Genomic DNA, 47,693 nt, shown 5'->3' on the forward strand with positions numbered 1-47,693 from the left:
GAAAGACGGGTGGGATGCCTTCGGCCTCACACGTGCGGAGCCAGCTTAGCGATCTTCCTTCTCCCCCGAAGAAACCACTCCACCCCATCGAGCACTTGGCAGGGTTGGGTTCCTGCTGGCAGGAGGGTGGGTCTGTTGTTCTTGCTCCACCCCATCGAGCACCTGGCAGCTTCGGATTCCTGCTGGTAGGTGCCAAGAAGGGCGCTCGACCGAATGTCCCGACCACGCCCATAACGGCCCTATTTCGGCCTTTTCGCCGCCCCGCACCCCACACGACAAACCCCACCCACCCTGGGGGCTGACCCCGCTCCAGTCTATCAGGGCAGGCCGACAAGCTGGGCGAGAATGATCTTGCCTGTGGATAACTTGCCGCTGCCTTCTTACACGTTCGGGTGGTGTGGGGTGTCTTCGTGGACCCAGGGGGACGGGTCAGGCTCGTAATCGGATGTCGTGGTGGTGGGTGGGGGCGATTGCTCGGGCGGGGAAAACGGCTGCTATGTAAGCTATCGCGCATTCTGGGCAGATCATGCGTTCGCTGGGGCGGTCGCGGTAGCGGGTGTCTACCGGCATGGCGCACAGGGCCACCCTTTGGTTCAGGAGGACCAGGTGTGTCCTACCGCCGTAGGCGTCGCTGATTCCCCAACATACTTCGCTTCGGGGGTCTTCGGTGGGAGTCATGGGGTATCACCGGTGGCCCGATTGGGAATGGTCCAGGCGGGTGTGCAGGCGCCTGCCGGATTCGCTCAGGGTTACCATTCGGCAGTTGCGGAGGCGGGTTGAGCCGACGACCAAGTGGCCTGCGGAGAGCAGTTCCCGCAACCTGGCCGCGAGCCTGCTCTCGACGGGGGCGCCTCGGTCGGTGACCTCATTGGTATCGGTCATCGCCAGGTCGCCGCGTTGGGCGCAGCGCAGGAGGACGAACCAGTCTCGGGTGCGGGCGGCCTCGTCGGGGGAGTGCCTGCCTCGGCGGAGCCAGATGTCCAGCAGGCGTTCGCCCGCTGAGGTGAGGCAGGCCCGGATCCAACCGTCGTGGGGGTCTGGCTCCGCGCCGCCGAAACCGATGAAACCGTCGCGGCGCAAGGTGAACAGGGCGCTGACCATGAGCACGCCGAGATCGTCCGTGCGGTGCCGTAGGGCAGAGCCCGCGCCGTAGGCTCCGACCTCGCCGCGCGCCACCATCTGCAGTGCGTCCAGGTGGTTGGTGTCCAGGGCATGCGGTCGACCGGCGTGGTTCTGGTCGATGAGGTGAGCGGTCATGGTGTGACTCCGGTTACAGCGGTTGGTCCAGTGCGAACACTATGGGCCATACCAGGGCACCGCCGCTATGCCGAACAGCCATAATGTCGTAATATGACAGGACCGAGCCGGTAACTTTGTTGCGGACACCCAGGTTTCTCATTCACCCGCCGGTGCCGCTGCTTCGGATCGGAGTACTTTATCCCGCGCGCTGAGCACAAAAAAGCCATCTCAGTATTTGGCACATCCGCACATGTCCGGTTCCCGCCCCCGAGTGGGACGACCGGCGCGGACAGCCTATGCCTGCCCCCGGGCCAGTTTCGCGCGGACCTCGACTTCCACCGTGTCGAGGTACTTGAGCATCAGGGACAGGGAGTTCTCCAGGTCGGTGTCGGCCGCGACCCCGTTCGCGACGGCGGTGAGCCGCTGCGCGCCGAGGTTCATCGCCTCCAACGCGTCGTCGACCGCTTTCGGGGAGTGGCCCGGCTCCGCGCGGGCCACCAGGCACGCCAACCGGTAGACCGCGTCGACCATGCGGGCTGTGCACGCGACGACCGGATCGGCGTCCGGGGTGGCGATCGACCGCATGCGGATCGTGACGGCGGCCGCGCAGGTGCGGGCCAGCGCCGCGGCCTCAGGCGGTTCGGGCGGTGGCGGCGGGGCCACGGTCACCGGCTTCCTGGTCAGCGCTGTCACGAGGGCGTTGGTCGCCACCACCAGCCCGGCGATGCCCGCCCCGACGCCCACCGCGAGCGGCGCGTTGTCGGTTTGGGCGAGGGTGACCGCGGCCATCAGCGGGCCGAGGACGGCCCCGACCGCGAGCCCGGTCGGCTCACGCAGGTGCTTGGAGAGCCTCATGCGGTCCACAGTGTCATGTCGTCGGTTGCGTCTCGGTTGGGGCGCTTCACAGATTGCTGAACGCGCTGACGAAGACCTTCTCGATGTCGGAGGTGTTCTGCTTGGCGTCATAGGAGACCGCCCGCGAGTTCTCCGCGATCAGCCGCATCGTCTCGACGTCGGCGTCCCGCCCGTAGGGAATTGTGAACACGCGCACGGAGGTCTCCTGCTTGGTCGCGTCGACCTTGGTCAGCAGCTCGGCCCGTGCCTGATCGTTCTTCGGGGTGTTCTCCCCGTCGGACAGCAGCACGATGGCGTTGATCCTGGCCGGGTCCTGGGCGTCGGTCATCGCCTGGTGCGCGGCGGAAACGGTGCTGTAGAGGGCGGTTTCTCCCTTGGCTTCCAGGCCGTTGATCGTGTCGATCACCCGCTGCCGCACGTCTCCGACGCGGCCGATCGGGACCCGTTCGGTGTAGCCGGGGGAGGAGAAGGTCCACAGCCCGACCTCGTCCTCGACGCCCAGCTGCGCCAGCCCCTTGATCGCCGCGGGCTTCATCCGCTCCAGCTTGCTCTGGGGCTTGTTTTCCAGACTCTTGTTCGCCGGGTCGTCTGCCTCGTTCATCGAGCCGGACACGTCGAGGATCAACAGCACCCTGGCCTTTTTCCGGGTCTCCTGGAACCCGGCGACCATCGCCTCCACCACCTCAGGCGCCGGGTTGGGAATCGGGGTGAGCGACTGGCGCGGGTCAACGCCCAAGTGGCGGGTGAGTTCCTCGGTTGGAGACCGCGCCGCCGTCCCGTCGCGGAAGCCCGCCTTCCTGAGCGTGGCCCGCTGCGCGTCTTCGCCGAGGAACAGCCGGAAGTCCTCGGCGGCCGCCCGCTGCTCCTCGGTGGCCGAGGCCAACACGATGTACGGGTGGTCGAACACGACCGTCCCGTCCTTCGGGTAGATCGTGGTGAGCTTCTTCCCCGGCAGCGCACCGGGATTGTCGAGTTTGCGCGGGTCGCCGTCGGGCACGCCCCGGTTGTACAGGTACGCCAACTGCTCCTGCAGCACGATCGCGCTGATGTAGGGGACGGGGTCCCGCTTGGCGTCTTCCGCGTACAGGGTCTCCATGAACTTCGCCGCGTCGTCGCCGTAGCGCTCGACCGAGCTTTCGACGTCGTGGACGAACTTGCGGACAGGGGCGCTGCGCACCGTGTCGACGGTGAGGCCGCCCTGTCCGGTGGCCACCGCGGCGCCGTGGAACGTCGCGATTGTCGCGCCGAGGCCGGACGAGGACAGTTCCGGGTTGTCCCGGCCGAGCTTGAACTTCCCCCACTCCGAGTGCTCCAGCGAACTCCAGCCGCCCGGAGCGGTGGCGAGGGTCAGCAGGTCGGCCCAGCCCGGGTCCGGGTTCTTCGCCCGCAGCACGTCGGCCATCATCGACGGCATCGCCACCACGACCGGGCTCGACATCAGCGACGGGTTCGTCTCGGACCGCACCACCGGGGCCTTCGTCCGCGCCGCGAGCCTGCCCAGCCACAGCGACGTGCTCGGCGTCCACACCTGCGGTGCCGGCGCCTTGGTGGCGTCCGCGTCCCAGGTGGTGGCCAGCGAGTCCATCGCCAGCCCGGAGGTCAGCCCGTGCACGGAGACCTTGGCGCACCGGTTGCCCAGGATCAGCCTGCCCGCCTGGTTGTAGCGCTCGGCCATCTCGGCGAGCAGCTTGTCTTTCTCGGTGGACGAGCTCAGCTCGACCGCGACGCACTCGCCCACCGGCTTCGGCGCGTTGTCCTCGGCGTCGTCCAGCGCGAAATACACGACCACACTGGCCACGAGGCCCACGATGAGGCTCACGACCAGCGGATTCGCTCCGCGTCGCGCCGGGGCCGGGTCGACCACGTGTCCTCCAGAACGGTCGGTGGAACAACTGCCAGGGCGTGCCGGACTAGTCACTCTCCGATGACAGATCGTCGGATTCGACCAAATCGTGAGTATCGAAGCTGAATCGAGACACGGTGCCCGCCCAACGGCGGTACGTGCCCGCGTCCGTTCGCAGGGAGACCGCGCCGCCGATCCGCCGGAGCAGGGCCACCAGCGGGTCCCACGCGGCGTCGTCGGCGGCCAGGGCGGCGAGCACGTCGGTGATCGCCCGGTCGTCCGGGGCCTCGCGCAGCGCCAGCATCAGGGTCCGCGCCCGGTGCGGCGCCGACACGGTCACCGCCAGTAGCACCAGCACCGCCTGGTAGGCGCCCGCCCCGTGGCCGTCGTCGCCGATGAACTCGTCCAACGCGTCCTCGGCCACGTCGGTGCGCACCAGCCGATACAGGTTCACCAGCTTCTTCACCGCGCGCGGTGTGTCCAGCAGCGGGCGCAGCCGTTTGACGAACGCGCGCTCCGCGTCGCGCAGCCGCAGCCGGTCCGGTGGGAGGCCCGGCTGGGAAACCGGAGTGCCGCGCGGCGGCGCGGGCGCTTCCGGCTCGGAAGCGCGCTCGGGCGCGGCGGACACGCGGGCGGCGGCGGGGTCGCCGGTCCGCGGCATGCTCGGCGCTTGCCGGTGGACGGTCAGCGTGCTCGACGGCGGCAGCAGCGAGTCGATCAGGGCGTCGGCGCCGGAACCCATGGGGCGCAACGCGAACGGGATCTGGAAAATCTTGTCCAGGTAGTCCAGTGGCCGCGCGTCCGCGTCCTCCGCCTCGGCTCCCGGGAACAGTTCCCGTTGGTGCTGGGCGAGTGCCCGCCGCAGCCAGCGCGGGTCGACCGCGACGACCACCACGAACAGCGGCAGCGCGAGCAGCAGGTGCACGGCGGCGAGCACGTCGACCACCCGGTGCGGCGGGCAGCGGTCCAGATCGTCGATGTGCAGCACGATCCGCTCCAGCGGAGCGTCCCCCTCGCCCGGCCGCCACTCGGCAAGGGCCTTGCGCATGTCGTCGCTGAGCGTGCGCAGATGCTCGTGCGCCTGGCCCAGCACGCCGCGGTACTGCTCGAACCGCCCGGCCCGCACCGAGCGGATCAGCTCGTCCAGCCGTGCCACTGGGTCCACCGCCGCCAACTCGGCCCGCACCTCGGCGATCTCAGCGTCGAGGAGTTCCTTGCGCGCGGCGACTTTCTCGGTCAGCGAGCCCCGCGCGTCGGCCGCTGTTCGCCACGCTTCGGTCACCCACTTGACCACTGGCACGGCGGCGGCCACCGCCGCGACCCCGGTCGCGACGAACGCCGCGAGCGTCGGTCCCCACAGCACCCAGGAGACAACGGCCGCCACGACCGCCACCGGCAAGATCCACAACGCGACGGCGAGGCGGCGTCGGTCGCGGAGGACGGTGCGCTCACGCCACAGCAACCGCAGCAGGGCCGGGGAACGCAGCGTCGCCGCCAGGCCTTCGGTCCGCTTGACACGATCGAGTTCGGCCCCCAACTCGTCGCTGCGGCCGCGTAACTCCGCGAGCCGGTTCCTGGCCTCGGCGCGGGCCGCCGCGTCGGGCGAGTCGGCGGGCCGGTGGGCCAAGTCGGCGAACAGGTGCTCCACGAGTCCGACCCACAGGTGGTCGTCGCTGTACTGCCAGGCGTTGAACGTCACCTGGTGGACGTTCCCGACATACGCGCCGTGCTCGGGGTTGTTCCGCGAACGCTGGGCGAGAGTGTCCACCCGGCGGCGCAACTGGCGCAGGAAGCTGGACTTGCCCGCCCCCCACGGCCCGAGCAGCGCGATCGACAGCGGTGGCGCCGTCGCGCGGTCGGCGATGAGCGCGGCGAGCGTGTGGACGTCGCCCGCGAACCCGAGCAGGTCCTGCGCGCTGGCCTCGTCGTTGGTGACCCCGGCGGACGGGCGCTCACGCGGCGGCCGGGTGAAGCCGGTCCCGGCGATCTGGTGCCCGGTGGTCAGGTCCCAGATCCGGATCGTGCCGTCGTCGCCGCCGCTGACCAGCCGCCGGTCATCCGGGGCGACGAGCAGCGTCCGCACCCGGTCGACGTGCCCCTCCAACACCATCGGCGCGTCCGGCTCGGCCATGGCCCAGACACGGATGCCGCCGTCGGCGGCGCCCGCGATGACCCGGCCGTCCTCGGTCGCGGTCACCGCCTGAACGCTCGCGCTGTGCCCGGTTAGCACCTGCGGGACCGGCCCGTCGTCAACGGAGAACACCCGGACACCGCCATCGGCGCACCCCGCGACGACCGCCCCGTTGGGTGCGAACGCGAGCGAGAGCGCCACCGCGTCAAGGGTGGTCGTGGCCTCGGCGACGTACTGGCCGCCGCCCACCCACCGCCACACGCGCACGGCGCGGTCCCGTCCGCTGGAGGCCAGCCGGTCGGCCTGCGGGCTGATCGCGACCGCCTGCACCCAGTCGTGCTTGCCGACCACCTGGACCTCGCCCGCGCGCCCGGCGCGGATCGTGTCGTCCACGCAGCCGATGACCAAAACCCCGTTGGCGGCATAGGCGGCGGTGTCGGCGTGCGGCAGGCGGGTTTCCTCCCGTGTGCCTCGCTCGACACCAGGCCGCCAGCGCCACCGCGCGCCGTCCGTGCAGAACCCGACAATGCCCTTATCGCCGTCGTCGTCGCTGTCCAGCGCGCGGATCGCCGCCGCCGGGCCGGTCAGCGTCGCCAGCGGCCTGCCGTCCTCGACGTTCCACACCCGCACCGCCAGGTCGTCTCCGCCGGTCACGAGCCGATCACCGTCGAGCAGCAGCGCCCGCACGCCGCCACCGTGTCCGGGCAGGGTGAGCGTGCGCGCGCCGGTGGCCACGTCGAAGATCCCGACCCGGCGGTTCCCGCCCGCCGCCGCGATCCGCGTGGCGTCCATGGCCAGGGCGTGGATCCCGCCGGGTTCCGCGGCGATGTCGTCGGCCGTGTTCTCGGCGGGCCGCCAGTGTAGAAGCCTGCCGTCCTCGCCTGGGAAGACGACGAGTGACCCGTCGGCGGACAACGCCACCGCCCGCACCGGCCCGGCCGTGCCCTGGAAGGTGTGCGTGACCTGGCCCCGCTCGGCGTTCCACACCCGAACCGCGCCGTCCGCCCCAGCCGAGGCCACGGTCCCGCCGTCAGCGCTGACCGCGACCGCGAGCCTGCCGCGTGAATGGTTCGCGATCTTGTCCCATCGCCGCCCGAACGCGACGACCTCGCCGCTCGGTCCGCCGACAGCGATTAGTCCAGGCGCTGCCGCCAGGGTGGTTACCCCGCCCTCGTGGCGGTCCACGAGGGTGACTTTGCCATCGGCCAAGACCCGGACTTCGCCGCCTGGCCCGGCGAACCACACCTCGTCGCCCCGGACGGCCGTGGCCGCCACCGGTTCCGCCCATAGCTCGCGCATCGATGCGCCGTTCGATGTCCACTCGCGCAGGCTGTCGGCACCGGCGGACACGATGTGCTCGCCCAGGAACGCGACCGCGCGCACGCCGCCCGGGTGGGCGGCGATCACCACCGGCGGCTCGTCCTCGGCCAGTGGCCAGACGCGCACTGTGCCGTCGTCGCCACCGGTCACGGCGCGGGTGCCGTCCGGGGACAGGGCGACGGCGCGGACGAGTCCCAGGTGGCCCGCGAACGGCTCGGCGTTGATCACCCGAGCCAGTATGCCGCGTCGGTCAGTGCTTGTCGGCGTGGTCGGAAAAGACCCGGACGGCCTCGTCCACCGCGGCCAGGCGCGCGACCCGGACCGCGTCGAACAGCGGGCGCAGCGCCTCGGCGCGCCTGCGGGCCGCCGACGAGGACAGGGCGTTGCCCGGGGCGTCCTCGCCCGCCAAGTCCAGGATCGCGGAGACCTCGTTGGCGCGCTGCAGAACCCGCAGCGCGCGCGGCGGGGTGCCCTCCGGCCACGGCGCGGCCGAGCGGTGCGCGACCCGGGCGGTGATCTCCTCCCGCACACCCGCGCGGTGCTTGGCCACCCCCAACTCGGTCAGCACGCCCGCGGCGACCCGCATCGCGCCGGTCAGCTCGTGCTCGGCCTCACCCAGAGGCACGTGCTCGGCGGCGGGCGCGTCGCCGATGTCGAAGACGGTCCACCGCAGCACACCATCGGCGACCGGCTCCGGCACCAGCCCCAGCGGCGCGCCGTGCAGCACCACCGCCTCACCGGCGTGCAGGGCCGTCCCCGCGAACTCGCTGCGCCCGCCCAGGCCCCGCACGTCACCGGGGACGGGGAGCACCAACCTGCCCCCGGTCACCTCGGCCCGGCGCACGGCCCCCAGCAGCGCGGCCACCTGGCCACCCGCCTGCCCGCGCACCGGCACGTCAAGGGACTCGGCGGTCGCGGCGTCCACAGCGACCACATCGTGCAGTTCCGCCCAGTGGAGCAGCGCGTCCAGGACGTCGTCGGCGGCGGCGGATCCGTGCAACCAAGCCGAAACCCACACCGCGAATGTCGCACTCGGAGTTGACACGGGGACCGAGCGTACGCGACCCCCGCAAACCCAGTCGGGTCAGCTCCCGCCCGCGGGCCCCAAAGCGCGTTCGAGCAGGTCGCGGAACCGGTCGATGTCCTCGGTGCTGTCGAACGCCCGACCCGGGATCGGATGGAACGCGCCGGAGTCCGTGCGCAGCACGAAGTTGCGCGGCGTCTCCGCCCAGCCCGCGAGATCGGCGAAGGTGATCTCGCTGTAGGCGGTGCCGTCCTCGGTCATCATCCGGACCATGCGTTCGTCCACGTCGGCGGTGACGGTGCGGCCCGCCACGGGGTTGCGGCGGAAAGACAGGCGCACGCCTGCCGCGGGGAGAGCGGCGATCACCAGGGCGCAGATGAGGCCGAAGACGCCGGGGGCGGTGAGGTCTAGCGCCAGCAGGGCGATGGAGAAGGCGCCGAAGGCGGCTGCGAACCATGGGGCCCAGCGGGCGAAGGGGACGGTTGCTCGGATTCCGTCCGCCCAGTCTGCTGGCGCTGGGTTCCAGCGCAGTCGGAGAGCCATGCTGGTCAACTTATCTGGTGGTTGCGTGGTGGGGTTGCTCGATGGGGTGGAGTGGTTTCTTTGGGGCCCCTACGAAGGAAGATCCCGTCGTGGGAAAGACGGGTGGGGAGCCTTCGGCCCCACGACCACGGCAAGTTTAGGGATCTTCCTTCACCCCCAAAGAAACCACTCCACCCCATCGAGCACCTGGCAGGGTCGGGTGCGGCCTGGCGGATGCTCGGGTGTGCTCCTCGGGCCCGGCGTCGGGGAGCCTGGGGCTTTGGGTGCGGGTGGGGGTGGGGGTGGTGGGCCTGACCTGCTCCGAGGGGCGTGGGGAGGGGTGGGGCGTGTCAGGATGCGGGGCATGAGCAAGCCCTCATGGTCTCGGTCCAGGTTGGAGCGGGTCGCGGAGAGTTCCACGGCTACGACGTTGGAGCTGTTCTTCGACCTGGTGTTTGTGTTCGCGTTGACGCAGGTTACGGCGTTGATGGCGGAGCACCCGACGTGGACCAGGTTGGCGCGTGGGGCGTTGCTGTTGGCGGTTGTGTGGTGGTGTTGGGTTGGGTATTCGTGGTTGTCCAACCTTGTCAAAGCTGATGAGGGGCATGCGCGTACGGCGATGTTGGGGGCGATGGCCGCCATGTTCCTCATCGCGATCGCTATTCCGGAGGCGTTTGACGACCTTGATGGTGGGTTGTCGGGGCCGATGGTGTTCGCGTTCTGTTATTTCGTGGTGCGGGCGGTGCACCTTTTGCTGTTCTGGATCGTGGCGGCGCGGGATCCGGGGTTGCGGGTGCAGTTGGTCAAGTTCGGGGGGACGATGCTTGGGGGGACACTGTTGCTCCTGGTCGCCGCCCAGACCAGTGGGAACGCGCAGACGTTGTTGTGGGTCGCGGCGGTGGTGGCTGATTACGGGGGGACGTTCGTCATCGGGGTGCGGGGGTGGCGGCTCAACTCGGCTCGGCATTTCGCGGAGCGGCATGGGTTGATCGTGATCATCGCGTTGGGTGAGTCGATCGTGGCTATTGGGGTCGGGGTGAATCACCTGGCTATCTCGTGGCCAATTATTGTGGCGGCTATTCTTGGGCTCACTGTCTCCGCTTGCTTGTGGTGGGCGTATTTCGACACCCATGCGCTCATCGCCGAGCGGGCGCTCGCCCGGGCCACGGGGATCGCGCGGACGCGGTTGGCGCGGTCGGCGTTCTCGTTTCTGCATCTGCCGCTGGTCGTCGGGGTGGTGATGCTCGCGCTCGGGCTCAAGAAGGTGCTCGGGTATGTCGGCGGGGCCGAGGGGCACACCGTCGCCGACCACCTCTACGGGCCGCCGCTGTGGGCGCTGTTCGGGGGCACGGCGCTCTACCTGATCGCCCACGCGGCCATCTCCTGGCGGTGCGCCCGCACCGTCAAGGTGCAGCGGATCGCGCTCGGGGTGGTCCTGGTCGCGATCACCCCGCTGATGGCGCTGGTGCCCGCGCTGGCTGCCCTGGCGATCCTCACGGCCCTGCTGGTGGGGCTGATCGCCTACGAATGGGCGCATTACGCCGAGGCCCGCGACGAGATCCGGCACGCCGCGGAGGAGCACGAGGAGCCCGCGGAGGGCAGCCACCGGCTGGAGTGAGGAGCCGCTGGAGCCACTCCACATCGACCGGTCGCCGGAATCTGCGTAACGTCGAGGAGTGACCGTTGTGAACACGCCCCCCGCCTCCGCGCCCCGCACCGCTGGCGAGCTGCGCGCCCAGGGCCACGCGCCCAAGGCTGTCAAGGCCGAGATCCGGGACAACCTGCTGGCCGCCCTGCGCGCGGGCCGCGACCCCTGGCCGGGCATCGTCGGGTTCGAGCAGACCGTGCTGCCCCAGCTGGAGCGCGCGCTGCTCGCCGGGCACGACATCGTGCTGCTCGGGGAGCGCGGGCAGGGCAAGACCCGGCTGCTGCGGACCCTGGTGGGCCTGCTGGACGAGTGGAGCCCGGTGATCGAGGGCTCCGAACTCGGCGAGCACCCGCTGGAGCCGATCACGCCGCGCTCGCTGCGGCTGGCCGAGGAACTGGGCGACGCGCTGCCGGTGGTCTGGCGGCACCGGTCCGAGCGCTACACCGAGAAGCTGGCCACCCCGGACACCTCCGTCGGCGACCTGATCGGCGACGTCGACCCGGTGAAGGTCGCCGAGGGACGCGCCCTGGGCGACCCGGAGACCATCCACTTCGGACTCGTCCCGCGCGCCCACCGGGGCATTGTCGCGGTCAACGAGCTGCCCGACCTCGCCGAGCGCATCCAGGTCGCGCTGCTCAACGTCATGGAGGAGCGCGACATCCAGGTGCGCGGCTACACGCTGCGGCTGCCGCTGGACGTGCTGCTGGTGGCCACGGCCAACCCCGAGGACTACACCAACCGCGGCCGGATCATCACCCCGCTCAAGGACCGCTTCGGCGCCGAAATCCGCACGCACTACCCGCGCAGTGTCGCCGCCGAGGTCGACGTGGTGCGCCAGGAGGCGGACCTGGTCGCCGAGGTCGGCGACCCGCTGCTGGAGGTGCTGGCCCGGTTCGTGCGCAACCTGCGCGACTCGTCGGCCATCGACCAGCGCTCCGGCGTGTCCGCCCGCTTCGCCGTGGCCGCGGCGGAAACCGTGGGCGCTGCGGCGTTGCGGCGCGCGGCGCTGATCGGCGAGGACCCGGCGGTGGCCCGGCCGATCGACCTGGAGTCGGTGCCCGCGGTGCTGCGCGGCAAGCTGGAGTTCGAGTCCGGCGAGGAAGGCCGCGAGACCGAGCACCTGACCCACCTGCTGCGCAGGGCGGTCGCCGAGACCGCCCGCGACCGGTTCGCCGGGCTCGACCTGGGGCCGCTGGTCGACGCGGTGGTCGACGGCCACCTGGTCGCCACCGGTGAGCGCGTGCCCGGCGCGGAGGTGCTGGCGGCGCTGCCGGAACTGCCGGTGCTGCACGAGGTCGCCGCCCGCCTGGACGTGAAGGCCACCGACTCGCCCGGCCGGATCGCCGCCGCGGTCGAGCTGGCTTTGGAGTACCTGTACCTGAGCCGCAAGCTCGCCAAGGACTCCTCCGACACCGCGGGAACGGCGGTGTACGGGCCATGACCGCCGACCGGTACAGCTACGGGCCATGGCACGACGGCCCCGACCCGCTCGCGCCGCCGATCGACCTGCGCGAGGCGCTGGAGGCGCTGGGCCGGGACGTGATGGAGGGCTCGTCGCCGCGCGCGGCGCTGGAGGAGCTGCTGCGCCGCGGCACCCGGGGCACGGCCGGGCTGGACGAGCTGACCCGGCGGCTGTGGGAGCGGCGGTCCCGCATCCAGCGCAGGCACAACCTCGACGGCACCCTCACCGAGGTCCGCGAGCTGCTCGACCGCGCGCTGGCCGCCGAGCGGACCGCGCTGTTCCCCGACCCGTCCGACGACGCCCGGTTCCGCGAGGCGCAACTCGACGCGCTGCCCCCCGGCACGGCCGCGGCCGTGCGGGAGCTGGCCGAGTACGACTGGCGTTCGCCCGAGGCCCGCGCGGCGTACGAGGAGATCCGCGACAAGCTCGGCCAAGAGCTGATGGAGTCCCGGTTCCAGGGCATGAAGCAGGCCCTGAACCAGATGCGGCCGGAGGACACCGAGCGCATCCGCGCGATGATGGCCGACCTCAACGACCTGCTGCTCGCGCACCTGCGCGGCGACGACACCAAGGACCAGTTCGACCGCTTCATGCGCGACCACGGCGAGTTCTTCCCGGAGAACCCCCGCACGGTCGAGGAGCTGATCGACGCGCTGGCCGCCCGCGCGGCCGCGGCGCAGCGGATGATGAACTCGATGAGCGCCCAGCAGCGCGCCGAGCTTTCCGAGCTGATGGCCAACGCGTTCGGCGATCCCCGGCTGGCCGAGCAGGTCGCCACCCTGGACGCGAACCTGCGGGCGCTGCGGCCGGGGGAGGACTGGACGTCCTCGGCGCGGTTCCGCGGCCAGGACCCGCTGGGCCTCGGCGAGGGCGCGCAGGCGATGGCCGATCTGGCCGAGCTGGACGCCCTGGCCGAGCAACTGGCCCAGTCCTACCCCGGCGCCCGCCTGGAGGACATCGATCTCGAAGCGCTGCAACGCCAACTCGGCGACGAGGCGACCGTCGACGCCCGCAGGCTGGCTGAACTGGAGCGCGAGCTGCGCGCGCAGAACCTGCTCGAACGCGGCCCGGATGGCTCGCTGCACCTGTCGCCCAAGGCTTTGCGTCGACTGGGCGAGAACGCTCTGTCCGATGTGGTCGGAGCGTTGCGCTCCCGTCGAGGCGAACGCGACACAGCGCACGCGGGCGCGGCAGGCGAGCCGACCGGGGCCACCCGCGCCTGGTCCTTCGGCGACACCGAGCCCTGGGACGTCTCCCGCACCGTGCGCAACGCGGTGCTGCGCACGGCTTCCGCGGGCACGGGCGCGGTGCGCATCGATGTGTCCGATGTGGAGGTTGTCGAGACCGAGCAGCGGGCGCGGGCCGCGGTGGCCCTGTGCGTCGACACGTCCTGGTCGATGGTCCAGGACGACCGCTGGGTCCCGATGAAGCGCACGGCGCTGGCCCTGCACCACCTGATCAGCACCCGCTTCCGCGGCGACGAGCTGGCGCTCATTACCTTCGGCCGCCACGCGTCCACAGTGGACATCGAGCAACTGACCGCGTTGGAAGGGGTCTGGGAGCAGGGCACGAACCTGCACCACGCCCTGCTGCTGGCGGGCAGGCACCTGCGGCGCAACCCCGACGCCCGCCCCGTCGTCCTGATCGTCACCGACGGCGAGCCCACCGCCCACCTGGAACCCGACGGCGAGGCGATCTTCAACTACCCCCCGACCCAGCGCACCCTGCGCAAGACCCTGGCCGAAGTCGACGCCCTGGCCAAACTCGGCGCCTCGGTGACGGTCTTCATGCTCGGCGACAACCCCAGCCTGGCCGCCTTCGTCGACCTCGTCGCCCAACGCGGCGGCGGCCGAGTCGTCGCCCCCGACCTCGACGGCCTCGGCAGCGCCGTGGTCGGCGACTACCTCCGCACCAAGAGATCCCGCGGCTAGGCGGCCAGCGGGTCCGACAGGGCCTCGCGATCGAGCACCCGGTCGGTGTTGACGGATGAGCCGGGACGAGCGGTAAATCGACACCGGAGTGCGCCCGACCGGGGAATTCTGGACACTATCGCGACTGATTGAGGACAACCGGTTCGGATGCTTCCCGTCGGGGCGATAATCCGGCCACGGTTGTCAGGTCGCGATCGGAGAGTCTTATGTCGCCTCCATTGTTTCGTGGACTCAACGCGCTGCTGGAGGCGATCGGGGATCTGGTCACCCGGCCCCGGTGGCGACCGCGCCGGAGGCCGGACGAGCTGCGCGGCGACCGGCCGCTGCCGCTGCTGTGCCTGATCCGGGGCACGGCGACGAACACTTTCCTTGATGAGTTGGAAAAGCGCCTCGACAACGTGCGGCCGCACAAGATCCCGTTCGCCAAGGTGGTCGCGGCGGACGCGGCGCGGCGCTCCGTCGATCGCTGGGCGAAAATGCCACGGGAAGCAGCCCCGCTGCTGCCGTTGCTCGATCAGGCGGAGCACCTGCTGATCGCCGACCGGTTCGGTCAGAACCGGCTGAGAAGGTTCCGGCATTACCTGCTGGCCGCCTACTTGTCCTGCCGGAACCTGCCGCCCAACGGCCGCCATTCGGGCAACGAGGTCAAGAAGGCGCTCCGCGACTATTACGACGAGGCCGACAATCCCACGGCAGCTCAGGAAAACGGGGTGTTGGACACCGCGGCTGGCCAGTCTTTCCCGATGAAGGTCGCGGTGGCGCTCTTTCTGGCCTGGCACCGCCCGCTGCGGTTTCGGCTGTGGAGCCGGGGGCTTCCGCTGATCGGCGCCGTGCCGCGCTGGCTGATGCGACAGCCGTTCATGGTTCCCGGCCACTCGATGAGCTTCACCGGATTCGCCGAGCGGCTGACTGTGAACAGGCGCGACGAGGAAAGCGTCGAGCAGTTGAAGAAGCTTCTCGTGCACGCCTTTCTGCAGGATCTGCGGATCGCGTTCCGGCCCAGGGGGTTGCGCCCGCGCCGCTGGCGGCGCACCTCGTACGTCGTCATGCTCCTGGAGGGCATCACCGAGGAGAACGGCGGGTGGGAACTGCTCCGGCTGATCAATGATGTCCGCAACGAGTCGACGGAGCACGATCCCCTGCTGGTGGTGGCCACCGCCGAGCAGGCGCCGCGAGACCTGTTGTCCGGTCAGCCATTGAAGCCTGTCGGCATGGTCGGGTCCGAACTGGCCCGGTGGCACGCGGAACTGCCCGCCCGCAGGCAATCGCTGCGTGAGGACGCCCGGTTCGTCTTCCTCAGCCTGCCGCCTGAGTCGGAGCATGGCGGGGATCCCGACAGTTCGCCGCACGAGGCCGACGAGTCCGCGTGGCACGTCCCCCCGACCTTCGCCGTGCGCAAGCCGCCCCTGCTGGCGCGGAGACCGGTCATCGCCGCCGTGGCTGTCGTGGTGTCCCTCGTGGCCGCACTGACTGCGGGCCGCTGGGCGTACCTGCGGTGGCGGCACGACTGCCTGCCGAGCGTGTCGTCGGGAGTGGGGGTGCGCTGGCTCGCCGATATCCAGGAGTGCGTCGGCTACAGCGACGACGCCGGGCAGGTTTTCGGGGCTGACGAACGGCTCGTCGCGGCCCAGTTGGCGCTGTTCGAGCAGAACGCCCTCGCCAGGAGCCTGCACGCGGAGAGCCCCGGGCGGCCCATGGTCAGTGTTGTGTACTTCGCGGACCTCACTCATCCCATTGCCGACGCCGGGGCCGACGCGTCCACGTCTGAAGAGCTTGAGGGACTGCTGATCCGCCAGCGGCAGCAGAACCACAAGGACCCCGCCGAGCCCTTGCTGCGGGTGATCGTGGCCAACGGCGGCGACGAGATGGCCGCGGCCCGCACGGTCGTTGACGACCTGCTAGCTCCCCTGATCCGCGACGATCCCACTGTGCTTGGCATGGGCATGACCGTGCCTGCGACCGAGAGCGCCATCGGGGCGCTGGGTAACCTCGGCATCCCGGTCGTGGCGACCACACTGACCGGCGAAGCGATTCCGAACCGGTCTCCGCTGTACTTTCAACTCGTGCCTGGCAACCGGGTTCAAGCGGAGCTGGTGGCCGAGTACGCGGCTTCGGTCGGCAAGCCCGTGACGATCTATCACCCGGAGTTGTCCAACAACTATCTTGACAGTCTGGTCGCGGAGACGCGAAGAGCGCTCGGCGAAAGCCGGGCGACCGTTCGCCACTGGGCAGGCCAGGTGGGCCGGATAAGCATCACTTGCGGGCAGAGCCAGATCGCCTTCTATGCCGGTCGGGAGGACGACTTCCCTGCCTTCCTGCGGAAAGTCGTGCACGACTGTGGCAATGATCGCCCCACAGTGGTTGGCGACGACTCGACTTCCCGGTTCGTCGCCCAGAGCGATCAGCGTCAGCGCGACGAGTTCAACAACGTCGCGGTGTCCTACGTCTCGTTGGGCACTCGGATCGTGCTTGCAGGGCGGTCTTGTCGAGAAGAGGGAAAGCCGAGCTACCGTGTTGCGACCGGTGCCATGGCAGCCGCGCAGCCGTTGAACATCTTCTGCGCTGGATACCGCGGATTGCGCGGGCTGACGAAGGCGCCGGACGGTGAGGAGGCTACGGCGCGGTTCGCTCAGAAGCTCGCCGAGTCCGGGGACCAACTTCCGTGGCCGGGCGAGCGGATCGGCCTTGCCTACGACGCGGGTGGGCTTGTTCTCGATGCGGTGAGCCGCAACCAGATCCGCCCCCGGATCGCCGACCCGCGCGCGCCCGCCCCGGCCGAGGACGACTACGCCCCACACCGGGCGGCGATCGCCCAAGAGTTGCGTGAGGTGAACGATTTCGAGGGCGCGACCGGACCGGTGGACTTCGACGAGTCAAGGACCGGCGCCACCCGGCCGCTATCGATCCTGACAGTCGGAGACGTCCACGATCTTGACCAGATGCCTTTCTGCGCCTATCAGATCACCGTGCCGCTCGACGCCCTAGCTCCGCGCCCATGGGGCACTTCGGTCTGCTGAGCGCTCTGTGGTGGAAGCCGGATCACTGTGCGGGTGTGCACACCCGCCACTGTCCGGCTTCTAGCACCAGTGGGTACGTCCGCCGGTCCGTGCGGCGCGTGGCGCTGCTGGTGGCCAGCACCGTGAACGTGGGCGGGTCGGTGTTCTCCTCCACCCGTTCCAGGGTCATGCGGGGGTCGCCGCGTAGGTACAGTTCGCGTTCGCGGCCCTGGTCGCGTTCGCACAGGACGTGGCTTAGCGCGGAGGTGTCGGCGACGTTGACCGCGTCCACGAACTCGCGCACCGTCAAGCTCGGCGCGTCGGATTCCCTGTCGAAGAACAGGTATGCGCCGACCGCCGCCGCGGCGACGAGGACGGCCGCCACCGTGATGGCCCGCCATCGGCGCCGTCGGGGGCGGAGGACGGGGCGGGCCGCGGCGGTGGGGCGGGCGCGCACCTGGGCCGGGTCGCCCGGCCAGGTCGCCTCCGGCGGGGGGACGCGGCGCTCGTTGAACTCCCGGCCCTCGTGGCGGACCAGGGTCGTCCACGCCTGCCCGTCCCAGTAGCGCTTCTCCACGCGCCGCTCCGGGTCGGGTTGCCAGCCTGGGGCGAGCACCTTCTCCACCTCGGCCAGCAGGGACGGCGACAAGCCTGGACGCGCCCGCAGCCGCACCAGCAACCCCCACACGGCGGGCCGCTCGTGCTCGTCGCGCAGCCTGCCCCGCAACTCGTCGAAGATCTCCCGCAGTTCGGCCTGCTCCAGGCCGAGGTCCGCCAGCCGCTCGCGCAGCGGGTCGAGGTAGGGCACCGGCGGGTCCGCGGGCAGCGGATCGGGCAGCGGCGGCGCCGCGGGCAGCGACATCAGCGCTTGCCGCAGCGTCGCCAGCCGCTCCGGCCCGGCCAGGCCCGCCGGGTCGAACACCGGGGCGCCCTCCGCGTCCGGCGGCAGCGGCGCTGGCCGCACCGGGACCAGCAGCACCGGCCTGCGCAGCGCCCGCGCGTACCGGAGCTGGGCCAGGCAGCCGGGGGAGCGCACCGACGCCGGGGAGACCAGCAGCACGAACACCGCGCAGCGCTGGAGGCGCTGGAGCACGCTTTCCCACCATCGGGGGCCGACCGGCTCGCCGCGGTCGAGCACCACCTGCCTGCCCAGCTGCGCGAGGTCGGCGCGCAGCCGGGCGGCGGCGTCGCGGTCGGGCACCGAGTGGCTGACGAACACGTGCATGGTTCAACTCCGCGGTCAGCGGCGACGGCGCCCGCATTGATGTCGCGCACTCGCCACCCGCCATCCTCGTCGGTGGTCGGGAACCACAACAGTACAGATCAACCGTCCGCGGCGGGTGCCGCCGAAACCGTGAATCCGGATCGCCAGACCTGCGTCGATGGCGGTCGCGCGCGCCCTGCCCGGCCGCGCCCGTCGCCCGAGCGCCGCCCGCTGACTCGATCATGTCGTCAGATGGCTCAGTCGCACAATGTTTTCCGCCGCGCGGTCGCCCGCGCCGGACAGATTTGCGACCCGCCGATCGGAAAGCGGACCGCGCGGGCCGTAGGATCGCCTGCTGGGAAGCGCGGTTCGGGTGCCCGTCGCCGAACGACTGGTCGTGACGATCCCGCTCTGTCCGCAGTGGACTGAGCGTGACTCGCGGCGGACAGTGCTTCCAGAAACCGCGGTTTCGTGAACCCGGTGACAAAGAACAGTCCTGACCGGACCGGCGGAGGCGAAGCCAGTGGACGACGCGGTAGCCGAGTTGCGCGAACAGTTCCGCGGCCCGCTGCCCGCCGCGGTCGAGTCGCTCGACCCGGCCGCGGCCCACGACCTCGCCGCAGCGCTGCGGTCGGCGCGCCGCCGCCAGCGCGCCGAGTTGACCTCGGCCACCGACGCGTCCTTGCGCGCGCTGCCCCGGCCGCTGCGCGTCCTGGTGCGCCGGGTGATCGGCCTGTGAGCCCGCGCGCGGAGATCGCCAAGCTGGCCCGGCTGCTCGGCGACGACCCCGAGCGATTCGGCTATCTCGCCGACGTGCCCGAGGCCGACCTGCGCCGCCTCCGCGAGCAAGCCACCGATGTGCTGTTCGCCGCCGATCGGGCGGTGTTCGAGCGGATCGCGGCGGCCAGCAGGCTCGTGCCCGCCGCGCTCACCGCGGCCATCGCGCAGCGGTCGTTCGGGCCGACGCTGTGCGCGCGGGTCGCGGGCGCGCTCGAACCCGACCGGGCGCTCGACCTCGCGGGCAGGCTGCCGACCGGGTTCCTCGCCGACGTCGCCGCCCGACTTGACCCCCGGCGGGTGGGCGCGGTGCTGACCCGGCTGCCCGCGGAGATGATCACCGAGGTGGCCCGCGAGCTGGCCCGCCGCGGCGACCACATCACCATGGGCCAGTTCGTCGGCCTGCTCGCCGACGAGGCGCTCCGGGTGGTCGTCGCCACGCTGGACGAGGAGAACCTGTTGCGCGGCGCGGTGTTCAGCGAGAGCCAGGACCGCTTTCCCGCCCTGTTCGCCCAGATCGCCGACGACCGCATCCCCACGGTGGCGGCCACGATCGCCGCCGCGGACGACGAGTGGGCCCACGAGATCCTGCCGCTGGTCGCCTGCCTCGACACCGCGGGCCTGACCCGCCTCGCGGCCGCTGTCGGCGACCTGCCTGGGCCGCGGCGCGCGCGGCTGGCCGCCGTGGCCGCCGCCACGGGCGTCATGGACCGTCTCGGCCCGCTTTCCGCCGAGTTGGCTGACCGCTGATCACGTCGCGCCGAGCTTGCCCGCCAGGAAGTCCAGGGCCGCTGGGAGGCCGCTGGTCCAGTACGACCACTCGTGCGCGCCCTCCCGGGACAGGAACCGGTGCGGCACGCCCCTGCGGGTCATGGCCAGGTGCAGGTCGACGTTGCCCTCGAAGAGGTCGTCGTAGGCGCCGCAGTCGAGGAAGTACGGGGTGCGGGACAGGTCCGCGGTGGGAGTGCGGTTGACGGTGTCGACCAGGTTCCAGTGGCGGTAGCGGTCGTTGAGCCTGGCCGCGCCGACCAGGTTCGCGCCGATCATGCGCGAGTAGCGCCAGTTGTACCCGGCCATGTCGAGCGCGACGAGTTGCTCGTCGGTGCGGTGGCCGACGCTGAAGGCGAAGGCGGCGGCGAACATGCCGGGGTTGCGGAAAGCGAAGGACAGCGCCCCGAACCCGCCCATCGACAGCCCGCCGATGGCGCGCGCGCCGCTCGCGCCGCCCACCTGGTGCGTGGACTCGATATGCGGGACGAACTCCCCGGTGAACATGTCCGCGTAGGGGAAGGAACCCGTGGCGTCGTTGACGTAGTACCCAAGCGGCTGCGCCACCGACGGCTTGGACGTGTCCGGCCGCGCGTCGGGCAGCACCACCGCCAGCGGCGGGAGTCGACGGCGCACGATGGCGTGGTCGAGGACCTCCGCGGCCTTGCCCGCGCGCAGCCACTCGGTGTTGTCCCCGCTCGCGCCGTGCAGCAGGTAGAGGACGGGCAGCCCGCGCCCCGAGAAGTGGCCGGGCGGGAGGTAGAGCGAGTAGAGCACGTCGGCGCCGAGCAGTTGGCTGCGCATCCGCAGGTTCTCCCGGACCCGCCCGCCGGTGGTGGCCCGCGCGGGGCTCGCGCCCAACAGGACGGCCGACGCGGCGGTGGCGGCCGACAGCAGGGTCCGGCGGTTCATCGGCGCTCCCTCGGTGCGGACGGACCACGGCACGCCATGGCGTCGGGCGATGACGCCACGGTACCGTTGTTCGGCAATGCCGAACAACGGTCACGGTGAGTTTTCTCGATCAGGTGATATCCGCACAGAGCGGAACCGCCGGTCTCCAGCGGAAGATCAGGCGGCGTCAGCCTCGCGGACGACGCGCGCGCGGACGGCGCGCAGGACGTGGTGATCGACCGTGGCGCAGTCGACCGAGAGCCAGTCGCCCATGTCGCGCACGAAGTCCTCGGGCACCATCGCCGAGACGCCGAGCCCGGGGGTGTCGTCGGTGCTCACCTCGCCGTCGCGGCTGGGGTAGACCAGCAGCGCGCCGCGCACTTCCACGCCGGGAAGGTGCTCGGCGAACGCGGCCACCGCGCCGAACAACTCGGTCGTGCCGCCGCGGAAGGGGTGGCCGTTGCGCCACAGCGAGCCGTCGTCATCGATCTCGTAGTGGCCGGGCAGCCAGAGCTTCGACTCGACCAGCACCAGGCGGCGCCCGCACAGCACCGCGTGCTCGACGTCGGCGAACACCGACCCCGGCCGCGACAACCCGTGGAAGACCCGCGCGCCCGGCAGCCGGGCCAGGTAGTTCACCAGCAACTCGGCCGTCAGCCGTTCGCCGACCGGTTCTTCGTCGGCTACGCCGAACACCGTCCGCTCGCCGAACTCGGCCTCCGCGTCCCGGTGCGCCCGCGCGGCCGACAGGTAGGACCGGGCCAGCCGGACCACCGCGGCGATCGCGGCGGCCAGCAGCGCCAGCCAGCCCACCAGCACCGCGGACGACAGGAAACCGGGCAGCAGCAACGGAACGCTCAGCAGCACCCCGCCGAGCACGGCCGCCGCCGCGGGCGCGTGCCCGGGCGTGCGCACGTACCCGATGCGCGGCTGATGCTTGGTCAGATGCCACCACGGCAGCGACGACGGCGGCACATCGCAGCCAGCGGGCACGAACTCGGGCTCGTCGCGGAACATCCGCCGCCTCGGCCTCGGCCGGGGCTGAGGGACCTCGACGGGGGCCGCCACCGCGCCTCGGTCGTACTCGGCGCGCCGAGTGCCGTCCGACAGCGTCTCGTAGGCCGACTTCAACAACCGGAACGTGCCCGACGTGCCGCCCGCGTCCGGGTGCATGACCTTCGCCAGCGCCCGGAAAGCGGACTTGATCTCACCAGCCGAGGCGTCCCGGCGAACCCCGAGCAGCTCGTAGTAGTCGACGTCGTCCACCGGTCCCGTGCACCTCCTTGTCGCGCCGGACAACGGTAGCGAACCATGCCCCGATCATGATCATCTACCGGGTCGGGCGAACGCGCGAGGGCCGCCCCCGCGCGGCGGGGACGGCCCTCAGAAGCGTCGTCTTCGGTTAGTGCTGTCCTAGCTGGTGATGTCCTTGGTGCGGAAGCGGCGGGCGGCCAAGAGGCCGAAGATCGCCGCGTAGGTGACCGCGGAGAAGGCGCCTCGGGTCATGTTCGCCCAGTCGATGTCGGTGGCGATCAGGTCCGACCACGCGAAGCCGAAGTGGGTCGGCAGGTAGTCCCGCAGCCCGCCCAGCGCCGTGATCTGGTCCAGGATCTGCGACAGGATCGCGACCAGCACCGTCCCGCCCACCGCGCCCAGCGGCGCGTCGGTCGACACCGACAGGAACACCGCCAGCCCGGCCACCCACAGCAGGTTGACCGAGATGTAGACGACCGCGAACAGCATGGCCAGCAACGAGTCCGAGAACGCGATGGCGTCCCCGGTGGGGCTCACCGCCTCGCCGGAGCCGTAGAAGATCACCCCGACTAGCAGCGCCACCGCGGGCAGCAGCGCGAGCGCGAACACCGACAGCAGGCCGGACGCGATCGCCTTCTGCCGCAGCAGCCGCTGCCGGGGGACCGGCATGGCCAGCAGGTACTTCAGGCTCGACCAGGACGCCTCCGAGGCGATCGTGTCGCCGAAGAACAGCGCCACGATCATCGGTAGCAGGAAGCTGCCCGCCGCGAACAGGACGAACACCACGAAGTTCGGCGCGCTGGCGGTGGCCAGGTCGACGAAGCCGCCCGAGCGCCGCCCGCTGGTGTCCGCGCCGAACTCGAAGGCGCCCCACAGGATGAACGGCAGCAGCACCAGGAAGCCCAGCAGCAGCTGCGTCCGCCTGCGCCGCAGCTGCCGGACCAGCTCCACCCGCACCGGCAGCGTCCGCCCCGGCCGGAAGCCCGCCACCGAGCCGTCCGGCTCGAACCCGGTGGACTCCCGGTTGGCGGCGACCTCCATCTCATCGATCGCGGCCGGATCGGTGTGGACCGTGCTCACCGATTCGCCCACCAGCACCGTGTCCGTCGTCTTGTGCCCGTTCTCAGACTGTCGTGGCGATGACTTGCTCACGGCGCAGCCTCCTCTCCGACCAGCTGCAGGAACGCGTCCTCAAGGCGGCGGCGCGGCCCCGCCTGCTCGACCGCGACCCCGGCCCGCACTAGCACGGTCAGCGCCGTCGAGCGCGGCATCCCGTCCAGGTCGGCGTGCACGAGGTCGCCCTCGACGGTCACGCCGTGCACGCCCGTCACACGGCGCAGCGCCTCGGCCGCGGTCTCCGGGTCGTCCACCCGGAAGGTCGCCTCGCCGCCGCCTGCCACGATGTCCTCGACCGCGCCCGCGGCGACGAGCTTGCCTCGGTGCATGACCACCACGCTGTCGCAGGTCTGCTCGACCTCGGCCAGCAGGTGGCTGGACACCACGACCGTGCGCCCGGTGGACGCGTAGCGGCGCAGCACGTCGCGCATCTGGTGGATCTGCGGCGGGTCGAGCCCGTTGGTCGGCTCGTCGAGCACCATCAGGTCCGGGAAGCCGAGCATCGCCTGCGCGATCGCGAGCCGCTGGCGCATCCCCTGGCTGTAGGTGCGGACCTTGCGCTCCACCGCGGCGCCCAGCCCGGCGATCTCCAGCGCCTCGGTGAAGTGCGCCCGCTCGACCGGCCTGCCGGTGGCGGCCCAGTACAGCTCCAGGTTCGCCCGGCCGGACAGGTGTGGCAGGAAACCCGCGCCCTCCACGAACGACCCGATCCGCGACAGCACCGGCGCCCCGGAGTGAATCCGGTGCCCGAAGACCCGGATGTGGCCCTCGGTCGGCTGGATCAGGCCCATCAGCATCCGCAGCGTCGTGGTCTTGCCCGCGCCGTTGGGGCCGAGCAGGCCGAGGACCTGGCCGCGCTCCACCCGGAACGACAGCGAGTCGACCGCCTTGAGCCCGCCCGGGTAGGACTTGGACAGGTTCTCGATGACCATCGGCACCTCGGCGAGGTCGGGGTCGACGTCGTCGGCGCGCCGACGACGCAGGAAGCCCCAGACCGCGGCCAGCGCGCACAGCCCGAGCACCACCGCGATGCCGATCAGCGGACCGGCGGGCGGCGCGCTGCTCGACCGCGTCCCCGGCACCACCGGGACCGAGAGCGTGGTGCCCGGCGCCACCGACACCCGGTAGGTGGCCGGTTGCGCGGGCATGGCGTAGGACTGGTCGGTCGTGGACACGACCAGCTCGATCCGGTGGTCGGCCTCGATGGGCCGCACGATTCCCGGCAGCGACACGGTGACCTCGGCGGGCGAGCCGTCCGCGGGCAGTCCGGTCACCCGGAAAGCCGACACCGCCGACCCCGGCAGCGTCCGCACCCCGTCCGGCCCGACGTCGTAGAGCTTGGCGAACAGCACCACGCCGTCCGGTCCGGGCGCGCCGCCCACCGTGGACACCCGCAGCGTCGCCGTGGTGGCCCCGGCGATGAGCAGCTGCCCGGTCAACGGCGCGCTGGCGAACCGCGCCGACTGGCCGGGCAGGTCGATGGCGACCCGTCCGGCGAGCTGCGACGAGCCGCCGATCACCGCGCCGAGCCCCGGCATGCCGCTGATCGAGGCCGGGTTGCCGCCTGGCGGGTTGACCACGGTCTGCTCATCGCCGATGACCGCGACCGGCCGCCGCTCGGTGGCCTGCCCGCCGGTCAGCCCGGGGTAGGCCGCCGCGGTGACCGTGCGCACCGACGGCGAGCCCTGGGCGCGCAGCGCGCCGCGGACCGCGTACTCGAACCCGGTGCCGGGGTCGTCGCCCTGGCCGCGCAGGTGGAAGTCGAACCAGTCGGCGATCTGCCCGCGCAGCTCCGGGCCCGGCCTGCCGCCGTCGTGCCCGCCGGTGTACCAGACGACCTTGACCGGGGCGCCCGCCGCGCTGATCTGCCGCGCGGTGGCGTCGGACTGGTCGAGGCCGAAGAGGGTGTCCTGCTCGCCCTGCACCAGCATCGTCGGCTGGGTGATCTTGTCCGTCACCGAGACCGGGGACACCGAACGCAGCAGGTCGACCGTCTGCTGATCAGCGCGTCCGGTGGTCGCCACCTGCGCGTAGGCCCGGCAGACCGCCTCGGTGAACCGGCCGCACGGGTCGGTGGTCTCGGCTGGCCTGCCGCCGCCGGGGACGCCCACCGGGGCGGCGCCCGCGATCGCGCCGCTGTTGGCGTTCTCCCGGGTGCCCGGCTCGGACGCGTCCGTCGTCGGGTTCGCCAGCCCGGCCGCGCCCATGCCCGCGGCGAAGAAGATGCCCGCCCAGGAGCGCTTGAACACCCCGTCCGCGCCGAAGGCGTTGGCCGAGGGCGACGCGCCGGGGGGCTGGGCGCCCGCCGAGTTCGGCAGCAGCGCTTGGCCGAGGTCGTTGTAGGTGATCAGCGGGGCCAGCGCGTCAACCCGTTTGTCGGTGCCCGCCAGCAGAAGCGACAGCGCTCCGCCGTAAGAGCCGCCGGTCACGCCTACCTTCGGGTCGTTCGGTCCGTCTTGGACGACCTCGGGTCGCTTGGCCAGCCAGTCGACCAGGCCCGCCGCGTCGGCGACCTCGTAGTCGGGCGAGTTCAGCGAGATCCGGCCCTCGCTGCGGCCGAAGCCGCGCGCGGACCAGGCCAGCGCGACGAACCCGCGCTGGGCGAGTTCGCGGGCGTCGGACTCGACGCTCTCCTTGCTGCCACCGAACCCGTGCGCGACCAGCACCGCCGGGGCGGGGGTGCGCTCGGGGAGGTAGAGGGTGGTGTCGATCTTGACGGGCTCGTCGCGGGCCGGGCCGCTGAGCAGGTCGACGAACGCGTCCTGGGTGCTCACCGGTGGCGGGTCGTCGCCGGTGTTCAGCCAGACAATTCCGGCCGAGCCCACGGCGACGACGAGCAGTGCGGTGAGGGTTTGACGCGTGCGGAGGCGAGGGATCCTGGGCACGTCAACGACGGTATTCGACCGTTGCTGAGAGTGTTCCCAGCGGGTGAGCGGGCCGTCACGCGCCGGTGTGCCTGTGACGTACCCCAACCCGGGTAAGGGAGGGGCCCGCTGGTGTGTTGTGCTGTGACAGGTAAGAATGACAGGTAAGCATCACTACGCAGTGAATGTGTCGGAGGGGAGTATTCCTTCGCATCGGTGTCGTCAGCACGGACCAGTCACGGGTCCCGGTGCCGGTGGCCGGATCACATCCGGCGGAAGAGACCTCCGGTTGTCGGCGCATGCCCGTACACCGGAGGTTTGATTGATGGTTATCCCTGCCTGGGTCTGGATCGCCACGGTGGGCGGTCTGATCGCGTTGCTCGCGGTCGACCTGCTCGTCGTGGACCGCAAGCCGCACGAGGTCTCGCTTGGCGAAGCGGGCCGCTGGGTGGCGTTCTACATCGCCTGCGCCCTCGCCTTCGGAGGCGCGATCTGGGCCTTCTCCGGTGGACAGTACGCGGGTGAGTTCTTCGCCGGTTATATCACCGAGTATTCACTTTCCGTTGACAACCTGTTCATCTTCTTGATCATCATGTCGGCGTTCCAGGTGCCCAAGATCCACCAGCACAAGGTGCTGCTGATCGGCATCGTGCTCGCCCTGGTGATGCGCGGCATCTTCATCGCCGTCGGCGCCGTGGCCATCGCCAAGTTCAGCTGGGTGTTCTACCTGTTCGGCATCTTCCTGATCTACACCGCGTGGAAGCTCTCCCGGCAGGGCCTCGGCGAGGACGAGGAGTACGAGGAGAACGGCCTCACCCGCTTCGCCCGCAAGGTGCTGCCGGTGACTGACTCCTACCACGGAGCCAAGACCGCCGTGAAGATCGACGGCAAGCGGTACTTCACCCCGATGCTGATCGTCATGATCGCCATCGGCACCGCCGACCTGCTCTTCGCCGTCGACTCCATCCCGGCGATCTTCGGGCTCACCAAGGAGCCCTTCCTGGTCTTCACCGCCAACGCGTTCGCGCTGATGGGCCTGCGCCAGCTCTACTTCCTGCTCGGCGGGCTCCTCAAGAAGCTGGTCTACCTCTCGGTCGGCCTCGCGGTCATCCTCGCCTTCATCGGCGTCAAGCTGGTCCTTGAGGCGCTGCACACCAACACGCTGCCGTTCCTCAACGACGGCGAGCCGCTGCACGTGCCGACCATCGGCATCGGGCTGTCGCTGTCGGTCATCGTCGGCGTCCTGCTCATCACCACGGTCGCGAGCCTGATCAAGTCGCGCCGCGACGAGGCCGCGGGCGGCGCCGGAAGCGCCAAGGACGTGCCTGGGGAACTCGACCCGCTGGAGTCGGCGGAACCGGTCGAGAACAAGCGCTGACCTGTCACGGTAAAAGCGGGCGTCCGGTGGGCGCCCGCTTTTCTGTGACCAATGGGAATAACAAACGTCCCTGACGGCGGCGGGTGGTCCGGTACGGTCGTCGTCGTGCGCCCTGAGGACATCGACCTGCTGGCGGCGCCGGGAGCGCCCGCCCTGCGCGGTGATCTGCTGCTCGTCGGCGTCACCGCCGCGGACCTCGCCGCCAACGCCTATCGGGGCGGTCTGCACCGCGTCGCCATTGACGGCGGCGGGGTGAAGGAGTTCACCCGCGGTTTCCGGGACACCGCGCCCGCGATTTCCCCGGACGGGACGCACGTCGCTTTTCTGCGCAGCGACGGCCCGGCGGGCAAGCCCCAGGTGCACGTGATGCCGGTCGACGGCGGGGAGGCTCGTCCGGTGACCGCGCTGCCGCTCGGCGCGGGCGCGCCGGTGTGGGCGCCGGACTCGCGGCGCGTCGCGTTCGTCGCCCGGGTCCCCGAGGCGGGCCGCTACGGCACCGAGTCGGCCGACGGTGACATCCCGTCCGCCGAGGCGGAGGCGCCGCGCCGCATCACCCGGCTCGACTACCGCTACGACGACATCGGCTTCGTGACCGACCGGCCCGCCCAACTGTTCATCGTGGACACCGCGACCCCTGACGCGCTCCCACGCCCGCTGACCGAAGGCCCCGGCGAGCCCGTCAACCCGGTCTGGACCTCTGCTGGCGAGCACATCCTGGTCGGCGCCAAGCGCGACTGGGGCGCCGAGGACACCCAGCGCGCCGACCTCTACGCCATCCCCGCGGACGGCGGAGCCCCGATTCTGGTGGCGCGCAGCGCGGGCACCGTCGAGCACCCCGTCATGGTCGCCGAGGACACTGTCGCTTTTCTCGGCGAGGCGTTCGACGGCCCCGCCGCCGTGGCGCGCAACGTCGGGCTGTGGACCGTGCCACTGGCCCTCGACGGCCCGCCCGCGCGACCGCGCAGACTCACCGACGCGGAAACCGTGGACTGCGAACCCGACGCGGGCAGACCGGTCGCCACCGCGTCCGGGGTGCTCGTGGCCGTCCGCAACCGAGGCGCGGTAGAACTGCGCCGCGTCGCCCCGGACGCGGACGGCGCGCCACTGTCCGAATTGGCCTTGGTGGCCGGGGAACTGGCCGTGGTCAAGGGTTTCGCCGCCGACGGCGACCGCGTGGTGTGCTCAGTGTCCACTTGGGACTCGGCGGGCGAGGTCGTCCTTGCCGAGGACGAGACCACCCGCGAGCTCACCGATTTCTCGGCGCCACTGCGCGCCACGGGCCTGCGCCCCCTGATCGAGATCAAGGCCGCAGCCCCGGACGGCTACGCCACCCACGGCTGGCTGGTCCTCCCGGAAGGAGACGGCCCCCACCCGGTCATCCTGGCCGTCCACGGTGGACCGTTCAGGTACTACAGCTGGGGCCTCTACGACGAGGCGCAGGTCTACGCCGCCGCCGGTTACGCCGTCGTCCTGCCCAACCCACGCGGCTCAGCGGGCTACGGCGAACGACACGGCCAAGCCATCATCGGCGCACTGGGCACAGTGGACGTCGCGGACGTCCTGTCGGTCCTCGACGCCGCCCTGGAACGCCCCGACCTGGACCCCACCCGCGTCGGCGTCATGGGCGGCTCCTATGGCGGCTGGATGGTCGGCTGGCTGGCCGCCCACCACGGCCACCGCTTCCGCGCCGCCTGGAGCGAACGAGCGGTCAACTGCTGGGACTCCTTCGCGGGCACCTCCGACATCGGCTGGTGGTTCGCCGACGCTTATTGCGGCCCCACCCCCGGCGCCCGCACAGCCATGAGCCCCCTCACCTACGCCGACCGAATCACCATCCCCTTCGCCATAACCCACTCCGAACAAGACTGGCGCTGCCCCTTGGAACAGGCACAACGCATGTACGTCAAACTCCACCGAAACGGCACCCCCACCCAACTCCTCCTCTTCCCCGGCGAAGGCCACGAACTAACCCGCTCCGGCACCCCCCGCCACCGCAAACAACGTTTCGACGCAGTCCTGACCTGGTGGTCCCACCACCTCTAACCCCAGCGCGAAGTTATCCACAGGCAAGATCGTTCCAGCCCCGATTGTCGGCCTGGTCCGATAGACTGGAGCGGGGTCAGCCCCCAGGGTGGGTGGGGCTTTGTTGTGGGGCTGTGCGGCGGCAAATCAAGTGCTGTCGCGGTCGTGACTGGGCGTTGGTTAAGTGGCCTTTGTGTGGGTCAGCCCGCCCGCCAGCCCAGCCTTCCTGTCAGCCCCGCGTTCCTGCCAGGCAGCACCTACGCTCGCCAGGTGCTCGATGGGGTGGAGTGGTTTCTTTGGGGGTGAAGGAAGATCCCTAAACTTGCCGTGGTCGTGGGGCCGAAGGCTCCCCACCCGTCTTTCCCACGACGGGATCTTCCTTCGTAGGGGCCCCAAAGAAACCACTCCACCCCATCGAGCGGACCCCCACCAACCCAGCCACCCAGGGAACCCAGAGAGCAGACCCACCAACGAAAGCCATCACAGCAGCGTGTAGTTCAAATCCTCACAAACCCGAGCCAACGGCAGATCCAACCCCGGATAATCCAACGGCAGCAACACATCCGGCGTAGTGGGCAGCGCCGTCCGAGCAGGCGGATCCCACAAGCAGACCGCAGGCTCCCCACCATCCATAGACGACCGGTACCACAGCCCATCAAGATCGGGATGCGCCGCGCGAATAGCCCGGGCCCACGCCTGCGTCATGATCTTGTTCCCGCTGCTGATCTCCTGCGAAGCCCCCGCCCGAGTCGGCCACAATCCAGTCAGGTCAAGCAGTTTCAGCGTCCGCCGAGGTCGGAACACCACCAGGTGCGGTCGCCGCGTCGTCCGGTCGACAACCAGCGTCTGCTGAAACACCTCAGCCACACTCGTGCGCACGGTCAACCCGAAATACAACGCGCCGTGTCCGGGGGCGGGCGCGGGACCGCCGTCCGGGCCGAGGGGGTGTGGGTCGAAGCGGGCGTGGGGCAGGGGGCCGGTGTAGCGGAAGGAGTTCCAGCGCTGCCGGTGCGCGCCCGCCGCCGCGAAGACTCGGACTAGGTGTGTGCCGCTGTGCACGGCGAGGACGTCCTCGTCAACGCGCAGGAGGGGTTTGAGGACAGCAGGAGCAGGCGGCTGGGGAAGCCGTGCCATCGGGGAGTTGTCCAGTCGTCGGTATAGGTCAGGCGGGCGTGCCGAGTACCGAGGCCAGGGCGGCGACCTTGGTCGGGTCGCCGCCTGCGAGCAGCCACTGCCGGGGTGTGGCGGGCTGGTCGTTGACTCGCAGGTCGGGCTGCGGGGTGGTCATGAACGCGGCCACCACCAGCGGCGGCTGGTCGTCGGGGACGGCGGCCAGCACGGCCTCCAGGCCGGGCAGCACTCCGGCGGAGGTGAACTGCCAGGCGGGCAGCCGCCAGCCGCCGCGGTCCTTCCAGCCCGCGAGCCTGCCCGCGGAGAGCCGGTGCCGGATGCGGCTGGTGTCGACGCCGACGGCGTGCGCCGCGGCGGACACGGTCAGCGCCGAGTCGCGCAGGACCGCCTGGGCGGCGACGGCGCGGGCGCGGGAGTCGACTTCGTCGGCCCGGCGCGGGGTCAGGTCGAGGCCGACGTCGGAGAGGGTGTCGCGCTGCTCGGTGGAGAAGTAGTCGGCCGGGTCGGGGGTGGCGGGGGAGAGCCGCCGCGCGGCGTCCTCCACGAGCTCCAGGAACTCGACCGGGCTGACTCTCAGGCCCGCTTTGGCGAGCAGGGTCTCCAGGGCGACTGTCATGCACCTAGAGTAGCCTGAATGTGCGGGTTCGTGCGCCTTTGTGTGAAAACTCACCTAGATCGACACGGACCGCACACACTCCAACACAAAGCGTTGTATCAGCATAGCTGCAACGCCTCTGGCATGCCATTACGTCCATCCGGTTATGAGCAGCGACTTACGCCGGTGGCCCCGTTCGGGCGCCGTCGCGGCGATAGCGGTCATCGGAGCGGGCGTCGTGGGCGCCGCGTACTGGCTGGGTGCCCCATCCGAGCGAACTCACCCGACTGTGGAGTCCGGCGCGGTGCGGCTGGTGGCCTACGACTCGTGCGCGACGGCGCTGGCCGACCTCAAGCGCGCCGCGCTGGCCCGCGTGGGGCCATGGGGCCTCGACGGCGGCCAGTATCCGGCCACCGGCGCGATGGAGGACGGCGCCGCCGAGGCGCCGACCGCGCGGACCCTGGACGGCGGCCACTCCCGGACGAACAGCCACGAGGCCGCCGCCGACGAGCCGGACGTGGTCAAGACCGACGGCAGGCGCATCGTCACCGTCATTGACGGCTCCCTGCGCGTGGTCGACACGGCGACTCGCGCGGTCACCGCGACCCTGGCCATGCCCGGCGGCCGCGCCACGCACCTGCTGCTCGACGGCGACCGCGCCCTGGTGACCGTCGCCCCGAATGACGTCCCCGAACCACGCGCGTCGACCACCCTCGTCTCGGTCGACCTCGCGGGCGGCGCGCGGGTCCTCGGCTCCCTCTCGGTCGACGGCGGGTTCATCGACGCCCGGCAGGTCGGCTCACTCGCCCGGGTGGTGGTCCGGTCCGTGCCGAACCTGCCGTTTACCCACCCGACCGGGGACGGGGACGCCGACCAGGCGACGCTCCGCAACCGGGAGATCATCGAGCGGTCCACGATCGAGCAGTGGCTGCCGCGCTACGTCCTGGAACGCGCGGGCCAACGAGAATCCGGCCAGCTGGTGGACTGCGCCTCGGTCAGCCGCCCGGCCGACTACACCGGCGCCGCCCTGCTCACGGTGCTCACCCTCGACCTGCGCGCCGACCCGCACCGGGGCGACCCGGTGGCCGTGGCGGCGGACGGCGACGCGGTCTACGGCACCGGCGCCAGCCTCTACCTCGCCGACGACCGGCGGGCCCGCTTCGGCGGCATGCCCGCGCGGGCACGCCTGGCTGGCGACGGCCCGGTCCGCACCGAGGTGCACCGGTTCGACATCGCCGGGCCCGGCAAGCCAGCGCACGTCGCCTCCGGCGCGGTCGACGGGGCGCTGCTGAACCAGTACTCGCTGTCCGAGCACGAGGGAAACCTGCGGATCGTGACCACCACCGAGGACCCCACCGGGTGCTGCGACCGGACGCCGGGCACCGAGAGCGCGGTCAGCGTGCTCGCCCAGCATGGCTCGGCGCTGGTGCGGATCGGCGGGGTCGGTGGTCTCGGCGTGGGGGAGCGCGTCCAGTCGGTCCGCTTCCTCGGCCCCACCGCCTACGTGGTCACCTTCCGCCGCACGGACCCGCTCTACACCGTCGACCTGAGCGATCCCGCGAGTCCGAAGGTCACCGGCGCGCTCAAGATCACCGGCTATTCGGCCTACCTGCACCCGGTCGCCGACGGCAGGCTGCTCGGCGTCGGGCAGGAGGCGACCGACGAGGGCCGGGCCACCGGCACGCAGGTGTCGCTGTTCGACACCACCGGCGCCGAGGCCCGTCCGATCGCGCGCCACCACCTGCCGGGCGCGTCGTCGGCCGTCGAGTTCGACCCGCACGCGTTCCTGTTCTGGGCCGAGCGCGGCCTAGTCGTGGTGCCGGTGGACGCGCGCGGTGGTTCGGGCCAGGGCGGCGCGCTGGTGCTGCGGCTGACCGGGGACACGATCACCGAGGCGGGCACGCTGGCGCACCCGCCAACCGGGGCGGAAAGCGGTGTCCGCCGGTCGCTGGTCGCGGGCGGGGCGCTGTGGACGCTGTCGGCGTCGGGTCTGCTCGCGAGCGACCTCGACACCCTGCGGCAGCTCGCCTGGGTGCCGTTCGCCTGACGCTCGCGGGAGGGGGCCGTTCCGGAGCCCGAGGGGTCGCACCATCGGGCTCCGGAGTGTCCGCGATGATCGATCGCGGTCGGCCGGGCAAAGGACGCGCGGCGGGCGGTGGCCCGCGACGTTCATCCCTTTCGGTGAACCTGAGTGGCGTTAATCACTGTCTGGTTTTTTCGCACGCCGACACTAATGGTTGAACTGTTACTCATGCGGACTGGCGACACCCATTCTGGTGAATCGTCACGCAGAGTCAATAGTTCGCCGGTTGTCGAAACCGTCGTGGAATTGCGCGCGCCGGTCCGCTGAGAAATCACAGCGCGAAGACCGGGCCGGTGGCCACCTCTAGGGCGCACCGGTTCGGGTGGACGCGTTCATGGGCGACGGGCCGGTTCTGCCAGAGTCCATTGGCGGTGACGACAAGCGGCGCGTACTCCATGGTGCACGGGCGGTCCGGTCCCACGTTGAGTTCCTCGAAATTGCCGTCCACCTGCGCGATCGCCGCGCAGGCCGCAGCCGCGCGCGGGTGCGAGCCACCCGTGGGGACGCACCGCAGCACGGCGGTGGTCGGCGTCTGGCCCGGTGCGCCGACGGTAAGCGTGAGGTGGGTCTGCGCGCGTGGCGCCGCCGTGGCCGCCGGGGTCAGGGCGGCAGCCGCCGCGACGGCGATGGCGGCGGCAAAGGTCTTTCTGAGCATCCTTGGTCACTCCTTCTCGGAGGGCTGATCACCCGCCGAATGGGTGTATGGGGGAATTCGTGCCCGACCGCGATCGGCGGCCGGGTCAATGTGAGCCTAGAACTCTCGGAATTGTTTTGCGGTCCGGGGCCTCTGGCGCCCGGGGCGCGCCCGATGCTATTCATGTCGCCGCGGTTGTCGACAAGATCGACTACAAGCCGACTTCCTTAAGTGCCATCGGGTGAGAGGTCCTTTCTGTGGGCGGAATGACACGCGCGGCGAAGGCGACGCGGGACCGTTTGTCCGACCGGGTCGCGATCGGGATGTTGATCACGGCCTTTCCCCCCGACGAGGTCGACGCCGCCATCGACGCCGCGGGCGCCCGGGAGCAGCGCTCGCGGGCGCTGCCCGCCCGCACGATGGTCTACTTCACCCTCGCGCTCTGGCTTTTCGGCGGCGCCGGGTACGACGCGGTCCTCGCCCGGCTCACCGCCGGGATGCGCTGGGCGGGCGTGGACACCGGCGCGCGGTCCGCGCCCAGCACCGGGTCGATCACCAAGGCCCGCAAGCGGCTGGGCCCGGAGGTGATGCGCAGGCTGTTCCTGCGTCGGGCCGCGGCCGACAGCGCCGAGTGCTGCCGCTGGCGCGGCCTGCGCGTGTGCACCCTCGACGGCGGGGCGGTCGACATCCCGGACACCGCGGCCAACCTGGCCGCGTTCGCGCACTCCAGAGTGCGTCTGGCCATCCTGGCCGAGCACGACACCGGCGCCCTGCTCGACGTCGCGGTCGGCTCCTGCCGCGAGGAGCTCGGCGCCCGGGTGCTCGGCTCGCTGACCCCGGACACCCTGGTCGTGGCCCACCGCGCCGGGCCGGGGCAGGACCTGTGGCGCACCGCGGTCGACCGGGGCGCCCGGCTGCTCTGGCGGCCCCGCGCCCCGGTCGCGCTGCCCCGGCTGCACGTGCTGCCCGACGGCACGTTCCTGTCCCGCCTGCTGCCCGAGCGCGACCCGGTCGACAGCTCGCTGGCGGTGCGGGTGGTCCAGGCGGCGGACAGCGTCCTGGTGACCACCCTGCTCGACCCGGACGAGGCCCCCGCAGCCGAGCTGGTCGCCCTGCACGCGGCCCGCTGGCGGTTCGAGTCGCTGTTCGAGTCGCTGGAGGCTGGCCCGGTCGCGCTGCGCTCCCAAGATCCACATGGCGTCGCCCAGGAGTTGTGGGCGATGCTCTGCGTGTACCAAGCGGTGCATCCATGGCGCGGTAAGGAAGCGATACTGCGCACTGGTGCGCCGACCAGACGCCCGACCCGGCCCACGATGGTGGATCTGCGGTAGGCGGCGGCAGACGAGGAGGGCCGATGGCGACCGAGTCCCGGGTGGCGGTGATCGGCTACGGCCTGGCCGGATCGGCGTTCCACGCCCCGTTCATCGCCGCGACCGAGGGCCTGCGGCTGGCCGCCGTGGTCACCTCCGCTCCCGCGCGGGCCGCCGAGGTGGCCGCGCGCTACCCCGAGGCCGCCGTCGTGGGGAGCGTCGAGGACCTGTGGCGGCGCGCGGACGAGTTCGACCTGGTGGTGGTCGCCTCACCGAACCGCTTCCACGTCGAGCAGGCCGAGGCGGCGCTCGCCGCGGGCCTCTCGGTCGTCGTCGACAAGCCGGTCGCGGCCACCGGGCGCGGCGTGCGCAGGCTGGTCGACGCGGCCGAACAGGCTGGTCTGCTGTTCACGGTGTTCCAGAACCGCCGCTGGGACGGCGATTTCCGCACCGTCCGCCGCCTGGTCGATGACGGCGCCCTCGGCGTGGTCAACCGCTTCGAGTCCCGATTCGAGCGTGCCGCCACGACCGTGCGCGCGGGCTGGAAGGCCAGCGCCGACCCCGCCGCGATGGCCAACATCGTCTACGACCTCGGCAGCCACCTGGTCGACCAGGCGATCGTCCTGTTCGGCGCGCCCGTCTCGGTCTACGCAGAGACCCGGACACCGCGCGCGGAGGTGCCGGTGCCCGAGGACGCGACCGTGCTGCTCACCCACGCCTCCGGCGTCCGGTCGTACCTGCGGATGAGCAACGCCTCGATGCCGGTCGCGCCCCGGTTCGCCGTCGCGGGCTTGCGCGCGGGCTACCGTTGCTGGGGGCTCGACCCGCAGGAGAAGGCGTCCCGCGCGGGCGTGGCGCCCACCGCCCCCGGCTTCGGGGTGTACCCGCGCACGCAGTGGGGCGAGCTGGTGACCGAGGCGGGAACGCAGATGGTGCCCACCCTCGACGGCGACTACTTGGCCTTCTACGGCGCGGTGTCGGCGTGCCTGCGCGGGGAGGGGCCGCCGCCGGTCCAGCCCGCCGAGTCGGTGACGCTGGTCGACACGATCGAGGCGGCCATCCGGTCGGCTGGCAGCGGGAAACCCGTTCCCCTATAACGGCCCCTGCCCACCCCAGTCCCGGCCGCGACGCGCGCGGCGCGCGGCCCGGCGCCGGCTACGTTCGGCGTGGTCACGATGGCCGGGAAACCGACAGCGCGGAGCTGGACCGCCACCGCCGGACACGACGTTCCCGACCGGGTGACCGTGGCTGACCGCTCGCCCGGAAGCGACCGCTTCCGGTCCTGTCCTCGGCCCAGCACCCGGCTCGGCCACCGCCGGGCCGGACGAGGGCCGCCCATCGGAAAGGCCGCCATCCATGCGCACTGCCCTGCTCCGCATCGCCACCGTCCTCGCGACAGCCGCGACCTGCGTCGCCGTTGGCGCGGGCGTGGCCTCCGCCGCCCCAGCGGGCGCGGAGAAGGACCCGGTTTTCACCCCGGCCGCCCCGGTCTCGGTGCTGGTCACCAAGCTGACCCACAGCCAGGCCACCTCGATGCTGCGCTCGTCCAACATCACCTGGTCGTCCAGCGGCAACTGCAGCAACCGCTACAACTCGTCGTGCACCTCATTCGAGCAGGTCAACCTGGCCACCATCCAGGGCGCGCAAACTCTCAAGAGCGCGAGCGGCTGCGGGCTCAACATCACCGGCGGCACCGAGGTCGGCCACGCCAGCGGCACCTACAGCCACTGGAACGGCTACAAGCTCGACTACTCGCTGACCACCTGCCTGGGCAACTACATCCGCAACAACTTCACCTACATCGGCGGCAACCAGTGGCGCTCGGGTAGCGGCAACATCTACTACCTGGAGAGCAACCACTGGGACGTGACGTACTACAACTGCGGCGGCTGCTGAGCCAGCCGGGGTCGGCGCGCCCCGGCTGCCGGGGCGCGCCGACTGTCCCAAGTGGACGGTGAAGGTCAAATTAGGGGACCCTAAGAAACCGGCCGTTGTGGCTACGGTACGTTACTCGCCCATGACCGTCACGCAGCCCGACGCGGCTCCGAAAACCCGTGCGGGCACTGAGGTGTTCGAGGAGCTGGAGTCGGAGGTGCGGCTGTACTGCCGCAAGTTTCCCGCCGTTTTCGCCTCCGCGAAGGGAAGCACGCTCGTCGCCGAGGACGGGCGGGAGTTCCTGGACTTCTTCTGCGGGGCGGGCGCGCTCAACTACGGTCACAACGACGACCGGGTGATCGCCAAGATGGTCGACTACCTGACCGCGGGCGGCGTGCTGCACGGCCTCGACATGCACACCACCGCCAAACGCGCGTTCCTGAGCAGGCTCCGCGATGTGGTGCTGCGCCCGCGCGGGCTCGACTACCGGGTGCAGTTCTGCGGTCCGACCGGCACCGACGCGGTCGAGGCCGCGCTCAAGCTCGCCCGCAAGGCCACCGGCCGCCGTCCGGTCGTGGCGTTCACCGGCGCCTTCCACGGCATGTCCAACGGCTCCCTGTCGGTGACCGGGAGCCGGTCCGCCCGCCGCGGCTCCGGAGTGTCCTTTTCGGACACCACCTTCCTCCCGTTTGAAGACGGGCCAGCGGGTCGGTTCGACTCGATCGGCCTGCTGGAGCGGTTGCTGGACGATCCCAGCGGGGGTGTCGAGCCGCCCGCCGCGGTCGTGGTCGAGTCGCTGCAGATGGACGGCGGCGTCTACCCCGCGTCCTCGGGCTGGCTGCGCGACCTGCGCGCGGTCACCGCTGCCCGCGGCATCGTGCTCATCTGCGACGAGATCCAGGCGGGCTGCGGGCGCACCGGCCGGTTCTTCGGCTTCGAGCACGCCGGGATCGTGCCGGACGTGGTGACGCTGTCGAAGTCGCTCGGCGGGGTGGGCATGCCGATTTCCCTGGTGCTGCTGCGACCGGAGCTGGACGTGTGGGCGCCCGGCGAGCACACCGGCACCTTCCGGGGCAACCAGCTCGCGTTCGTCGCGGGCGAGGCGGCGCTGGAACTGTGGGAGCGCCCGGACTTCCTCGCAGGCCTGGCCGCCCACAGCGCCCGCATGGCGGAGTTCGCCGCGGACGTCGCTGCGGCAGACACCGAGGTGCGCACGCGCGGGCGGGGCATGGTCGTCGGAATCGACACCGGCCGGACCGAACGGGCCGCCGCCGTGCAGCGGCACTGCTTCGCGCACGGCCTGATCGTGGAGACCTGCGGCCGCGGCGGCGAAGTCGTCAAGGTCACCCCGCCGCTGACCATCGACGGCGACGACCTGGAGCGCGGCCTGGCGATCCTGCTCGACGCGGTGCGCCGCACCGCAGGGACAGTCTGAGCGGCGCATCTGACCGTCCCAAGAGGACATTCGCCCGAGATTGACGCGGTATGGCTGCGTCCGGCCGCGTTCTGTACGAAGATCATGCCCATGGCTGACGACGTCGACCGCGAACCGGTGCTGGTGCTGCTGCACGGACTCGCGGGCACCGCGGGAGTGTGGGCCGGGCTCATCGAGGAACTGGCCGAGCGCTGGCCCGGCGCCGCGGTCGCGCCGGACCTGCCCGGCCACGGCCGGTCCGCGCCGCTGGACCGCTACTCCTTCGGCGGCATCGCCGCGCGCGTCGCCGCCGACCTCGACCCGACCCGGCCGGTGGTCGTGCTGGGTCACTCGCTCGGCGGTGTCGTCGCCCTGGCCCTCGCCTCGGGCTGGTTCGGGGTGCCGGTGACGGCCGCGGTCTGCCTGGGGGTGAAGGTCAGCTGGTCGCCGGACGACCTGGCCAAGGCCGCAGCGCTGGCGGGCAAACCACCGAAGGCGTTCGAGAACCGGGAGAACGCGGCGAGCTGGGCCCGCAAGCTGGCCGGGCTGTCCGCCGACTTCGCCGACTCGGTCACCCTCGGCCCCTCGGGCTGGCGGGCCGCGCTCGATCCGCGGGCGTTCGCCGTGGGCCGCCCCGACCTGCCGGGCCTGCTCGCCGTCGCTCGCTGCCCGGTGACCCTGGCGGCGGGGGAGCGGGACCCGATGTCGCCCGCCGAGCACCTGCGCGCCCTGACGCCCGACCCGGTGATCCTGCCCGGCCTCGGCCACAACGCGCACGTCGAGGACCCGGCCGCCCTCTGGCCGCTACTGGAGCCGATCTTGGCCCCGCAGGTCACCGGCCGCTGACGCGCCGGAGGCCGCCTTTCCCGACGCTCGACGGGAAGGCGGCCTCCGACGCGGGCCCTGGGTCAGCCCACGCTGATCAGGTCGACCACGAAGATCAGGGTCTCGCCCGGCTTGATGGCGTTGCCCGCGCCCCGCTGGCCGTAGCCCAGGTGCGGCGGGATGACCAGCCTGCGCCTGCCGCCGACCTTCATGCCCGCGACGCCGCGGTCCCAGCCCGCGATGACCCGGCCGCCGCCGAGCGGGAAACTGAAGGTCTCCTTGCGGTTCCAGGAGGCGTCGAACTCCTCCCCAGTGGAGTGGGCGACGCCGACGTAGTGCACCGTCACCAGCTTGCCCGGGGTGGCCTCCGCGCCGTCGCCGACGGTGAGGTCGGTGACCTCCAGGTCCGCGGGCGGGGCACCCTCGATCGGGTCGACCTCGGGCTTCTGCAAAGCCATGCTGCGCTCCTTGCTTACCGTGAATCAGTCCCGATCATCCTCTCCCGGAGCCCATCCGGACGCGCGGCGACCCGCCGTTCGGCCGCTGTCCACACCGGAGTCACAGCCGATTTCCCCGGAGAAGACGGCCGATTATCCCCGGAGAAGACGGCGGGGTAACGCCGAACGGGCTCGTGGCGACTCTCCTAGCGCGGCTCTGTCACCCCCCGACGGCAGGGCCGCTTTTTCCTGTCCGGCGGGCGTCCGCGCGGGATCAGCCATCGGTCCGACATCGAAACGCACCGTCACGTTCATGAACTGGTGTGCACTGTCGTGGCAATCTTCACTCGATCGTGGAACAGCGATCACGCTGGGTCAACAGTCGGGGAGAGGACCACCTGTGCAGACACGTCGTTGGACGCTCTTAGCCCTCTTGATCAGCCTGGCCACCGTCGTGGTGGCGCTCCAGATCCAGCCCGCGGCCACCGCGGCCGCCCCGCTGACCGTCACCCAGGCCATCGCGCAGCAGAACGGCGCCGTCGCCACCGTGCGCGGGTACGTCGTCGGCCAGCCGACCGCGACCACGACCGTCGTGCGGTCCAACTTCCCCTCCGACTACGCGCTCGCCCTGGCCGACACCGCCGCGGAGACCAACACCTCGCGCATGGTCTACGTGCAGATCACCTCGGCGTTCCGCGCGTCCTACGGGCTCAAGACCAACCCCGGCCTCCTGGGCAAGCAGCTCGACGTCACCGGCTCCCTCAGCGCCTACTTCGCCCACCCCGGCCTGGTCTCCACCACGGCGTTCGCGACCGTCGGCGCCACCCCGACGACAACGCAGCCGACCACCACGGCCACCACGACGCCCGGCGACTACGACTCGACCTACTACCGCACAGCCATCGGAAAGAGTGGCGTCGAACTCAAGACCGCGCTGAACCAGATCATCCGCACCAACACCAAGCTCACCTATGACCAGGTGTGGAACGCGCTCAAGGCCACGGACGAGGACCCGAACAACGCGGCCAACGTCATCCTGCTCTACACCGGCCGCTCGCAGAGCAAGACCAGCAACGGCGGCGACCCCGACGACTGGAACCGCGAGCACGTCTGGGCCAAGTCGCACGGCGACTTCGGCACCGCGACCGGCCCCGGCACCGACATCCACCACCTGCGGCCCACCGACGTCTCGGTCAACGCCACCCGCGGCAACAAGGACTTCGACCTCGGCGGCGCCCCGGTGGCCGAGGCGCCCGGCAACTTCACCGACGCCGACTCCTGGGAGCCGCGCGACGCGGTCAAGGGCGACGTGGCGCGGATGATCTTCTACATGGACGTCCGCTACGAGGGCGGCGACGGGTACGTCGACCTGGAGCTCAACGACAGCGTCAACAACGGCACCAGCCCCTACCACGGCCGCCGCTCAGTGCTGTTGCAGTGGAACGCCCAGGACCCGCCGGACGCGTTCGAGAAGCGGCGCAACCAGGTGATCTACGACAGCTACCAGCGCAACCGCAACCCGTTCATCGACCACCCCGAGTGGGCTCCGGCGATCTGGAACTGACCGCCCCGGAACAGACGTGACGCGGGGCCGCCGGGACATCCGGCGGGCCCGCGCTCAGCCCAGGCGCGGCGCCAGGTCGGCCAGGCTGTCGACGAACCAGAAGTCCGTGCCCCGGTTGGCCTCGTGGACGAACGCGCGGAACGCCGAGCTGGCGGCCAGGTGCGCGGAGATGTCGCCGAGCACGGCCAGCGGCATCCGGTAGCCCACGAACTTGTTCACCACCTCGCCCGCGACCCGGGTGCCGAGCTGGAAGAACCGCTCGTCCAGCCGCTCGACGGGCAGCACGACCATGGCCGCGCCCCGGCCGTACGCGTCGCCGATGAGGTCGACCGCGTCCCGGTCGCTGACCACCTTGGGGCCGTCCGCCGCGCACACCAGGAGGTCGGTGTCGCGCAGCCGGGTGATCGTGTCGGTCATGGTGGTCCCTCCGTGAGCGCGTGGACGAGCCGCAGCAGCTCGGCGGTGGTGGCGGCGCCGCCGAGGATGACGACCTTCAGGCTGGCGCGTTCCTCGTCGTAGACGGTTTGCAGCCGCAGCGGCGTGTCGCCTTCCCGGTAGCCGTTGGCCGACGCGGTCAGGGCGGTGCTCACCCGGCTCGCGTCCGCGCCGCTGATCGCGTCCACCCGCACGATGGTCGACACCTCGACGTGCCGGTGCCTGGGCACCTCGGTGATCTCGATGGGCCTGCCGGTCAGCGCCTCCAGGTCCGCCCGCGCGATCCGGTACTGCTTGCCGATCCGGACCGCCTTGAGCTTGCCGTCGCGCACGTAGTTGCGGACGGTCCTCGGATGCAGCCCCAACCGGTCCGCCACCTGCTCGACGGAGAACATCTCCTGACTCACGACTCCTCCTCTTCCGCACCCAAAGTACCGCATTTTCCGCATCGGTGTGGAAGATAAGGAGTGATTCATGGGTGTGGGGTGCCCTCGCGGAGCGGGAACCAGGGGGCGGAGACCGGCAGCGCGGCCCGGTCCCAGACGATGTGCCAGGGGCCGATGGGCTGCGAGAGCGTGGCCAGGGCGGGCGGCGAGATGGCGTCGAGGTAGTCGGACACGGCCCGTTCGTCGTAGTGCCTGCCCTCGACCGCGCGCAGCAGCATCCGCCACTCCGGCGTCCAGGTCTCCGACCCGGCCATGTCGTGCAGGTCGCGCAGCAGCGTCGGATGGGTGCGCAGCGCCAGCAGCAGCGGCAGCGGCGAGCGGTTGCGGGGCGAGCGCAGCCGCATCAGCCAGCGTAGGAAATCCATGGTGAAGTCGGCGGTCCAGTCCCGGCAGCGCATCCCGAGCACGGCGTAGGCCAGGTCGGCGACGTCGGCGGTCACCTTCAACGGCACCGACTCCGGCGCGTCCAGGTCGGCGAACATCGGGGTCTCGCCGGGGCCGCGCATGGCCGCCGCCCACAGCCACGAGACGATGTAGTCCACCCAGTTGTCGGTTTCCCGCCGCTGGCCCTCGTGCACCGCGTAGGTCAGTCCGTCGTGCAGGGCGTACCCGGTCCGCAGCCTGCGCTCCAGATCTCGTTCCTCGCGGAGCCGCGCCTGCCGGATCTCGTCGAATCCGGCCAGGAAACCGGAGTCGACGGCCGCGGTGAGCACCCCCTCCCGGCACGAGATCGACGGCAGCATCGCCCGGTAGCCCTCGGCGTCGAGCCCCGCCTGCCACAGGCTCACCATCGACCGCCACTGCGCCATGGGGTCGTCCTCGGACCACAGGCCCGCCAGCGGCACCCCAGCCCGGTCGACGTCGGCGGCCACCCGCAGCAGCACGAGGTTCGCCGAGTACGCCGCGAGCGCGCGCACGGTGTCCGCGGCCTGCGGGCGGTAGTCGGGGTAGCGGCTGGCCGGGCGGCGGTGCCGGTGGTCGGCGATCAGCAGGTCCAGCGTGCGGGCGACGTCGGCGCGCTCGTCGGCGTCCATCGCGGCCAGCCGGGCGTCGATGAACCCCAGCGTGGGCCGTTGGATGGCGAGCGTCTGGTGCGAGAGCAGCACGAACAGCAACTCGTCGTCCGGCTCGTGGAACCGGCGCCTGCCGAAGGCCCCCTCGGCGACCTCGGCCAGCACGTCCACCACCCGCGCCGCGGCGAGGTACTCGGCGAAGGTCGCGTGCAGGAACTCGTAACTGCGCTGCACGGTCCCGGTGTTGGCCTCGGCCGAGTGCACGAAGAAGAACTCGCCCAGCAGCCGCTGCCCCGACGGCGACGGCTCGCCGAGACCGGCGAGGTCAGCGCTCAGCTCGGCCTCGGTGATGGCGTGCTTGCCCCGGTTGAACATGCCCATGGCCGCAGTGGACAGGCGGCGGAGCTGGTCGTCCACCGCCACCGCCATCTCGGCTTCCGCCAGCGGCTGCCCGGCCTTCTTGGTGACCTCGCGCCGGGCGAAGGTGTCGAACAGGCGCTCGTAGAGGTCGGCCTGGGACAGGTCCTTGTCCGACAGCGCGACCTGCGGGTCGGAGTAGTACAGGGTCAGCATGAGCAGCAGCAGCGGCTGCCCGGCCAGCTCGCGCTGCGCCAGGGCGGCCTCCGGGGGCATCCGCCGCGCCGGGGACGCGGTGTTGGCGGTGTTCCAGACCGCGATCCACTGCCGGATCTGGTCGTCGTCGAACTCCTCCAGCTTGACCACCGGCAGGCCGTAGGGCAGGCGCACCCGGTCGGCGACCAGGGTCCGCGAGGTCACCAGCACCGCGACCGGGCGGCCGAGGGCGGCCTCGACGCGCTGGAACTCCACGATCTCGTTGAGGTAGCCGCCGCGGTCGTGCGTCGTGGCCTGCAACAGCTCGTCCAGGCCGTCGAGCAGCACCACGCGGATCGTCTCCGCGCTCTGGTCCACCAGATCCGGCCACGACACCCGGCGGTTCGTGGCGAGGTCGAGCGCCTGCTGGATCTGGTCGGACACCGTCGTGTTCGCCTCGACCCGGCGCAGCGGCACCCGCACGACGGTGTAGGCCGACTCGGGCAGCCGGGCGGCCAGCACCTTGGTCAGCAGCGACTTGCCCGCCCCGGGGTGCCCGAGCAGCAGCAGCGGCAGCCGGGTCGACCCCGGGGTGCTGAAGTGCCGGGCCAGCAGCAGTTCCAGGTCGCTGCCGAACTCGACCTCGTCCCACCAGCGCTCATCGGCCAGCCGCGCGGTCCCGAAGGTCTCCACGGCGCGAAAATGCGGGGTGAGGAAGATGTCGGCGACCGCGGGGAAGACCGCGTCGATGCCGTACCCGTCGGCGTCGATGTCGATCACCGGCCGGGACAGCTCGGCCTGGTTCACCTCCCACACGATCCGCCTCGGGTCCCGCACCGGAGTGTCCGATGTGGACACTGTGAGCAGGTCGGCCAGCCGGGCGAACGCGGTCCGGGTGGCCGCGTGCTCGGCGAAGGAGGACCACAGGGCGAACTCCGGCACGGTCGCGGCCAGTTCCAGGTAGTACGACCGGTACCGGGAGGCGACCAGCCGCTCGAAGCCGTCCGCGGTTGGCTCCATGCGGCGGGTGAGGTTCAGTTCGGCGAGGAACCCGCGCACCTCCCGGATCATCTGCTTGGCCCAGTGCGCCACGCTCGTCGCGGTCTCCTCGAAGCCGCCCAGGGTCGACGGGCACGGCACGGTCAGCCCGTAGAGCTGGCGCGCGGTCTCCTCGCCCCACCTCGGCGTCTCGCCCCCGGCCAGCAGCACCTTCTCCGCGTCGGTGATCTCGGCCTCGTCGTAGAGGTCGCGCATCTCCTCGCGCAGGGTGTCGAAGAAGGCGGCCAGCACGATCGTGGTGTGCGCGGCCACGACCAGTTCGTGCCGGGCAAGACCACCCGTGCGGGTGAGCCTGCCCGAGACCGAGTCCAGGGCGTCGCGCAGCAGCCCGGCCGCCTCGTTCTTCTGGTCCACCCAGCCCCAGACCGCGCTGACCGCCGCCGCGGCCGGGGCGAGGCCCGCGGCCAGCACCGCGCCGCCGAGCAGCCGGTTGAGCCGGTCCAGCCAGGGCCGGTCGTGGTGGCCGAGGATCTGGAGGGCGCCGCGGAAGGTGATCGCCGGGTCACGTCGCACAGGGACCCCCTAGAGATCGTCGGGGACGGGGAGCGGCCATGGCCGGGTGCTCGCCATGCCCCACCACAGATAATCCCGGGCCCGGGTCGCGGCGACGAGGTGCTGCCGGTCGCGCAGCTCCCGGAACTCCCGCTCCGCGCCGAGTCCGCTCGCGCCCCGCGCCGTCGTCTCGACCACCAGCACCGCCCGGAAGTCCAGGCCCTTGGCGTCGTGCACGGTGCCGAGCTTGAGCCGGTCGTCGGCCTCGCCGGTGTAGTCGGCCAGGAGCTGGAAACCGATCCCCGCCGCGCCCAGGATGTCCCGGCAGCGGTCCAGGTCCCGGTGCTCGAACACGATCACCGCCGCGTCACCGGTGGGCACCGGCAGGCTGGTGACCGCGGCGGTCAGGGCGGCGGGCAGCGCGTCCTCTGGCCCGCGCCAGCACTCGGTGCGCCCACCGGCGTTGGCGGACTCGGCGTCGCGTAGTGCGATCACCGCGCCCTCGGAGTCGTCCACTTCATTGGTGGCGTGCAGGTGCTGGGCGAAGCCGAGCACGTTCGCGCGGTTGCGGTAGTTCACCCGCAGCACCTCACCGCGCCCGGAAATGGGGATGCCCGCGTCCGAGAGCCGCCAGCCACCGGGGTAGACCTGCTGCTGGCCGTCGCCGAGCAGCAGCAGCCGGTTCGCCCCGTCGCCCGCGAGTTGGCGCAGCAGCCGCAAGCCCACCAGCGGCATGTCCTGGACCTCGTCGGCCACCACCGCCGCATAGGACTCCTCCAGCGGGTCGCGCGCGAGTTCGACCATGGCGCGGTCGATCAGGTCGTTGTGGTCGTGCAACCCGTCCTCGGTCAGATTTCCTTGGTAGCACTGGAAAAGCCGCCACACATGCGCGCGCCGCTCGGCGTCCAGGCGCAGGCTCCGCCCCCGCCTGCTCGCCCGCGCGTAGTCGGCCAGGCTCGCGATGCCCCGCCCCTTGATCACCCGGTCGATCTCCGCGCGCCAGTAGTCCGGATTCGGCTCAAGATCGGCCAGTTCCCCCCGATGCGCCTGCCACGCCCGGCAGAACGCCGCCGCCACACGCTGGTGCTGCACCACAAGGTCATGCCCGCGCGAACGCAGAAAGTCACGCACCCAGGCGTGCAGGTTGGTGAACTCCACCCGCTCGGCCAACTCCGGCGCCAGCCTGCGAAACGAGGTCCGATGCACCTGCGGCAACGTCCGCACGACCGTCGTGAACAGCAACGGCCCCACACTCCGCCGCGCGAGATGCCGCAGCCGGTGCAACGCCACCACGGTCTTACCGGTCCCCGCCGGACCACTGATCCGCGCGGGCCCGTTGTAGTGACGGCTCACGATGCCGTCCTGATTGGGATGCAGGAAAGCCAGCCACCTGTCCGACCCCCCACCAACGGAACCAGCGATTTGTTCGGACGCGCGCCCCCGCCGCGCACTCAGCCGGACGTAATCGGGCACCTTGTCCTCAACCTGGTCGGCGATGTCGTCCACCAGCCCCCGAGGCAGATGGGGCCCGTCCTGCGGAACCAACTCCGGCAACCGCTCCTCATCGACCACCCGACACAGGTGATGGCCCGGCACCGGTTCCCCACCCCCCGGTCGCACCACCACCAAACTGATCGCGCTGCGGACCAACAAATGCCCACCCTGATCCCGAATCCCCGCGAACCGCCTCTCGGCCCGCCGCAAAATCGCCCGCGCCACCGACTCAGCAGGGCACTCGGCTGACACCACAACCGCGAGCACACCCCCCGGCCCCACCACAAAGGCGTCCGCCCGCCCTTCCCCCCGCACCGGCCGGGCGAACACATGCCACCCCTCCGCCGCCCTCCCCACCAACCCGCCTATCACCCTCCGATGCGCGGACGGCAGCCCCGGCAACGCCTGCCGGACCAACTCCTCAACCTGCCGCTCGCGCGCACTGTGCCCCACTAGACCTCCTTAGATGACTGTGGGTAGTGAAGATATTCCGCTGCGCACTCACGCGGTACCGGCCGAGCGGCGGTCACACGGATGCCACACCCGGCCACAAAGAACCATGAGATCCACATCCCCGAACCCCAGGTTCCGGCCAACACCGAATCCCGACCACCCCACCCCCGCCCCCAGCGCAGACAATCCCCTTCACTCTCCGTACCGCCCCCCACCACCCCCACTCACCCGGTCAGGCATTCAGGCCAGCACCAGGCTTTCCGCACCGCCACCCCACGCACACCCCACCCACCACCAGCGGCAGGCGCCCCAGCCAATGCCCGCCAGCCTCCCCACCCGCCCAGGCCGCTTCCGCTCCGGCCAGTCCTCAGTGGAAGCAGAACCCCTTCACCCTCCCGTGAACCGGCGCCAGAGTCGCCAGGTCTCGATCGGAGCAGCACAGCGAACCCCCTCAAAGCGGGACAGCGAACCCCCGACCAGGCCAAACCAGCGCCCGCCCAGCGCTCGATGGGGCAGAGCAAAGAGCAGTAGACCTGCCCCCCAACGAAGCCGCACGAACCCTGCCAGGTGCTCGATGGGGTGGAGTGGTTTCTTTGGGGGAGAAGGAAGATCCCTAAACTCGCCGTGGTCGTGGGG

At 71.2% G+C, this 47,693-nt stretch carries 34 protein-coding genes; 15 read left to right on the forward strand and 19 right to left on the reverse strand.

Translation table 11 applies throughout. The annotated features are described in order from the left end of the window. Nucleotides 1-684: 684 nt before the first annotated feature. The 6 genes from ACZ6SD_RS26285 to ACZ6SD_RS26310 form a co-directional block, all read right to left on the reverse strand. Nucleotides 685-1,257 (reverse strand): hypothetical protein, encoded by a 573-nt coding sequence (locus ACZ6SD_RS26285; protein ID WP_465319663.1) that lies wholly within the window; start codon nucleotides 1,255-1,257, stop codon nucleotides 685-687. A 276-nt stretch (nucleotides 1,258-1,533) separates the two neighbouring features. After that, a complete protein-coding gene (locus ACZ6SD_RS26290) occupies nucleotides 1,534-2,094 on the reverse strand; it encodes a hypothetical protein (protein ID WP_465319664.1) in 561 nt (186 codons plus the stop codon). A 46-nt stretch (nucleotides 2,095-2,140) separates the two neighbouring features. Then, nucleotides 2,141-3,913: a substrate-binding domain-containing protein gene (locus ACZ6SD_RS26295; RefSeq protein WP_465319665.1), complete on the reverse strand. Its 1,773-nt coding sequence runs from the start codon at nucleotides 3,911-3,913 to the stop codon at nucleotides 2,141-2,143. A gap of 91 nt (nucleotides 3,914-4,004) precedes the next feature. Beyond that, the gene (locus ACZ6SD_RS26300) at nucleotides 4,005-7,616 is read right to left on the reverse strand and encodes a P-loop NTPase fold protein (RefSeq protein WP_465319666.1); all 3,612 of its coding nucleotides are present in this window, start codon (nucleotides 7,614-7,616) and stop codon (nucleotides 4,005-4,007) included. A 22-nt stretch (nucleotides 7,617-7,638) separates the two neighbouring features. Continuing rightward, a complete protein-coding gene (locus ACZ6SD_RS26305; RefSeq protein WP_465319667.1) occupies nucleotides 7,639-8,433 on the reverse strand; it encodes a hypothetical protein in 795 nt (264 codons plus the stop codon). Between the two features lie 39 nt (nucleotides 8,434-8,472). Then, entirely contained in the window at nucleotides 8,473-8,955 is a 483-nt protein-coding gene (locus tag ACZ6SD_RS26310; RefSeq protein WP_465319668.1) for a YcxB family protein, read from the reverse strand. 343 nt (nucleotides 8,956-9,298) lie between these two features. On the opposite strand from ACZ6SD_RS26310, the gene ACZ6SD_RS26315 reads away from it, so the two are divergent. The 4 genes from ACZ6SD_RS26315 (at nucleotide 9,299) to ACZ6SD_RS26330 (ending at nucleotide 16,992) form a co-directional block, all read left to right on the forward strand. Next, complete coding sequence (locus ACZ6SD_RS26315; RefSeq protein ID WP_465319669.1) at nucleotides 9,299-10,552, forward strand: low temperature requirement protein A; 1,254 nt, start codon at nucleotides 9,299-9,301, stop codon at nucleotides 10,550-10,552. A gap of 67 nt (nucleotides 10,553-10,619) precedes the next feature. Then, on the forward strand, nucleotides 10,620-12,023 hold the full coding sequence (locus tag ACZ6SD_RS26320) for an ATP-binding protein (RefSeq protein ID WP_465319670.1): 1,404 nt from the start codon (nucleotides 10,620-10,622) through the stop codon (nucleotides 12,021-12,023). Continuing rightward, nucleotides 12,020-13,975 carry a vWA domain-containing protein gene (locus ACZ6SD_RS26325; protein WP_465319671.1) on the forward strand — a complete coding sequence of 652 codons (1,956 nt, stop codon included), beginning with the start codon at nucleotides 12,020-12,022 and terminating at the stop codon, nucleotides 13,973-13,975. The genes ACZ6SD_RS26320 and ACZ6SD_RS26325 overlap by 4 nt, the downstream gene beginning before the upstream one ends. A gap of 206 nt (nucleotides 13,976-14,181) precedes the next feature. Continuing rightward, nucleotides 14,182-16,992, forward strand: a complete 2,811-nt coding sequence (locus tag ACZ6SD_RS26330; protein WP_465319672.1) for an ABC transporter substrate-binding protein — start codon at nucleotides 14,182-14,184, stop codon at nucleotides 16,990-16,992. Nucleotides 16,993-17,014: 22 nt separating this feature from the next. Here the strand turns inward: ACZ6SD_RS26330 and ACZ6SD_RS26335 are convergent, their stop codons facing one another. Continuing rightward, nucleotides 17,015-18,196, reverse strand: a complete 1,182-nt coding sequence (locus tag ACZ6SD_RS26335) for a toll/interleukin-1 receptor domain-containing protein (protein ID WP_465319673.1) — start codon at nucleotides 18,194-18,196, stop codon at nucleotides 17,015-17,017. 502 nt (nucleotides 18,197-18,698) lie between these two features. Between ACZ6SD_RS26335 and ACZ6SD_RS26340 the strand changes: the two genes are divergently transcribed. Together ACZ6SD_RS26340 and ACZ6SD_RS26345 are read left to right on the forward strand one after the other, a co-directional pair. Beyond that, complete coding sequence (locus tag ACZ6SD_RS26340; protein ID WP_465319674.1) at nucleotides 18,699-18,914, forward strand: hypothetical protein; 216 nt, start codon at nucleotides 18,699-18,701, stop codon at nucleotides 18,912-18,914. Next, complete coding sequence (locus tag ACZ6SD_RS26345; protein WP_465319675.1) at nucleotides 18,911-19,702, forward strand: hypothetical protein; 792 nt, start codon at nucleotides 18,911-18,913, stop codon at nucleotides 19,700-19,702. The genes ACZ6SD_RS26340 and ACZ6SD_RS26345 overlap by 4 nt, the downstream gene beginning before the upstream one ends. Here ACZ6SD_RS26345 and ACZ6SD_RS26350 read toward each other — a convergent pair whose 3' ends face one another. From ACZ6SD_RS26350 to ACZ6SD_RS26365, 4 genes are all read right to left on the reverse strand, one after another. Then, entirely contained in the window at nucleotides 19,703-20,632 is a 930-nt protein-coding gene (locus tag ACZ6SD_RS26350) for an alpha/beta hydrolase (protein ID WP_465319676.1), read from the reverse strand. 156 nt (nucleotides 20,633-20,788) lie between these two features. Beyond that, nucleotides 20,789-21,877, reverse strand: a complete 1,089-nt coding sequence (locus ACZ6SD_RS26355) for a J domain-containing protein (RefSeq protein WP_465319677.1) — start codon at nucleotides 21,875-21,877, stop codon at nucleotides 20,789-20,791. A gap of 147 nt (nucleotides 21,878-22,024) precedes the next feature. Beyond that, a complete protein-coding gene (locus ACZ6SD_RS26360) occupies nucleotides 22,025-22,906 on the reverse strand; it encodes an ABC transporter permease (protein WP_465319695.1) in 882 nt (293 codons plus the stop codon). Nucleotides 22,907-23,013: 107 nt separating this feature from the next. Next, a complete protein-coding gene (locus ACZ6SD_RS26365) occupies nucleotides 23,014-25,866 on the reverse strand; it encodes an alpha/beta fold hydrolase (protein WP_465319678.1) in 2,853 nt (950 codons plus the stop codon). A gap of 304 nt (nucleotides 25,867-26,170) precedes the next feature. Between ACZ6SD_RS26365 and ACZ6SD_RS26370 the strand changes: the two genes are divergently transcribed. Both ACZ6SD_RS26370 and ACZ6SD_RS26375 read left to right on the forward strand, forming a co-directional pair. Further along, complete coding sequence (locus ACZ6SD_RS26370; RefSeq protein ID WP_465319679.1) at nucleotides 26,171-27,223, forward strand: TerC family protein; 1,053 nt, start codon at nucleotides 26,171-26,173, stop codon at nucleotides 27,221-27,223. 105 nt (nucleotides 27,224-27,328) lie between these two features. Further along, nucleotides 27,329-29,266: a S9 family peptidase gene (locus ACZ6SD_RS26375; protein WP_465319680.1), complete on the forward strand. Its 1,938-nt coding sequence runs from the start codon at nucleotides 27,329-27,331 to the stop codon at nucleotides 29,264-29,266. Nucleotides 29,267-29,725: 459 nt separating this feature from the next. Here ACZ6SD_RS26375 and ACZ6SD_RS26380 read toward each other — a convergent pair whose 3' ends face one another. Then, nucleotides 29,726-30,379 carry an RES family NAD+ phosphorylase gene (locus ACZ6SD_RS26380; protein ID WP_465319681.1) on the reverse strand — a complete coding sequence of 218 codons (654 nt, stop codon included), beginning with the start codon at nucleotides 30,377-30,379 and terminating at the stop codon, nucleotides 29,726-29,728. 28 nt (nucleotides 30,380-30,407) lie between these two features. After that, the gene (locus ACZ6SD_RS26385) at nucleotides 30,408-30,992 is read right to left on the reverse strand and encodes a DNA-binding protein (protein WP_465319682.1); all 585 of its coding nucleotides are present in this window, start codon (nucleotides 30,990-30,992) and stop codon (nucleotides 30,408-30,410) included. Nucleotides 30,993-31,137: 145 nt separating this feature from the next. Here ACZ6SD_RS26385 and ACZ6SD_RS26390 point away from each other — a divergent pair, with 145 nt between their 5' ends. Further along, nucleotides 31,138-33,018 carry a beta-propeller domain-containing protein gene (locus ACZ6SD_RS26390; protein WP_465319683.1) on the forward strand — a complete coding sequence of 627 codons (1,881 nt, stop codon included), beginning with the start codon at nucleotides 31,138-31,140 and terminating at the stop codon, nucleotides 33,016-33,018. A gap of 307 nt (nucleotides 33,019-33,325) precedes the next feature. Here the strand turns inward: ACZ6SD_RS26390 and ACZ6SD_RS26395 are convergent, their stop codons facing one another. Then, a complete protein-coding gene (locus ACZ6SD_RS26395; RefSeq protein WP_465319684.1) occupies nucleotides 33,326-33,709 on the reverse strand; it encodes an SSI family serine proteinase inhibitor in 384 nt (127 codons plus the stop codon). A gap of 245 nt (nucleotides 33,710-33,954) precedes the next feature. Between ACZ6SD_RS26395 and ACZ6SD_RS26400 the strand changes: the two genes are divergently transcribed. The 5 genes from ACZ6SD_RS26400 to ACZ6SD_RS26420 all read left to right on the forward strand — a co-directional run bounded on the left by ACZ6SD_RS26400 (nucleotide 33,955) and on the right by ACZ6SD_RS26420 (nucleotide 39,133). After that, nucleotides 33,955-35,019 carry a transposase domain-containing protein gene (locus ACZ6SD_RS26400; protein WP_465319696.1) on the forward strand — a complete coding sequence of 355 codons (1,065 nt, stop codon included), beginning with the start codon at nucleotides 33,955-33,957 and terminating at the stop codon, nucleotides 35,017-35,019. Nucleotides 35,020-35,042: 23 nt separating this feature from the next. Further along, on the forward strand, nucleotides 35,043-36,095 hold the full coding sequence (locus ACZ6SD_RS26405; protein WP_465319685.1) for a Gfo/Idh/MocA family oxidoreductase: 1,053 nt from the start codon (nucleotides 35,043-35,045) through the stop codon (nucleotides 36,093-36,095). Between the two features lie 259 nt (nucleotides 36,096-36,354). Beyond that, nucleotides 36,355-36,894, forward strand: coding sequence for a hypothetical protein (locus ACZ6SD_RS26410; protein WP_465319686.1), 540 nt, complete (start codon nucleotides 36,355-36,357; stop codon nucleotides 36,892-36,894). A 121-nt stretch (nucleotides 36,895-37,015) separates the two neighbouring features. Then, complete coding sequence (gene ectB, locus ACZ6SD_RS26415; RefSeq protein ID WP_465319687.1) at nucleotides 37,016-38,308, forward strand: diaminobutyrate--2-oxoglutarate transaminase; 1,293 nt, start codon at nucleotides 37,016-37,018, stop codon at nucleotides 38,306-38,308. Nucleotides 38,309-38,398: 90 nt separating this feature from the next. Continuing rightward, nucleotides 38,399-39,133: an alpha/beta fold hydrolase gene (locus ACZ6SD_RS26420; protein WP_465319688.1), complete on the forward strand. Its 735-nt coding sequence runs from the start codon at nucleotides 38,399-38,401 to the stop codon at nucleotides 39,131-39,133. 62 nt (nucleotides 39,134-39,195) lie between these two features. On the opposite strand, the gene ACZ6SD_RS26425 is transcribed toward ACZ6SD_RS26420, so the two are convergent. Further along, on the reverse strand, nucleotides 39,196-39,570 hold the full coding sequence (locus ACZ6SD_RS26425; protein WP_465319689.1) for an FKBP-type peptidyl-prolyl cis-trans isomerase: 375 nt from the start codon (nucleotides 39,568-39,570) through the stop codon (nucleotides 39,196-39,198). Between the two features lie 292 nt (nucleotides 39,571-39,862). Here ACZ6SD_RS26425 and ACZ6SD_RS26430 point away from each other — a divergent pair, with 292 nt between their 5' ends. Further along, a complete protein-coding gene (locus ACZ6SD_RS26430) occupies nucleotides 39,863-41,113 on the forward strand; it encodes an endonuclease (protein ID WP_465319690.1) in 1,251 nt (416 codons plus the stop codon). 54 nt (nucleotides 41,114-41,167) lie between these two features. Here the strand turns inward: ACZ6SD_RS26430 and ACZ6SD_RS26435 are convergent, their stop codons facing one another. From ACZ6SD_RS26435 to ACZ6SD_RS26450, 4 genes are all read right to left on the reverse strand, one after another. Beyond that, complete coding sequence (locus ACZ6SD_RS26435; protein ID WP_465319691.1) at nucleotides 41,168-41,530, reverse strand: DUF4180 domain-containing protein; 363 nt, start codon at nucleotides 41,528-41,530, stop codon at nucleotides 41,168-41,170. Next, nucleotides 41,527-41,955, reverse strand: coding sequence for a helix-turn-helix domain-containing protein (locus ACZ6SD_RS26440; RefSeq protein WP_465319692.1), 429 nt, complete (start codon nucleotides 41,953-41,955; stop codon nucleotides 41,527-41,529). Before ACZ6SD_RS26440 ends, ACZ6SD_RS26435 begins: the two co-directional genes overlap by 4 nt. Before the next feature lie 65 nt (nucleotides 41,956-42,020). Next, the gene (locus ACZ6SD_RS26445; protein ID WP_465319693.1) at nucleotides 42,021-45,131 is read right to left on the reverse strand and encodes an NACHT domain-containing protein; all 3,111 of its coding nucleotides are present in this window, start codon (nucleotides 45,129-45,131) and stop codon (nucleotides 42,021-42,023) included. Nucleotides 45,132-45,140: 9 nt separating this feature from the next. Further along, nucleotides 45,141-46,463 carry a UvrD-helicase domain-containing protein gene (locus tag ACZ6SD_RS26450; protein ID WP_465319694.1) on the reverse strand — a complete coding sequence of 441 codons (1,323 nt, stop codon included), beginning with the start codon at nucleotides 46,461-46,463 and terminating at the stop codon, nucleotides 45,141-45,143. Nucleotides 46,464-47,693: the final 1,230 nt, after the last annotated feature.

It is taken from the genome of Actinokineospora sp. NPDC051303 (genome assembly GCF_055586285.1).

Bases quoted from the DNA above. Each gene is read 5' to 3' on its own strand.
- ACZ6SD_RS26285 (WP_465319663.1), bottom strand. From the start codon at position 1,257: ATGACCGCTCACCTCATCGACCAGAACCACGCCGGTCGACCGCATGCC.
- ACZ6SD_RS26290 (WP_465319664.1), bottom strand. From the start codon at position 2,094: ATGAGGCTCTCCAAGCACCTGCGTGAGCCGACCGGGCTCGCGGTCGGG.
- ACZ6SD_RS26310 (WP_465319668.1), bottom strand. From the start codon at position 8,955: ATGGCTCTCCGACTGCGCTGGAACCCAGCGCCAGCAGACTGGGCGGAC.
- ACZ6SD_RS26315 (WP_465319669.1), top strand. From the start codon at position 9,299: ATGAGCAAGCCCTCATGGTCTCGGTCCAGGTTGGAGCGGGTCGCGGAG.
- ACZ6SD_RS26325 (WP_465319671.1), top strand. From the start codon at position 12,020: ATGACCGCCGACCGGTACAGCTACGGGCCATGGCACGACGGCCCCGAC.
- ACZ6SD_RS26330 (WP_465319672.1), top strand. From the start codon at position 14,182: ATGTCGCCTCCATTGTTTCGTGGACTCAACGCGCTGCTGGAGGCGATC.
- ACZ6SD_RS26335 (WP_465319673.1), bottom strand. From the start codon at position 18,196: ATGCACGTGTTCGTCAGCCACTCGGTGCCCGACCGCGACGCCGCCGCC.
- ACZ6SD_RS26350 (WP_465319676.1), bottom strand. From the start codon at position 20,632: ATGAACCGCCGGACCCTGCTGTCGGCCGCCACCGCCGCGTCGGCCGTC.
- ACZ6SD_RS26360 (WP_465319695.1), bottom strand. From the start codon at position 22,906: ATGGAGGTCGCCGCCAACCGGGAGTCCACCGGGTTCGAGCCGGACGGC.
- ACZ6SD_RS26370 (WP_465319679.1), top strand. From the start codon at position 26,171: ATGGTTATCCCTGCCTGGGTCTGGATCGCCACGGTGGGCGGTCTGATC.
- ACZ6SD_RS26380 (WP_465319681.1), bottom strand. From the start codon at position 30,379: ATGGCACGGCTTCCCCAGCCGCCTGCTCCTGCTGTCCTCAAACCCCTC.
- ACZ6SD_RS26385 (WP_465319682.1), bottom strand. From the start codon at position 30,992: ATGACAGTCGCCCTGGAGACCCTGCTCGCCAAAGCGGGCCTGAGAGTC.
- ACZ6SD_RS26390 (WP_465319683.1), top strand. From the start codon at position 31,138: ATGAGCAGCGACTTACGCCGGTGGCCCCGTTCGGGCGCCGTCGCGGCG.
- ACZ6SD_RS26395 (WP_465319684.1), bottom strand. From the start codon at position 33,709: ATGCTCAGAAAGACCTTTGCCGCCGCCATCGCCGTCGCGGCGGCTGCC.
- ACZ6SD_RS26400 (WP_465319696.1), top strand. From the start codon at position 33,955: ATGACACGCGCGGCGAAGGCGACGCGGGACCGTTTGTCCGACCGGGTC.
- ACZ6SD_RS26405 (WP_465319685.1), top strand. From the start codon at position 35,043: ATGGCGACCGAGTCCCGGGTGGCGGTGATCGGCTACGGCCTGGCCGGA.
- ACZ6SD_RS26410 (WP_465319686.1), top strand. From the start codon at position 36,355: ATGCGCACTGCCCTGCTCCGCATCGCCACCGTCCTCGCGACAGCCGCG.
- ectB (WP_465319687.1), top strand. From the start codon at position 37,016: ATGACCGTCACGCAGCCCGACGCGGCTCCGAAAACCCGTGCGGGCACT.
- ACZ6SD_RS26420 (WP_465319688.1), top strand. From the start codon at position 38,399: ATGGCTGACGACGTCGACCGCGAACCGGTGCTGGTGCTGCTGCACGGA.
- ACZ6SD_RS26425 (WP_465319689.1), bottom strand. From the start codon at position 39,570: ATGGCTTTGCAGAAGCCCGAGGTCGACCCGATCGAGGGTGCCCCGCCC.
- ACZ6SD_RS26430 (WP_465319690.1), top strand. From the start codon at position 39,863: ATGAACTGGTGTGCACTGTCGTGGCAATCTTCACTCGATCGTGGAACA.
- ACZ6SD_RS26435 (WP_465319691.1), bottom strand. From the start codon at position 41,530: ATGACCGACACGATCACCCGGCTGCGCGACACCGACCTCCTGGTGTGC.